A 57,671-nucleotide genomic window follows, 5' to 3' on the forward strand; every position below is an offset into this window, starting at 1 on the left:
GACTAGCGCTTCTTCCCCATTCGGGGATAAACGCTCAAGGTTTTCGGAGAAGAAGTAAGCAGCATAGAAGGAAAAGGTAGCAGCAGTTTGAAAAGGTCCTTTTTTATCATCCTGGTCTTTATCAGCGGCATGACCAGCCTGGGGCTGGAGATGTGCGCATCGCGTCTCCTGGGAGCGTATTTTGGCAGTTCGCTCTATATCTGGGCGGTCCTGATCGGGCTGATCTTGATCTATCTCACCACCGGGTATTTCCTGGGTGGGCGCGTGGCCGATCGCTACCCCTCTGAGCGCGTACTCTGTCTGATTACCGCCAGCGCCGCAGTCGCCACAGCCTTGATTCCCTTTATCAGTCAGAGTGTGCTCTCATGGTCGGTTGATGCTATTGAGCATATCTCCGTCAGCGCCTTCCTCGGCTCGCTCCTGGGAGCCGTCTTGCTCTTCGCCATTCCTGTGACCCTGCTGGGCCTCGTCTCACCGCTTGCTATCCGCCTGGTCACCAGTGACGTCAAACGTAGCGGGCGCATCAGTGGCTCGCTCTATGCCATCTCGACCTGCGGCAGCATCCTGGGTTCCTTCTTGCCTGTGCTCTGGCTTATTCCTACCTTTGGTGTGCGCCGCACCTTCCTGATCTTTGCCGCGCTGCTCTTTGCCGCCTCGCTCTGGGGCCTCTGGCAGATGCAGCCCCGTCCCATCTGGCGCCCCCTGGCGGTAATCATACAAGCCACCCTGATCGGGACGCTGCTGATGCAGTTGGGACCCTTGAAGCAAATTCCTAACCTGATCTACCACCAGGAGTCACTGTACAACTATATCCAGGTTGTTCAGCAGCCAGATGGCACACGCCAGCTCATCCTCAACGAGGGACAGGCCATTCACTCGGTCTATTATCCCGATAAGACGCACGTTCTGACTGGCTGGTACTGGGATTACTTTCTCGCTGCCCCCTACTTCAATAAGGGTTTTACGCCTGATAAATTGCATCGCGTAGGCATTGTTGGCCTGGCTGGCGGGACCATCGCGCACCAGTTTACCCAGGTGTATGGCCCGGTCCCCATTGATGGCGTTGAGATTGATCCCGCGATCGTAGACGTGGGGCGTAAATATTTCGACATGAATGAGCCCAATCTACATGTGCATGTGCAAGATGGGCGGCCCTATATTGCCACCACGCACGAGACCTATGATGAAGTCGTCATCGACGCCTTCCAGCAGCCCTATATTCCCTTTCAGCTTACCACCAAAGAGTTCTTCAGCCAGGTGCGCAGCCATCTCTCTCCCCAGGGAGTCGTCACATTGAACACAGGGCATACACAGACCGACTATCGTCTGGTACAATCTATTGTAGCAACTATGAGCACGGTATACCCAAGCGTGTATGTGTTCAATGTACCAAATACATTCAACACGGTCGTCATGGCAACGATGCAACCCACCTCAATGGAGACGTTTCGAGCACAGCTCTCTCAAGTTAATCCAGCGACAACGCTAGGACAGGTCGCCAATGAAGTCCTGCCCGTCGTCCAAAAAGGGCAGCCAGGCAATGGAGTCGTCTTCACCGACGACCGCGCACCAATTGAGGAGCTTACTGACCAACTCTTGCTCAGCTATATTCAAGGACAACCCTGATGGCTATTGACAGTCACTGGAGGCGTAATGTAAGGTAACACGGGCAAGCGTTGCGCATACCAGTTTTTGTTTGCGAGAGACTCAAAGAAAGCAAAGAGGAAACATCACTATGGTGGCAGTTGCAATTATTGGAGCACAATGGGGAGACGAAGGCAAAGGCAAGATCATTGATGAACTTTCGATGAAGGCCGATTTTGTCGTGCGTTACCAGGGAGGAACCAATGCAGGTCACCGCGTGGTTCATGAGAAAGGCGAGTTTTCCTTCCAGATTGTGCCTTCCGGCATTCTCTACCCCAACGCGACCTGTATCATTGGCAATGGCGTGGTCGTCGATCCCAAGGCCTTAATCCAGGAAATGGAGACCCTACAAAGCCAGGGCATAGATATTTCTCGCCTCTACATTAGTGAGCGCGCCCACCTGGTTATGCCCTATCATTTTGTGCTTGATCGCCTGGAGGAAGAGGCTCGCGGCAGCGAGGTCGTTGACAATACCTATCGTGGCATGGGACCCGCCTACGTCGACAAACATGCTCGCAATGGTATCCGCATGGCCGATCTGCTGGATGTCGACGCCTTCCGCGCCAAGCTTGCGACTATTCTCCAGCAGAAGAACCGCATGATCACTCAGATCTACGGTCAGCCTCCCCTCTCATTGGAAGAGATTCATGGAGAATATTTTGCCTATGGCCAGCGCCTCTATGCCCACATAGCCGACACGCAACAGATGCTCCAGGAAGCGCTGGAAGCGCAGAAGATTATTCTACTGGAGGGCGCGCAGGGCGCGCTCCTCGATGTCGACTTTGGCACCTATCCCTTCGTCTCCTTCTCCTCCACTATGGCGGCAAACGCCACCGTTGGCGCAGGGCTACCACCTCGCTCTATTGATCGCATCATCGGGATCTACAAAGCCTATACCACGCGTATTGGCAGCGGGCCGCTCCCAACCGGTCTCTTTGACGATATCGGCCAGATTCTGCGCGAACGCGGCCATGAGTATGGCACACGCTCAGGGCGCGCCCGGCGCTGTGGCTGGTTCGACTCCGTTGCCGGGCGCTACGTTGCGCAACTCAACAGCCTGGACTCAGCCATTATTACCAAGCTCGATGTCCTGGATACGTTCCCCATCATCAAAATCTGCACCGCCTATAACTTACGCGGGCAAATTATCCATACCCCTCCTGCGACACTCAACGACCTGGCCGCCTGCGAACCCATCTACGAAGAGATCCCTGGCTGGCAGACCAGCACCACCAATATCAATACCTATGAAGAGCTGCCCGCCGAAGCCAAAGCCTATCTCAAGCGCCTGGAAGAACTCCTGGAGACCCCTGTCAGTATGGTCTCGGTTAGCCCACAGCGCGGGAGAACCATTCAGCTACAAGATGTGCTTGAATCCACGTCCCGCTAACAATCTGGCCCTGCTCCCTCTCACAGCTCCTGGCGCATAGGGAGCAAGGCCCAACCCCCAATCACTTGGCAAAATAATAGCTCCCCCACAATGATAGAAATATAATACTTCTTGATCCAATTAAAATGCATATAAGACCACGGGAAGGTATTTTATATGCAAAAAACGAAAAATCGCCTATTCCTCCTGTTACCCATTACGGATACGCGCCTGGTCATCTGGGCACGCGCGTTGCGCACCTTTGGCTACGGCTTTACCAGTGTTCTGTTGGGTGTGTTCCTGACGGATACTGGTCTTTCACCGCTGAATGTTGGCATCTTGCTCACTGTCGCGGCTCTTGGCTCAATCACCTTTAGTTGCGTGATGGGGCTCTATGCAGATCGCCTTGGTCGCAAGCGGCTGCTCATTCTCTCAGCCTTGTTGATGATGCTCACCGGTATGGTATTTGCCACAACCCAGTATTACCCTCTCCTACTGCTTGCCGCCTTCTGTGGCACTATCTCGCCTTCAACCAATGATAATACGCCCTTCAGTGGCGTTGAACAAGCGATTCTGGCCCAGTCGGCCTCTACAAAACGCTATACCTCCCTGTATACCTACTATAACCTGACGGCCCAGCTAGCCGGTGCGCTGGGAGGATTGCTTGTGGGTATCAGCAGTGTCCTCTCGCCTCTGGGCATTAGCGAACACATGAGTACACATGGCCTGTTCGCGCTCTATGGGCTGCTGGCTGGCTGTACAGCCCTGCTCTTCCTGCGTCTCTCGCCCAAAGCCGAGCTACCGCTTGAGCAGAAATATACGCAGAAATTGGATAAGCAGGACAAACATACCCAGCTTCTCTATAAGCCACGTATACGCAGAGTCGTAATCCTGCTCCTGACCCTGTTTGCCTTCGATTCTTTCGCCGGTGGACTTGCAGTGCAGACCATGCTATCACTGTGGTTTCGCCTGCATTTCGGTGCCTCGCTCGGCTCCCTTGGAATGCTCTTCTTTGGCGTCAACATGTTCGCGGCCCTCTCACTTATCTTCGCTCCCTACCTGACGAAACGCCACGGCCTGCTGAAGACCATGCTCGTGCCCCATTTCATTTCGAATGTCTTTCTGCTCCTGGTCGCCTGTATGCCGACCTACTTTCTGGCCGCGCTCTGCCTGCTCCTACGCCAGTCACTCTCAAAAATCGATGTACCAGCCCGCCAGGCGTTTACCGCCGCCCTGGTCACGCCCGAGGAGCGCACATCCACCGCCAGCTTCGCAACCGTGGCCCGGAGCACAGCCGTGGCGCTCAGTCCCCTCGCCGCGAGCACGCTCATGGTTGGTCCGCTCCTCGCGCTGGGCCTGCCCATCCTCCTGGCCAGTTGCCTGGAGATTGGCTATGACTTCACAATGTGGCAAACCTTCAAGCATGTTACCTTACCAGGCGACACGGTGCTCGCTACCAGCACAATTACTATCCCACCGAGCAAAGTTCCGACCATGAGCGAGATCGAGATTCTACCCAGTGGAGATGCGCCCGTCCTCTCAAGGTAATTCAAATGATGGCATCATTACGCTCTGTAATATTACAACTGAAAGCACAGTGTCACGACCTAACCCAGTGGGCGCTTAGCCATGGCGGCACCGCTGCGTGGATATTGTTCGGGACAGCGCTTCTGCTGGCGCCAGGTGAGCAAACGACGCCCATCATTGATACCAGGGAGGTCAACCAATGTGTCCGCCTCCAGGACAGCTCCTACCTGGGCCGCAGCGCGCTTTCCCTGCGCCATCTCATCCTGTAGCTCGCCCTTCTTTGGCAAAATAATGGCTCCCCCCACCCGGCAATAGGGCGCGCAATACTCTAGCAAGGCTGGAAGCGCCGCGACTGCGCGCGCCGTCACCAGGTCGAACGCCGAGCGATAGGCTGGCTTCTGCCCCAGCTCCTCGGCACGCCCATGAATGACCTCGACATGCTCCAATTCCAACACGTCAACCATATGGCGCAGAAAAGTGACCTTCTTATTGGTGGCCTCGACCAGGGTCACACGCCAGTGTGGACGCGCCATCCTCAGCGGCAAACCGGGAAAGCCAGGTCCCGTGCCAATATCGAGCAGCGTGGTCTCATCCTGGGGGTAGATCGCTAACAGCGAGAGCGAGTCCAGGAAGTGTTTGGTCATTACCTCTTCCGGATCCTTAATGGCTGTTAGATTGAAGCGCGTATTCCACTCCAGTAACTCCTGGCGGTAGCGCAAAAACGCCGCCTCCAGTTCTCCACTCAACCCCAACCTCTGCAAGCCTTCTTGAAAAACATTTGTCATGATTCAGATTTCTATTCCTGTTTGATTATTCGCCATATTCACCTGGAAAAGTATACTGGTCCCCCTGCGACAATGCAAGATGTTGCTATGAATGACTTCTCGCCACCGGGTAGCGTCACATTCTCTTATCAGGCACAGGAGCCGTTGCTTTTCTAAAAAGAAAAGGCGTTGGGCCTCAGTCCAACGCCTTTTCTTTTTAGAAAAGTTTGCGCTACGAGACGAATTTCTTCTTGCTGTTGAGGTAATCTACCAGCAGGTACTCGCCGAGATTATCTTTGTCGGCGTAGAAGGTACGACCGCGGTTGATTTCTGCCATCTGGTTGACGAAGGCTACCATCCAGTCATCATCATAGAGCATGAAGGTGTTGATGGTAATACCGTCGCGTGTGCAGCGCTGGACCTCCAGCAGGGTCTGCTGCTCCGCGTAGGGGCTGGGGAAGGCGAACTGCCAGCCACCATAGCGCTCCTCATACCAGACGGTCGGGCCGCCATCGGTAATCATGATGATCTGCTTGTTGACGCCCCGATGCCTGGCAAGCAACTGGCGAGCCAGCATCAGTCCATGCGCCATATTCGTGCCACGATCATTGTCGTAGCGACTCAACTCCATCAGTTCGTTAGACTTGTATTCACGTGCGACAAACGAGAAGCCTACGATATAGAGGTTATCACGTGGGAACTGCGAGCGAATAAGGCTCTCCAGCGCCACCGAAACCTTCTTCGCCGCCTGCTGACAACCGTTATAGACCATGCTCAGGCTCATATCGATCATCAACACCGTTGAAGACTGGGTCATAAACTCCGTACGATAGACCTCAAAGTCGTCCTGCTGAAGCGCGAGCGGCGTTCCCGCGCCCTTGCGGTTGATAGAGTTCATCAGCGTCTTTTGCAGGTCGAGCAGGAAGGGGTCGCCAAATTGATAGGTCTTGCTCTCGTCAGTTCGCTCGCCACCAACCCCGCGGAAGGGGCTGACATGACGGCCAAAGCCGTCACGCTTGAGCTTATTAAAGATGTCCTGCAAGGCCTTCTGACCAATCTTGCGAATACCGCGCGCGGTCAGCTCCCAGCGGTTGCCTTTCTTCTCGATATAGCCCGCCTCCTCAAGGGTCTTCATTAGTTCCTTGAGCTGCTCTATCGATTGGTACTCGTCATCGCCAAGCAGTTCTTTGACCTTGTCGCTATCAATAGCTCCCAGTTCATCGAGGCGCCGCGCCTCCTGTAACTGATCCTGCAGGCCCTCCATCTGCTGTAGGCGGCCCATCATACGCATGGCCTCGTTCAGAGGCAGGGTTTCATTGCCTCTAAAGGGGAAACGCGTCCTGACCTGCTCCATAGGAGCGACCTCCTCCAGGTTTTGCGCCAGTTCGAGCATATCGACGCGGATCCGGTCATCACCCATGAGCTGGTCCATGAGTTGTTGCAGTTCCTGGCGCTGCTCAGGCGAGAGGTTATCCATGATACCCTGCATCGCCGCCTGCTGCATTTGCATCTGCTCGATGAGATCATCCAGCGAGTTGACTCCAGGGAAGTAGTGCCCGTGCTTCTGCATGAAGGAGTCGAAGTCGGGTTCAAGTCCCTGCTGGCGCTCTTGCAGCATCTTGTTGAGATCGCGAATCATCTCACGCAGATTCGCCACATCTTCCTGGGTCATGTTCTGCAACGACTGCTGCATACCCTGGAAGTATTGCTGCATCATCTGCTGCTGCAAGCTTGCCAGTAACTCCTGGAACTGTTCGCGGGCCTGGTCATCCATGAAGTCATACTCGGAGAGCTGCTTGATCTGCCCAGGAATATCCTGGGGCAGGCCCTCCAGGTACTCTTGCTTGCGCTTGGCGATCATCTCCAGCATCTTGCGCATCTGCTCAGGCGAGAGTTGGTCGCCACCAGCTCCCTCCTGGCCCGAAGTATCCTCCTGCCCCTGCTGGCCGGGCTGCTGACTCTCCGCTGAAGGAGATTCAGAGCCGGAGCGAGCGGATGGCTGTTGCCCGGAGGATTGCTGGTTCTCGTCTCCAGGCTGCGGCTGGCCCTGTTGTCCAGGTTGCTGCTCGCCATTTTGTGCATCCAGGCGACGCTGAATGCCTTCGCGCTCCAGTTGCTTGATCTCTTCCAGTTTTTCGCGCAAGTCATCCATCACGCCGGAGGCCATGTTATAGCGATTGAGCTGCTCGCTACGATTCTGGCGCAAGCGTTCCATGATCTCACGCAGCCCCATGGCCTGCCGCCCATCCTCGTTGCGCACGCCATCTTGCATCAAGCGCCGAAGCGCCTGTTGCAGGTTGCCGTTCTCCATGTAGTCATCGGAGAGCGCTTTGAGGATATCGTCGGCATCAAGGCCATCGATACGCTGCGAGCCATCCCAGCGGGTATAGCCGTAGCGATTCTTTATAAAGCGTTGAAACATAGCGCGTATCCTTTAGTGCCTCTCCGGAAACCTGAGCGCGCTTGTCCCCGAATGGGGGAAGCGCTAGTCGCGTGAGCGACGTTGGTTCCCGCATAAAAGTTACCGACGATAGCGCACCTTGCCTCTGACCTCATCCTTGTTGAGACGCCGATTCAGGTGCAGCCCTTCGAGAATAAACTCAATGGAGGAGGCGATGCTCGCAGGGTTGCCGCGTCCATTCAGCTTATCAATAGCCTTACTCAAGCCTCCCACTTTGGAAAGCTGGTTGACGTACTCCATGGACGACATATCATCTCCAACCTGGACATTCAGGCCCTTCTCAAAACCCGCCACCAGTTGGTCAAAGTCACGCTGCTCGAAGTATTCGCCGAAGATGTTGAGGATAGCCGAGTTAATGAGTTTCTGGACAACACGCTCCTCTTTGACATCCCCTACCGCGTCCAGCTCGATCTTACCACAGGTCGAGGCCAGAATCGCCGAGAGGTCGCTCACACGCGGCACAGCCGAGCGCTCGTTGAGGCGCAAGGCGCGGCGCACAGCGTTGCTCAGCACGTTCTCAAAGTTTGAGACCGACACGCGCACACTGACACCTGAACGCTGGCTAATATCATTGCTGATACGCGCCAGTTGTGTGACCTCAGCGATAACTTCCTTCATAAACTTGGGGACAACGATCTCAAGCCCCTCGGTCGGGAAGTGCGTACTCTCGGCCTCCATGATATTGATCTCATGCTCAAGGCCGCGGGGATAGTGCGTGCGGATTTCCGAACCGATACGGTCCTTCAGCGGCGTAATGATACGCCCACGATTGGTATAGTCCTCGGGGTTGGCGCTAGCCACCACGTAGACGTCCAGGGGCAGGCGAATTTTGTAGCCGCGAATCTGCACATCGCGCTCTTCCATGATGTTGAGCAGGCCCACCTGAATACGCTCAGCCAGGTCCGGTAGCTCATTAATACAGAAGATACCGCGATTGGTACGAGGGATCATGCCATAGTGAATGGTCAACTCGTCCGAGAGATAGCGCCCCTCCGCCACACGGATGGGATCAACCTCACCCACCAGGTCAGAGATCGTTATATCCGGAGTCGCCAACTTTTCACCATAACGTCGATCACGGGGCAACCAGGCGATCTCTACCTCTTCGCCAGACTGGGCGACTTTATCGCGACATGCCTTACAAATCGGCTCATAGGGACTGTCATTTATCTCACATCCCGCGATCACGGGAACCTCGTCATCCAGCAGGTTCGCCAGGCTACGGGCCATACGCGTCTTGGCCTGTCCTCGCTCACCAAGGAAGATGATATCCTGACCTGAAAGGATGGCATTCTCGATTTGGGGAATAACCGTCTCTTCATAGCCAACAATCCCAGGGAACAACTCTTCACCTGCGCGAATCTTGGCAATCAAGTTTTTGCGCATCTCCTCTTTGACCGAGAGCACCTTGTAGCCACTTGCACGCAACTCTCCAATAGTTCGCGGCCGAGTAGTGATTGACATTGAGTTTCTATGCTACCTTTCTTGGGGATTGGCTTCATGTGGACGCATGCGAGCGCGAGAGGAAACAGTATTTGCTCCTGCATGGGCCCCACGATACCAGACAGAGGTGGAACCACTATGATTCTACAGCCTAGTACAAGAAAACGCAAGAGACAGGATATAAGCCCATCTATGTTATTTGAGGTAGATAGTAAAGAGTCCCCTGGCGGCCGCCAGGGGACTCTTTACTATCTACCTCAAGACTTTAACGGCCACTCAACTCCGTGACCTCGGCCATGTCGGGAATACGCGAGGGCAGATGCTGGGGCATACTCGTGACCACAATACCTGGGCGGAAGAGTAGCGCAGCCTTCAGACGCAAGGCCGTCTGGTTGTGTAGAAAATGTTCCCACCAGTGCGCGACCACAAACTCGGGCAGAAGCACGGTGATTGTAAACTCCGGGTACAGCTCTTTCACCGAATCGATATAATCAAGGATTGGGCGATAGAGCGAGCGATACGGCGACTCGATCACAACCAGTAGGGTCTTATCATCGCTTGGCAGGCGTTTGGCCCAATCCTGCCAGGTCGCACGCACCTTGTCTGTATCCCCTTCATCGATCGAGACATGGACCGCGACCACGTTTTTCGTAATCGAGCGCGCATAGGCGATACTCTGTACCGAGACGCGGTCCATAGCTGCAATCGGTACAATAAAGAGGTGCTTGATCTCCGCCGCGCGTCCAGGTACCGTCGTGGTTCGCTGACGCTCAACGCCATGATAATGCTTATGAATACTCATAAACATCAGCACCAGGATCGGGATCAAGATCACGACGACCCACGCGCCCTCTAAGAATTTCGTACTGGCAATCACCATCGCCACCACCAGTGTGGTACAGGCGCCCAGCGCGTTGATACTGATCTTGCGCTGCCAGCCGCGCTCCGTCGAGCGTAAGCGCCACCAATGGATGACCATTCCACTCTGCGAGAGCGTAAAGGACATGAAGACGCCGACAGCATATAGGCCAATCAGGGCATCAGTGCTCCCCTTAAAGATGATCAGGAGCGCGCTCGCGAAAATAGCCAGGACAACGATACCCGTTGAGAAGGCCAGGCGATCACCACGGAAGGCGAACTGGTGCGGCAAGAAATGATCGCGCGCCAGCAGAGACGCCAGGCGCGGGAAGTCAGCATAGCTCGTGTTAGCCGCCAGCACCAGGATGAAGAGCACTGACAGTTGGAAGATGGGGAAGAAGAAGGCAAAAGGCCCCTGAAAGACCTTCTGCGCAATCTGGGCGATAACGGTAGGATTGCCGCCAACTTGAGGCGTAACACCATATGCCATAGCCAGCAGGGTGATACCAATAAACAAAGTCGCCAGGATACTAGCCATCCAGGTCAGCGTGATCGCTGCGTTTTTCGTCTCCGGCTTTTTAAAGGCAGGCACGCCATTGGAGATGGCCTCAACACCCGTCATGGCCGAACAGCCCGAGGCAAAGGACTTGAGGATCAAGAAGATCGAGACCGGCTCCGTACCTGTTATACCCGTAGGAGGATGGAAAGCAGCCATAAAAGGTTGATGATCGATGAGATAGGCTCTGAAGAGTCCACCAACGATCATGATCACAGCGCTTGCGATAAAGAAGTAGGTGGGGATGGCAAAGACAGAGCCAGACTCACGAATACCGCGCAGGTTCACAATCGTAATCAAGATCACGAGCGCAACATCGATGGCAACCACATACGGTCCCAGGCCCTGAAAGACCGAGGCAAGGTTCTGGACGCCTGAGGAGACGCTTACCGACACCGTGAGGATATAGTCAATCAAGAGCGAGGCCGCGGCGACCAGGCCAGGCAGGGTACCCAGGTTATCCTTGGCGACGATATAGGAGCCACCACCACCGGGATAGGCGGGAATCGTCTGGCGATAAGAGATGGCCACAATGGCCAGTAAGAGCACAATGGCGATGCTGATGGGGAAAACTATACCAGTTGCCATGGCCCCTGCCGCGAGCAAGGCCACCATACTGGCCTCAGTCGCGTACGCCACCGAGGAGATCGCATCCGAGGAGAGCACTGCCAGAGCTTTAAACTTGGTTAAGCGCTCGTGCGCGGCCTGAGCATTAGTGAGTGGCGAACCAATTAAGAAGCGCTTGACCCGGTAGGTGACGCGCTCACTGCCACTTCTGGGGGCCAGTGAGGCCTCCGTCGCCTCCAACACGCCATCTCCAACACGCCGGAGTGAGGAATGACTTGGGCGCACAATGCGAATACGCTCATGCCCTGGCAACTTTCCTGGAACCAGCTGCGCCCGGGCCAGAAGCGAGGGATCCTCCTCCCTTAGTAATCCTTCTTGTTCGTCTGGCGCTTGCTTAGACGAAGCCACAGCCTGACCTACTGGTTCATACTCCTGCGAGGAAGCCTGAACGTCCTTGTGCTCCATGAATCAAAACCCTTCTCTATGTGTATGTACAGGCACAGCGCTCCACTGTATCTTTCTTAAATGCTTGCCTCATAGCATTTATACCTTAGGATACCTAAAGATAGTCTAAAGAAATGGAGAAGAGTGCTAAAAATTTGCTCCTCACTCCCAACGACATGCTCAAAAAAAATACTCAAAGCACACACAAACCCTCAAAAGCACCTGCCTCACCTCTACAATTAAGAACAGAAAAACGCTGGGGTAGAAAGGCCTGTGGCCTTTCTACCCCAGCGTTTTTCTGTTCTCCCTAGCTTTCGCGCTCCTGCGCTCGCTCCAGGGGTACGACATGGATATCGACATTGACATGCAAACGCAGCAACTTGTTGACCACTGAACCGAAGAAAAACTCCTCCAGGCGCGTATGCGTCGGTTGGCCGATGACCAGTTGCGTAATCCGTTGCTCGCGCGAGACCTGGGCCAGGGCCGTCGCAATGTCCTGGCTCTTAAGGCGCACGACCTCGGCTCCAAGGTCCTCCGCGAACAGAGCATGTTCCTCCAGGCGCTGCTTCGCCTCTTCAAGGTACCTCTTTGCTCCACTGCCATATTTAAGCAAAGCCAAGATCTGGCGTTGCAGAGCCGTATATCCTTCAAGTTCGATAGAGACCGCGACCAGGTCCGCGTGCAGGCCATGTGCCAGGCGCCAGGCATCACGAATAATGAGTCGGCTCTGAACGCGATGATCGAATCCGACCAGCACACGCTCATTGGTAGCCCAGGCGCCGGTAATGGCGTGCCCGGTCATATATGCCTGTAGCTGTGACTCGGCTTTATTGGCGGTCAGGCGCAGGGCGATCTCGCGCAGGGCCGTCAGGTTGCCCTCGCGAAAGAAGTTCTTCAGCGCAGGCTCAATACGCTCGGGTGGATAAATATTGCCATGCAGCATTCGCTGTCGCAATGCACTGGGGGCGATATCGACCAGTTCTACTTCATCAGCCTGGTCGAGAATCGAGTCGGGGAGCGTCTCACGCACACGAATGCCGGTGATATTCTCAACCAGGTCATTCAGGCTCTCCAGATGCTGGACATTGAGCGTTGTGATAACATCGATGCTGGCATCCAGAAGTTCCTGCACATCTTTATAGCGCTTGCGATGCTTTGAACCCGAGACATTGGTATGCGCCAGTTCATCAACAAGTACGACTTGGGGATGCCGTGCTATAACAGCATCCGTATCCATCTCCTCCAATATCACTCCACGGTACTCGATCTTCTTGCGCGGCACAATCTCCAGGTCGCCAATCTGCTCGGCGGTATTCTGGCGCTTATGTGTCTCGACATAGCCAATCACAACATTGGTGCCACGCTCTTTCCGTCGTCGCCCCTCGTTAAGCATGGCATAGGTCTTACCGACGCCAGCGGAGGCGCCTAGATACACACGGAGGCGACCACGTCCTGGCGTCGGATCGCTCACATCGTCGAGTGACGTAGGGGATGGAACCCCTACGTCACTATCGCGTAGTTTATACCGATGCAGCAGCGCTTCAGGATCTAGGCGTCCATCCTCACGCCGATTATTATTAGGATTTGACGTGTCCATCATTATCCTGGTGTTACTAACTTATTTACCGTCTAGCGCTAAATTAAGCTCAAGGACATTCACATGCTCCTCGCCCAGAATCCCCAGGAAACGCCCCTGGACATGCTTCATGACCAATGCCCGTACCTGGTCCTCACTCATACCTCGCTCTTTCGCGATGCGTGGTACCTGGAAGAGGGCGCCCGCGACCGAAATGTCTGGGTCCAGGCCTGAACCCGAAGTGGTCACCAGGTCAACCGGCACTGGCACCCCCGGATTCTCCTTCTGCAACTCCTTCACCCGCGCCTGAACCGCATCCTGTAATGTCTTACTGGTTGGACCCAGGTTCGAGGCGGCAGAGTTCTGCGCATTATATGGCTCGCTCTTACTGCTATCGGTCACTGAAACCGTCGCGGAGGGGCGACCATGAAAGTATTTCGGCGCGGTCCAGTACTGCCCAATCAGGTCTGAGCCAATCACCTGTCCATTAACGGTGTGCAAGCTACCATTGGCCTGGGAGGGGAAAAGCAGTTGCGCCAGGCCCGTTACAATACCAGGATAGAGTAACCCCGTAACCACCGTCAATAAAAGGGTCAGCATTACCGCTGGACGAATTTGTTTCTTCATCTCAAGAGCCATGTCTCTCTCCTTCCGCAACTCCTATGCGAGATGCAGCAACACAAGCAGCAGGTCAATCAATTTAATGCCAATAAATGGGACAATCAAACCACCTACGCCGTAGATAAGCAGGTTACGCCGCAGCAGTGGACCCGCCCCCAGGGGCTTGTAGTTGACGCCACGCAAGGCCAGCGGAATCAAGAGAATAATGATGATCGCATTAAAGATGACCGCGGAGAGAATCGCGCTATGTGGCTTTGCCAGATGCATAATATTGAGCGCATTCAGCACCGGGAATGCTACCGAGAACATCGCCGGAATAATGGCGAAGTATTTGGCGACATCGTTAGCAATACTAAAGGTAGTCAACGCGCCACGCGTCATGAGTAACTGCTTCCCAACCTCGACGACTTCGATCAACTTGGTCGGATTTGAGTCCAGGTCGACCATGTTCGCGGCCTCTTTCGCCGCCTGTGTGCCTGTATTCATGGCCACGCCGACATCTGCCTGCGCCAGGGCGGGCGCGTCATTGGTGCCATCACCAGTCATGGCCACCAGGCGACCACCCGCCTGCTGCTCCCGAATCAGCTTCATCTTGGTCTCAGGCGTGGCCTGGGCCAGGAAGTCATCGACACCAGCCTCTTTGGCGATCGCGCCCGCGGTCAGCGGATTGTCGCCCGTGATCATGATGGTGCGAATACCCATCTTGCGCAACTGCTCGAAGCGCTCGCGCATACCACCCTTGACGATATCTTTCAATTCGATCACGCCGAGCAAGCGCGCCGAACCATTGGCGCCGCCATTGTCGGCCACCACGAGCGGCGTACTACCAACTCGCGCAATATTCTCTACCAACTGCGTCAGCTCTTCGCTGGCAGAGCCACCATTCTCAGCTGCATATCGATTGAGGGCATCACCAGCACCTTTACGAATCGAGCGCGTACCAGTCCTGGTCTGGAAATCGACCCCGCTCATGCGCGTCTGCGCCGAGAAGGGAATAAAGATTGCCTCATCTGTATTGGCGGAAACCTGCAAGCCATACTGCTCTTCGGCGAGCTTAACAATGGAGCGACCCTCAGGTGTCTCGTCCGCCAGGCTGGAGAGCAGAGCCGCCTCCGCCAGCTCGCGCTCCTCAACACCCTTCAAGGGTACAAAGCGGCTCGCCATGCGGTTACCCAGCGTGATCGTACCAGTTTTATCCAGCAGCAATACATCTACGTCGCCGGCAGCCTCAACTGCGCGCCCGCTCATCGCCAGCACATTGCGCTGCACCATACGGTCCATGCCCGCGATACCAATCGCGGAGAGCAGACCACCAATGGTCGTTGGAATGAGGCAGACCAGCAACGCGATCAGGGTCGTAATCGCCACCGGGCTGCCCGAGTAAATGGCGAACGGCTCCAGGGTGATGACCGCCAGCATAAAGATGATCGTCAGGCTAGCCAACAGGATGTTGAGCGCGATTTCGTTTGGCGTCTTCTGGCGTGCTGCGCCCTCGACCAGGGCGATCATGCGATCCAGGAACGACTCACCTGGGTTGGCACTGATGCGCACCACGATCCAGTCAGAGAGCACTCGCGTGCCGCCAGTGACCGCGCTACGATCACCACCGCTCTCGCGAATCACGGGTGCGGACTCACCCGTGATCGCCGACTCATCAACCGAGGCCACGCCCTCAATGACATCGCCATCACCTGGAATCACCTCGCCAGCCTCGACCAGGACCAGGTCACCCTTGCGCAGATCAGGCGCCTGTACCTCGGTGAAACCTGCCTGGCGCTCGCTTGTCTTCAGGCGCTTCGCCAACATGGAGGTACGCGTGCTACGGAGCGCGTCGGCCTGGGCCTTACCACGCCCCTCAGCCATGGCCTCGGCGAAGTTAGCGAAGATCACCGTAAACCAGAGCCAGAAGGCGACGCCCAGAGTAAACCACATCTCGCTTACAGGGCCTTGAAGTAGCAGCCGCACCCACTCAATCGTCGTAATGACGCTACCTACCTCGACCACAAACATGACCGGGTTTTTCAACTGCCAGCGTGGATCTAGCTTCTTCAATGAATCGATCATCGCCCGGCGCAGGATCGGGCCATTAAAGATGGAGCTGGCGCTCTTACGTCGCGTCTTCCACTGCTTCGACTCTAATGACTCCGTCTGCTCTATGGTATCAGTCTCTATACTCATTTTTTAAAACACCTTGCCCGACAGCATCAGCAAATGCTCAACGATTGGTCCTAGCGCATAGGCTGGGAAGTAGGTCAACGCGCCTACGATAATTACCACACCCACCAGCAGGCTGACAAACAGCGGGCCAGTAGTTGGGAAGGTACCAGCATTGGCGGGCACCACTCTCTTCGTGACCAGTGAACCAGCCAAAGCCATCACCGGAATGACGAAGAGGAAACGTCCTACCAGCATCGCGAACGAAAGCGTCCAGTTATAGAAATTGGTGTTCGCCGCGAGGCCCGCAAAGGCTGAACCATTGTTGCCGGTACCAGACGTATAGGCGTAGAGAATCTCTGACAGGCCATGCGGTCCCGAATTGAGAATAGAGCCTGTCCCTGCTGGTAGAACACTCGCGATGGCTGCGAAGCCAAGGATGCTCGCCGGGAGAATCAGAATGGCCAACGCGGCCATTTTCATCTCTTTCTGTTCAATCTTCTTCCCAAGGTATTCCGGCGTACGCCCAACCATCAGGCCAGCAATAAAGACCGCCAGAATGGCGAAGATCAGCATACCGTAGAGGCCCGAGCCAACCCCGCCGAAGACTATCTCACCCAGGGCGATATTGGCCAAAGGAACCAGGCCACCCAGAGGAGTGTAGCTATCATGGAAACCATTCACAGCCCCGCATGAGGCATCAGTAGTAATCACCGCGAAGAGCGTGGATTGCGCGATGCCAAAGCGCACCTCTTTGCCCTCCATATTGCCGCCAGACTGCTGAGCCGTCGCCGCTTGATTGGCTCCGAGGTTTGTTAGCATCGGGTTACCAGCCTGCTCCATGGGCAGTGCCACCGCGACGCCGAGCAGGAAGAGCGCGAACATGGCGTACCAGATCGCCCAACCTTGCTTCGTATTGCCAACCATACGGCCAAACATATAGACAAGACCAGCGGGAATCGCAAAAATGGCCAGCATCTCAAGCATGTTGGTGATGACATTAGGATTCTCAAAGGGATGCGCCGAGTTGGCATTGAAGAAGCCGCCGCCATTCGTGCCAAACTCTTTAATGAACTCCTGAGAGGCGACAGGCCCTTGCGCGATAGTTTGTGTGACCCCATCAAGCGTGTGAACAACCGTATACGCATTAAAGTTCTGCACCACGCCCTGCGAAACCAGGACCAGGGCACCAATAATACTGATGGGCAACAGGATGTACAGAATACAGCGTGTCACGTCAACCCAAAAATTGCCCAGGTGTTGCGCGCTCCGACGCGACAGGCCACGAATAAAGGCCACGGCCAGCGCAATACCCGTCGCAGCCGAGACAAAGTTATGGAAGGCAAGACCAGCCATCTGGGTCAGATAGCTCATGGTCTGCTCGCCGGTATAGGCCTGCCAGTTGGTATTGGTCGTAAAACTGGCGGCCGTATTAAATGCCAGGCCGGGAGCCACCGCCCCCATTTGCTGGGGATTGAAAGGCAGCCACTGCTGGGTGCGCTCAAGCAAATAGAGCAACAACATGCCAGCTATGCTAAAAAGCAGCATCGAGATAGTGTAGCCAGTCCAGCGCTGCTCTTCGTCTTCGCGTACTCCGCAAAGCTTGTAGAAGAGACGCTCTACCGGCACCAGCACAGGCGAGAGCCAGGTACGCTCACCTGCAAAGACCCTGGTCATGTAAAGCCCCAGCGGTTTGGTGACCAGAACCAGGAGCACCACATAGACAAGCACCTGCAAGATCGCATTCATCGTCACAGGCATAATTTTTTTCTACCTCACCTCTATCTTGAATACACATCTTTTAAAATTTCTCGGGCATCAACAGGGCAATCGCGAGATAGACGATAAGCCCCAAAGCAATGATGCCCACCAGGATATACTCAATTGGCGAATTCATTTTTGCCCTCTGTTACAAACGATCACAGACATGGGTAAAGCCGATACAAACAAGGAAAAAAGCGACCGTTGCGATCACGACAACCAGGTCAAGCACGATATCAGACATTGGTTCCTTTTCCTCCTCATTTCCTGCTAGTAACTTGTCTTCACTTCGCTGACATGCTTCGTCGCCGCGTTGGCAGCCAATCGGATAAGCGCATCCATTGGAAACGGCTTGGGAAGATAGGCCAGTGGGTGGAACTCCGCCAGTCGACGAGGACTGACGCGTACCGCAGATAGGATCACAACTGGAAGTTTTTCGACCGGTATACTCCCCTCTTTCCGGCAAGGCACAAGCAGGTGTTCCTGCTGGGCGATGCGTAACACATCCCAGCCCGTGTGCTCAGAGAGATTAATATCCAGGAACACCAGGTCAAACGACTCCGCACGCAAATGAGCAAGCGCATCTTCGGCGGCACAGGCACACCATACGCTGTGTCCCCGAGCTACCAGGTTCTGCTCAATCAGACTGCGTAACATGGCGTCGTCTTCCACCAGAAGAATATGTGCTTGCTGCATCTCAAGGCCCTCGTTGAATGGTGAGTACGGGTAGACGTGGTACACGTATAGAAGGAAGTTGTGAGGCCCAACAGCGAATGTCATGTGTCCAGCCACCTTGCATCCGCCAGGCTGGTGAGCATCTCAGCGTTTTCCTGGACACATCGTATCGCTTATTCGCTCAGGGTGGCATCAAGAGAGGAGAGAGACAACTAAAAATTTGCTCAATACTTTAAATTCTTTTAGCAGGCTTCAGTTGGGTTCATTGCATTTTCATAGGAAACGAGGACCTTTAGTGGGTGAATCTCGCCTAGTGCAAAATCACTTGACATATTCTGCTTTTTCTTATTATACTCTTCCTGCTGATCCAGGCTGGACGTGGGAAGCGACTGCTGAGCTACCAGACTACTTCTTCGATCCGTCTGAGGATCCTGCAATTGCGCCAACTGTTCAAACGTCGAAATGAGCTCAGCACGAGCTACTCGCAATTCAAAAAGTTGCTCCAGGCATGTCGCGTACTGCTGCACATGGCGAAAATACCATGCGGCATGCGTGTGATAATCCCAACCATCACTCGATCCAACGATATGCAGCTCTTTCTCATGAAAATCAGGGGTCAGTACAAGCGGCTCAATATTTCCATCGGCAGTGATGCAGATGCGCCCATGGTATTGAACCTGCTTTTGAAGGAGAGCAAATGCCTCGTTGCGGCTAGAGCACTCGAACGCAACAGCATATTTCCTACTCTCGCTGGGCATATCCTGTGAACGCCAAACATGTTGCGCACCTAACAGGCGTGCCAATGCGTGCCTCTCTGCCAGTGGTTCTACCACATCGACCTGGACCACACCATAGGCACGCAGAATAAAAAGTGTCAGCAGCCCAATCACACCAGCACCAGTGATAAGGGCTATTTCCTCCGGCCTGGGAGCGATCTTACGCACTCCCTTGGCTGTATCGCATGTCAAAATACTCAAAATCGCGAGCGCATCAGAGACTCCATCAGGCACTACGATAACCTGCGTTTCTGGTACGACTGCATACGTGTGATGCCCATAGAAAGCTACAACACGCTCTCCGCGCTTAACTCTCTGTACCGCAGAACCACAAGCCACGACAATGCCTACACTCTCATAACCCACGCTTCGTGGATAGTGAGGAAGACGACTGGCGCGCGAATTGCCCCTATACAGGGGCAATTCACTGCCAATGCTAATGGCCCCTGTGCTGGTTTGCACCAGAACGTCGTGTGGGCCAAGAGGTGGCAGTTCTTCGGTGATCCACGCCAACCTCCTGGGAGCGGTGAGATACAGGCGCGAAGTTGTACGTGCTCTATTGCTTGATTCCATGAAGAAACTCTTCCTTTTTTGCTCTTTTACCATACTTCCAGAGCCAATAGAACAAATGCAGATGCTATGGCGTAAACGTGCGGAAATAGTCGCCACCCGCAATGCTCGCTCGTAAGGCCCGCTGGTTCACCACTGTGTCGAAGTGGATGCATTCAGGTTCGTACTCCTCTTCACCAATGCGGAAGGAGTCTGAGGTGTTGCCAAGCGCAGTGAGTTTCTTTTCTTCTCCGGAAGGATAGAGAAACACCAGTGATCCTTTACGCAACACAATGCGAAAATTGCTCAGCCAGGGATTATAGGAGCGATAGTGGCCAACATAGGTCTCCCAATGTGCAGGAGGAGTAAATGTAGTGGACGCTGTAGCGTGCTCACTCACATACCAGTCTGAACCATGATAGAGTTCGATAACCTTACCTTTGTCGCGCACAAAGCGGAGAGGATAGAGCGCAAAAGCGGGATGATCTGTGTAGAAGACATCGGGCGAGGCATTAAGCCTTGCCAGTAGAATCCCCTCGCCTTGATACTCTAGCATCAATTGTCCATTTTCATGGGTGATGACAAGTACCTTGTCGTTGTCGCCACAACGATATGTCCCCGTATAGTCAGCCAGGAGTTCGATGGGGAGTGCCGTAGAGAGAGCTGGAGGCTCTGGCAATGTTTCTCCAAGAGAAGCAGCACGCAACAGCTTAAGCGCAAAGTTGGCGATGCCAAAGGGATTTGCGGGACCATTGACGAAGACGATTACCCCCAGATCATACTCAGGATCTGCCAGGAGGATGGAGCGATAGCCAACCATCTCCCCATGATGTCCAATCGCCCTACTACCATCGCGCTCACTGGTAAACAAGCCGTAGCCATAAAAGACGCCTTCTTCCATCTGTATCAAGCGTTGCGTCATCAGGTGATAGTTTGCCTCAGAGAGAACTCCTGACCCCTGTCCTTTGTTGAGAAGTAGGCGCAAATAGATTGCCAGGTCGGCGGCTGTCGCGGCAATGCTGCCATCTCCAGCTCCACACTCAAGCCAGGTCGCAGGCGCAAGCGCGCTTGTGGCAAGGTTGGGACGGTCATCATAAAAATACTCATACCCAACGGCCAGGCGTTTGCGTGTCTCATGCGTGAACACCGGTTCAGTGGCATGCATACCCAGGGGCGTCAGAAGACGCTCTTGCAGAATCTGTGCGTACGGCTGGTGGAGCAGTTCTTCCAGCAGATAGCCGAGTGCCTGATAGGCAACGTTAGAGTAATGGAAATGGGTGCCCGGCGCGGAGGCCACCGTGGTTTCACGTAAGGCCCATGTGCTATAGCGGGAACTTGGCGCAAAATCTACCCCAGAGGTGATACCAGCCGTGTGACTCAGCAGATGGTGTACGGTAATGGGTTCATAGGTAGACTGCACTTGAAACCAGGGGAGATAGCGCGTCACAGGCGCGTGCAGATCGAGACGCCCCTCAGCCTGCAATTGCAGGAGGAGCATGGAGGTAAATGATTTGCTGATGGAGCCGATTTCAAAGAGCGTATCAGGGGTTACAGGGGCGCGGGTGGCAATATCAGCAAAGCCGTACGTAGAGACGCGCAGCAAGTGTTCCCGATCCGTAAGGGCCACCACCATACCAGGAATGTTTGCTTGCTGTATTTTCTCTTCAAGAAAATGATCCAGAGCGGCATAGGCTGGAGCAAGATTGACCATGATTTGCTATCCTTCTCAGCGTTTTTATAGAAAGTGTAACATATTGACGCCCAGCAAAGGATGCACCTTCAAGCTCAGTTCCTCTGGCACAGCACAGCCAGTCTCCACTCAAGCTCTGGTGGTATAATGCTATTTTGGCGGCGCAATGTTTTTTGCAATTGAGAGAGTAGAGAAAGAGCTTATGCCACAAATCACAGAAGAATTTATGCGCGAGATGCTGGCAAAGAGCAGACCATATTGTGTGGTTATTTTGAAGGCTGGGCCAAAGATAGGGATGGAAGGAGTCAGAGATATCATCTGGCAGCACGGATGTAGGAATATGGAGTTGCGCATGGCTGGCCTGCTGCCGATCATATGTCGGGTCACGGACGACAGTGACGCCGCAGGTATCGGCATCTTCAATGCGAGCGAGGAGGAGGTGCGCAAGATTATGAATGAGGATCCAGGCGTCCAGGCCGGCGTCTTCATCTACGATGTACATCCCTGTCAGAGCTTCCCCGGCGATAGCTTACCAGGATAAGAGCCCGATAAAGAGAGCCGGATGTTGCTTCGCTTTTGTGCGAAGCAACATCCGGCTCTCCCTATGAAGCAGTGAATGTCCTGCTCTAGTTAGTACGGCTGCATTTCATGCTGCCCTATGGATAGCTCACGACGGTGACTGGGACATCCGGGTTGGCGGATGTCGATGAGCCACCAGTGTCGTTGACCACGTGCTGGATACCACCGGATCCGGCCGTGGAGAGGAAGATTGTGAGCAGGTCGTGGAGGCTGGATGCCGGAAGGGTAGCGGGAACCTCAAACGCGTGTGCGGCGTAGATATCCACTCCCTGGTTGAAGAAGCTATAGCTGCCCATGCCATATCCAGCGAAGCTGGTCACAGTGTCGGCAACCTTGAAGGCCGCCCAGCCATCCACACCGGGTGCCTCCATCCAGGCCGACTGGGCAGGTGGATCATAGGGCATCTCATTCTGGAAGAAGATGACGCTGCCGCCGTTACCGTTCCAGATCACCTCGTACTTCTGATAGTGCTCGACGAAAAGGCCGTACGCAGTCACATTGTCACCGTTCACGATGACGCCGGTATCTGCTGTGTTGCTGGTCCAGCCCACGCCATTGCCATGATCGGCCCGCCATGCCCAGATGTCATCGAGGATGACGTTGTCGCTGTTGACGACCAGGCTATTTGTTGCCTTGCCCGGCTCCGCGCCGCCGATACGGAAGAAGACATCCTGAAGAGCGGTCGGGTCGGAAGCATCATGGTCGCTGCGCGCATGGCCATCTCCAACCTGCAACAGCGCTGGCGAGTTCGTCCCCCCCGCGTCGAAGATTATCCCCGAGATCGAGATCCCCTTGGCACTGGCAACCGTCATGGACACGATACCATTTTCAGGAATCAGGGTTGGGAAACCGAGACCCAGCACCACCGTATCGGGACGCGTGACCTTAAGGCCCTGGTCCAGGTGATAGATGCCCGGGGTCAAGATGAGGTCTCGACCAGAACCTAATGCGTCATTGATCGTAGCTGCGGAATCCGTAGGTTGCGCGATAAAGAACTTCTTAAGCGGGAGAGACAAGCCGGGCGTCGCGCCATCGGCCCACGTTGTCCCCACAGAGTTGTGCTGCGCCGAGGGCACGAAGACATTGTAGTTCCCGGTGGAGTCCTCATACAGGTAGGGGGCCTCGCGTGTCACTGGACTGGCCGCGACTGTAGTGTAGGGACCACCACATGACGACTGGGCAGGGAAGCACTGAGCAGGCGCGCCCACAACACCTGAGAATACCTGGTTCCAGACTCCATTGGTCCAGCCATCAAGCTTGCTATTGCGGACCATGAACTGCTGCTGCGAACCGTTGATCACGGTGCCCCGCTGAATTCCGAATCGGCGATGAAGCCGCCGCTCGCGTAGGACGGGCCGGAGCAATAATCCATAAGCGTGACGGGGCCGTTGATGTGGACACGGCGCATAGGCGCAGCCTGCGACACGGCCCAGAACTCGCCATTGTAGCAACCGGCGTTCGGGGTGTTGACGTTGATCGTCAGGTTCGACAATGAGCGCCAAAAGTTCACGAGCGCGATGCAGTTGTTGGTACCCAGGCACTGATTGTAGACATCAATGGACCCGTTGATGACGACATCGCTTGGAGAGAGGCCGAGGCCAGCCACGGTAGTGTAGTAGCCAACCTTGAAATTGAGAGGATCGGTACTGGATCCATAGGTGCCGGGTTCGAACAACAGCGCATAGCGCTGAGTTCCAAACTCGTTAGAGACCTGCTGGTTTGCTATGGCGTCGACCGTCGCCTGAATCTGGCTCTGTGGCATACTGGGATTGAAGATATAGACATTTGAGCCAAAATTGGATTGGTTGGACGCCAAAGAAGCCGCATGTGCGGGGGCGACGCCGCTGGTAGCCATCACGCACGCGAAGGCCACGAGGGCGCATGTAACGAAAATCGAAAGACCACGCAACCATCCGCTATCGACGCGGATACGCTGCGCCCTGTGTGTGTCTGGCTTCCATTGCCATTGGGAAAGGAATGTGCGCAAGCTCATCTCCTCCTCATTTGTAAATATGCCGCAACCCTGCGGCTCCCACATCTGTTCAGAAGAAGCAACCCACAATAAGTAACTGCACCTCGCTGTGCTTACTCAGGCCATCCTGCTGACATGAGCATTCAATCCCGGACGGGCTTTCCAGGATAGGTAGCCTTGTCTCTGTCCTACACTTTGCCAACTATATTGAAAATTATCAATACAGAATGTTTTTTTAACAAAGCAAAGCATTTGGGACATGACTCTCATAGTATAGAGTGAGAAACCGCTTTCTGCAATACATGCGTCTTTAACTTTACTTTCAATTCGTCCGCGTAGGTGTCTTAGGATCCTCATTTCTCAATGATGGTATGCCTCTTCCGCGATGGCTGCTGAATTGAGTCACTAGTATTTTTTGTCGGTAATTTGGAATACATGTATGCTTCCGATGAGTTACCTCTGATGTAGAGTTTTCTGGTGATGTGTTGTATCCGTTTGAAAGGGAATTTCTGTGCTGGCAAAATATATCCGTTTGCGCTTTCATTATGGCTGGTTGATTGCGGTCATCACGTTCCTGGCCCTCCTCGCATCGGCGGGAATGCGTTCGACGCCGAGCGTTCTGATTGTTCCGCTTGAGAAGAATTTTGGCTGGAGCAACGCCACTATTTCGTTTGCGATCTCTATCAATCTTGTCCTTTATGGCCTGAGTGGACCTTTCGCGGCGGCTCTGATGCAGCGTATGGGCATTCGTCGCGTCATGATCGGAGCACTGATTCTTATCGCGCTAGCTTGTGGGTTGACGACTATCATGAATGCTCCCTGGCAGCTTGATCTGCTCTGGGGTGTGCTGGTAGGCCTGGCTACGGGATCAATAGCCTCGGTTCTGGCGGCCCTGATCGCCAACCGCTGGTTCGTGAAGAACAGAGGCCTCGTCATGGGGTTGCTAACGGCGAGCAATGCACCGGACAGCTTGTTTTTCTTCCTTTGCTTGCCTCGCTCGCGGTCTCGTGGGGCTGGCGCGCTTCGGCCTGGGCGACCGCCATCGCCGCGCTCATACTCCTTCCCCTGGTTATTCTCCTCTTTAGTGATCATCCGCGTGATATCGGTTTACGTCCTTACGGCGCAGATCCAGAGGAGGATGACACATCGAATGCGACGAATGCGACTGGCAACCCCTTCTCCGATGCCATCAAGGGCCTGGTACTCGGGATGCGCTCGAAGGATTTCTGGCTCCTGGCTGGGAGTTTCTTCATTTGTGGCGCCTCTACCAATGGCTTGATCGGGACACACCTTATTCCCGCGTCGATGGATCACGGCATTTCAGAGGTGACGGCGGCGAGTATGCTGGCGCTCATTGGCATCTTTGACCTGATCGGAACCACTGTATCTGGCTGGTTGTCTGATCGCGTCGACGCTCGCTGGCTACTCTGCTGGTATTATGGTTTGCGCGGGCTGTCACTGCTCCTGCTGCCCTATGCGCTGGGTAGCACCTATCTTCTCCTGCTGGTTTTCATCGTCTTCTATGGCCTGGATTGGGTGGCGACTGTTCCTCCCACGTCTCGCCTGGCCGCCGATATCTTCGGCAAAGATCAAGTGGGCATCGTCTATGGCTGGATCTTCGCCGCTCACCAGTTTGGGGCCGCGACGGCTGCCTATACCGCGGGCGCGCTTCGCACCACGGAGGGCAGCTATCAAATTAGCTTCATTTCCGCGGGCATTCTCTGCCTGTTCGCAGCAGGCATGGTCATTCGTATTGGCCGGACACGCCGTAAGCAGGTAGCGATAGAGGTTCCAGTAGAGCCTGCTGGCGCCCTTTAGTAGCAAGCACACAATAAGAGAAGAGAGACGATATGAATAGCCAGCACGGCGGAAGAAGACAGTATGGTTTTGTGCTGTCCATCGCATTGCTCCTCGCGTGCCTCGTCATGTTTCTGCCAGGCAAAGCCCATGCCCAGGCATTGCATGCCGTGCTGTTGAGTTCTTCTCCCGCAGAGGGGAGTGTGCTGGCGCACTCCCCTTCCACGGTTCGGCTGTGGTTCTCGGAACCGGTACAACTGGTGGGGCAATCAATAACGATCTTTGCTCCATCAGGAGACGCTATCAGGCAAGAAACCGTTCAGGTGCGGGGGCAGGAGATCAGTATGCCACTTCAGGCCAGCGCAGAAGGAACCTACCTGGTCAACTGGCAGGTCATCTCGGAGGATACCGATCCCACCAGTGGAAGCTTTACCTTTAGCATTGGACATCCAGATGGCGTATGGGCTGGCACTGTTAGCAAAAACACTTCAGCGACAGGGTTCTGGTTGCAAATCCTCGCGCATCTGCTACATTTCCTGGGCTATGCGCTCAGTTTTGGTGCGCTGGCCTTTCTCCGCCTGGTTGTCTATCCAGCCGTACCGTCGCATCGGGAGAGACTACAACAGCCCATCTGGCGACTCGTCAACCTGGGTATTCTCGTCTTACTGCTTGCCGAAGGTGTGGCTCTCATCGCGCAATCGGCAAGCCTGAGAGGGCATGCGATCTTTGATATAGCCTTCCTTGTAACCATCCTGGGGTCCAGTTTTGGGCGCGTTCTGGCCCTCCGTCTTGGCGCGGCGCTGGCGCTCTGGATACTGGTTGGAATCGCCCAGCAGGGCAGCAAGAGAGCCGTGACGCTCTCCCTGGTCCTGGGAGGCATCCTGGCCTTTATTGATAGTGACGCGAGCCACGCCATCTCTTCACAGATGGCGTGGCTCGCCTTGCTGGCAACAACACTCCATATCACGGCCATGGGAGTCTGGCTTGGTGGCCTAATTGCCTTGCTCACGCTTTGGAGGCTTCAGGCGACGAAAGCCTATCGAAATGTGCTGCTCCTTCGTTTTGGCGCATTGGCCCTGACCTCGGTAGCTGAGCTGTTCCTGACGGGTATTGTGCTCTCCTGGTTGCACCTGACCCAGGCAACAGACCTCTTCACGACATCCTATGGTCGTGTGCTTGGCATCAAGGCACTGGCTTTATGTCTTCCGCTCCTCTTCGCTCTACTCAGCAATTGGCAACAGGAACCCATACGAAAACGCTGGTGGCTGTTGGAGACGTTGTCTCTGCTAAGTATACTCGCGCTTGCGGCAACGCTTGTCTCGCTTCCAGCTCCACGCTGACCCTTTGCAAAAGACCAGGACAGAAAGCAAGATGGGAGAAGTATTCCATCTTGCTTTCTAGTACACTTTTCCTATGCAGTCGAGAGCACAAAGTTTGTATCAGCCAGAAAAGGAGAAACAAACATGAGCGTTACAGCATTCTCCAGAGCGCGACTCGCTCGTATGCACGACATCATGGCAAGCCATGTTGAGCGCGGCAGCGTACCCGGTCTTGTAACTCTGGTCAGCCGCCGAGGCGAGGTCCATGTCGATGCTATCGGCACCCAGACAAGAGATAAGCATATCCCGATGCGGCACGATACCATCTTTCGTATCTCCTCGATGACCAAACCTATCACGGCCGTGGCAACTATGATCCTGGTCGAGGAATGCAGAGTGCGGTTAGATGAGCCTGTGAACCGCTGGCTTCCCGAATTGGCGGAACGCAAAGTATTAAAGCGCGAAAATGGGTCGCTTGAGGATACAGTAGCCGCAAACCGATCAATCACAGTGCGCGACCTCCTCACCTTCCGCATGGGATTTGGGCAGATGATGGCTTCGCCAGAAGACTATCCAATTCTGAAGGAAGCCATCGCCCAGGAGATCGGGATGGGACCACCAAGCCCTTCAACGCTTCCTGCATCCGATGAGTGGCTACGCCGTCTGGGACAGCTTCCACTCATGCATCAGCCAGGAGAGAAGTGGATGTATAACACGGGATCTGATGTCCTGGGGGTGCTGATTGCCCGCGTCTCGGGACAACCCCTTGAGACCTTCCTACGCGAGCGGATCTTCGAGCCGCTGGGCATGAAAGATACTGGATTCAGCGTACCGCCTTCAGCCATCGACCGGCTGGCAACCAGCTACTGGAATAATCCCGCAAGCGGAGAGCTTGCCGTCTATGATGAGGCCGAAAGTGGCCAGTGGAGTCGTCCTCCGGCCTTCCCCTCGGGCGCCGGAGGGCTCGTTTCAACCATCGACGACTATTTCTCCTTTGCCCAGATGATGCTTGCGTATGGCAAACACAAAGGTTCACGCATTCTCTCCAGGCCCTCTATCGAGGCTATGATCACTGATCAGCTAACGCCTGAGCAAAAAGCAAAGTCGGGCCTGGTCTCGGGCTACTTTGATAATCATGGCTGGGGATTCGGCGTCTCTATCGTCACAAAACGTTATGATGTGGCAGCGGTGCCTGGGCGTTATGGATGGGATGGTGGCATGGGAACCTCCTGGTACTCGGACCCTAAAGAGGACATGACCACCATCCTCATGACCCAACGCGCCTGGATATCCCCACAACCACCAGAAGTTTGCCTCGACTTTTGGACCTCGGCCTACCAGGCCATCGATGATTGAGAGGTCAGCCTCCTACCCAGTATAGCCCAGCGAACGCGCTGTATCCAGAGCTTCGCGGGCTTCATGCTGGCGTCCTACCAAGTTCAGCACCAACCCTTTATTGTAATAGGCCAGGGCATATTTGGGATCGATGCGCAAGGCCTGATTATACGCCTCAAGCGCTTCATCATAGCGCTTGAGCGCCTTGTAGATCAGGCCTCGATTGTTGTGGGCAGCGGCAAAGTTCTCATCCAGGCGCAGCACCTGCTCATAGGCCGCCAGCGCCTCGTCATATCGCCGTAAAGCCAGCAAGGCATTGCCTTTCCGATTCAACGTAATCGTATCATTGGGATGGGTACGAAGGATATCATTGCATGCGTCAAGGGCCTCCTGGTTGCGCCCCAGGTCATAGAGCGCCAGCGCTCTACGGCTACGAAACTTCAGCGATGTAGAGTCATGCACCAGGGACTGCTCAAAGGCGTCGAGGGCCTCTTGATGGCGTTCCAGCGCGCTGAGGGCCAGGCCCTTGTTATAATATCCCGTAGCATAGGAGGGACTCAGACGTATAAGCTGTTCATACATCTCCAGCGCTTCGCGATATCTCCTCAGTTCATAGAGAGCATCTCCACGGTCTCGATAGCTCTTCGCATCCTGCGAACCAAGCTCGGCAGCCTTCTCGAAGGCATCGAGGGCCTCCTGGTAGCGCCTCATTTCATAGAGAACATCGCCTTTATCGCTATAGACCAGCGCATCACGAGGATCAAGCCGCTGCGCCTGCTCTAGCATCTGTAGCGCCTCGGGGTAACGCCGTTGGGATTTATAGATGATACCTTTATTAATGTAAGCGGAAATAGCGCTGGAATCCAACCTCAACACAAGGTCATACACTTGCAACGCCTCATCATCGCGACGCAAACCAAGGAAGGCATTGCCCTTGCGAATCAAATAGGTCACATTATTTGGCTCCAGACGCAGAGCGGCTTCGCTTGCCAGCAAGGCCTCGTCATACCGCTTGAGATTATTTAATACCCAGGCCTTATTGCCATATGCCTGCGTGAATTGCGGATCGAGACGAATCGCCTCTTCGCAGGCTTGCAAGGCCTCTTCATAGCGCTGCAAGAGACAGAGCACATAGCCGAGATTGCCAAAGGGATCGCTGTAGGAGGGATCAAGTTGCGTCGCTCGCTTGTAAACCTCGACCGCTTCAGGATATCTTTTGAGACCAATCAGCGCCAGGCCCTTGCGGTTATACATCACAGCACTCCGGGGATCAAGCGCGATAGCGCGATCGCAGGCTTTGATGGCCTCTTCATAGCGATTCAATGTATTGAGCAAGCGGGCCATGCTAATATAGGCATTGATGTAGTTGGGGTTGGTGCGCACGGCCTGCTCATACGCCTCTATCGCCTCGGGATAACGCTTCATAGAGCTTAAGACCAGAGCCTTGTTGTTATAGGCAGCGGTATAGCGTGGATTGAGGCGTAGCGCGTCTTCATGCGCTTCCAGGGCCTCTTGATAACGCTCCAGACCCCAGAGAGCATTTCCTTTACGCGTCAGGGATGCGGCATCGTTGGGATCGAGACGCAGGGCCTGTTCGCAGGCTTGAAGTGCCTCTGCATCTCTACCGACAAGCGTCAGGATCCAACCCTTACTGCTATAAGAGAGCATATGCGAGGGGTCAATCTGGATGGCCCGGTCCCAGGCCTGCAGCGCCTCTTCATAGCGCTTCAGGTTCGCCAAGGTAAGGCCTTTGTTATAATAGAACTCAGCATTAGAGGGCTCCAGCAGAATGGCCTGCTCAAAGGACGCTAAGGCCTGTGCATCCCGTAAGAGATCGCTTAAAAGTAGGCCCTTGCGATTATAGAGCGCCGCGCGCGTTGGGGCACGCAGTATCTCCTGCTCACAGGCAAGGAGGGCATCTTCTAAGGCCCTGTTGGAGTTTGATGCCTCTGTGGCCTGTGCTGTGGTCTGTCGAAGCACTTCCATTGCCTGGGGCAGTCCGGTTATCACTGCGGGAAACTGTGGCGCTTGCACTTTTGCAGCCTGTAGTGGAGCGGCTTTCTCTGGCAGAGGCACCGCCTGCCGTAGGGCCGATACAAATGCTTGTACATCGGCGTGGCGCTCCGTACGCTGCTTGGACAGCGCCTTGAGTACCGCCTGCTCAACCGCAAGCGGGAGCGTGGGATTGTACTGACGCAGCGAGATAGGCTGTTCAGTCGCGTGCAAAAAGCCAATGGCGATAAAGTCTCCGGCCTGGAAGGGCTGGCGACCTGTGAAGAGTTCGTAGGCGATACACCCCAGGGCATACTGGTCGCTCTCACGACTCAGCTTTCCCTGGAACTGCTCGGGGGCCATATATAATGGGGTTCCCACTACCGACGTTACCAGTTGTGAACGCGTTGTGGCCGAGGCAATAGTGGCAATGCCAAAATCAGCCAGTAACGCATCACCCTGGGCATTGAAGAGAATATTCTCGGGCTTGATATCACGGTGAATGACGTTATGCTGATGCGCAAAGGCAAGCGCCTCTCCCACCTGCGCCAGGATCGTGATTGTTTGCTCGATTGAGAGGGGTAGCCTTTGTCTGAGACGTTCGCGCAACGAGCCGCCCGCCGCGTACTCGGTGATCAGATAGGGCGTGGGCGCCCCTTCGAGAAAACCCACATCTAGCAGTGGCAGAATATAATGATGTTTAAGGCTCTCTAAAAACTGGGCTTCCTGCAAGAACTGCTCACGTTCTTGCTCGGTCTGGAGAAACATGTGGAGCAATTTGACAGCAACCGCGCGCTCTTTCAGCAATGTATGGTGCGCAAGATAGACCTGGCCGAACCCACCACTACTGATCCGGGAGGCAAGTTGATAATTACCAATACGTCTACCAAGATAGTCCTTCTCTTCAGGCATAAGATACTCCTTTTTCAATCATGTCTGGGCAGAGGGAAAAATAGCCAGTAACCATGTAATAGTACTCTTTGCGCCCTCATAATAGCTTATCAGGAATAAGAGGGATCATGATTGTTTGCAATACTGCAACATAGTATACGTCCTTCTCACCACAACATATCTCGCAAGCAAAGAGGACTCATAGGCCAGAAGAGTGCTACAAACTCACAACAATCCCATTTCGTGAATACAAACTGGAGATTAAATTTAGATCATTATACAATAAATACACCTGCGAGAAGACACTGATTCAGTTAGACATAGAGGGGAAATGCATGAGTATGTTTTCGGGGAAAGCAGTGCTCGTCACCGGGGCCGGGACAGGCATCGGCTACGCACTCTGCCAGGCCTTCGCCAGCGAGGGCGCCACGGTAGCCTTAAATGATATCGACCTGGATCTCTGCACGAGGGCCGCACAGCAGATAAACAGGGCGGTGGGAGCCGAACGAGTCGCACCCTACGCGGGCGATATCGCCGATGTAGAGGCCATCCGCGCCATCTTTCAACGTTTTACCGAGGCCGCTGGCCGGCTGGATATTGTAATTGCGAATGCTGGCATCACCAACTATGGGAACTTCCTCACCTATACGCCCGATGCCTTCGACCGTCTGACCAGCGTCAACCTGCGCGGCAGTTTCTTTACCGCCCAGACTGCTGCCAAGAGTATGATCAAGGCCCGCATTCCTGGTCGCATTATTTTGATGTCTTCTGTCACCGGCATTCAAGCGCATGCAAACCTGGAGGGATATGGCATTACTAAGGCAGGCATCCGCATGATGGCGCGAGGAATCGCGCTGGACCTGGGGAAGTATGGCATTACCGTCAACGCCATCTGTCCGGGGGCGACGCTCACGGAACGCACCCTCCTGGATGACCCCAACTACGAGGCAAACTGGGCCGGTGTGACGCCAACCGGACGCGTGGGAAATGTCGAGGATATTGTCGCCGCCGCCCTCTATCTCGCCTCGCCCCAGGCGCGCCATGTTACCGGGCAGACCCTGGTCATCGACGGTGGCTGGACCCTGCAGAGCCCCCTACCCAGCGCACATCCAGACCTGCCCGAGTATTCTTCCCAATTGCGATAGATGTACCACCAGGAGAGCAAGCAAAGGAGCGAAAAACAGTGCCGATAGATCCGAAAAAGCTACGGAGTCAGCGCCTACGGGCGGTCAATCACCAGGGCGATGCCTTGCGTATGGGCATGAACTGGACCGAGGAAGACCTGGGCAAGCCCCAGGTGCTTGTCGATAGTGCCTATGGCATGGGACATCCAGGCACCTTTCATTTTCGCTCGCTCGTCGAGGAGGTCAGTAATGGCGTCTTTGAGGCAGGCGGCAAACCAGGGGTTTTCACTGTCAGCGATATCTGTGATGGCGTCGCCCAGGCGCACGCGGGGATGTCTTACTCCCTGGTATCGCGCGATATCATGGCGGCCATGATCGAGATCCATGCCCTTGGACACCCGCACGACGGCATGGTCCTGGTCTCGGGCAATGATAAGTCTGTGCCCGCACACCTGCTGGCCATCGCGCGTTGCAACCTGCCCGCCATTCATCTCCCTGGAGGCACGCAACTCAACGCCCCCGATTATGTAACCTCGAATCATCTCTGGCCCATGGGTATGGCAGTCGAACGCGGCGAGCTCCCCAGGGAGGACTTTGAGCAGGCGGAGCATGGAGCCTGCCCCACCTGTGGGGCCTGCCAGTTTATGGGCAGCGCCAGCACGGGCCAGGTCATCTCCGAGGCACTGGGCCTGGCTCTGCCTGGCTCTGCCCTTGTTCCAGCGCCCCTCACCCAGTTGCTGCGCTATGCCCGCGCCACGGGGAAGCAGCTCCTCAGGCTGATTGAGGAAGAGATCACGCCTCGACGTATCCTGACGCGCGAGGCCTTTGAGAACGCCATCATCATTCACGCCGCCGTGGGTGGCTCGACGAATATGCTCCTGCACCTGCCGCTCATCGCACGCGAGGCTGGTGTCGATATCAACATCGACGACTTTGATCGTATTCATCGCCAGGTCCCTGTGCTAGCCAACGTTAAGACCACCGGCCGCTACCCGGTCGAGTATTTCTGGTATGCGGGCGGAGTGCCAGCCGTCATGCTTGAGCTGCGTGACATGCTGCACCTGGATTGCCTGACCGTCACCGGCAAGACCGTGGGAGAGAACCTGGAAGAGATAGAACACAGCCGCTTCTTCGCCGAGCGCATTGGCTACCTACACAACGTCAAGGTCTCGCGCCGTGAGGTGCTGCGCCCGCGCTCAGATCCCTTTGGTCCCGATGGGGGAATCGCGGTGCTACGCGGCAATCTGGCCCCGGGAGGAGCCGTCATTAAGGCCTTCTCGGTCCCTAAAGAGATGCACATCCATACTGGACCTGCCCGCGTCTTTGACTTTGAAGACGAGGCCCTGTCCGCCCTGCGTGAGCGCCAGATCACCCCTGGCGATGTCGTCGTCATTCGCTACGAGGGACCACGGGCCAATGGCATGCCCGAGATGTATTTTGCCTCGACCCTCATCGCCGACGATCCCGCGCTCAACACCACCACGGCCCTGATTACGGATGGACGCTTCTCTGGCGCCATGAAGGGTCCGTGCGTGGGACATATTACGCCCGAGGCCCTCGATGGGGGTCCCATCGCGCTTATTGAAGAGGGCGACCTGGTCGAGATTCATATTCCTGAACGGCGGCTGGCAATTGTGGGCGTCCAGAGGCAACCACTCCCCCAGGAGCAGATAGCGAGCATTCTCAGCGAACGTCGCGCACACTGGACGCCACCTGCGCCCCGCCACAGCAGCGGCATTCTCTCACTCTATGCACGGGTCGCACGTGGTGCCTCAGAAGGCGCCTCCATGACATAAACATCTCATGTCAACCCTGACCTGGATCAAGGAACACGCCTCTTACCCAGAAGGCTCACGCTGGGATTGAGGAAGCCTAATGGCCTCTAAGTTAGCATCTGTCGTACGCTGCTGGGTCTGGAGTACCTGGAGGAAGGCACGTATAACGGCCGGGTCGAAGCGTGTTCCTGCACAGTTCACTAGCTTCTGGCAGATCGCGGTCTCGCTTCTGGCGGTGGAGCATAAGCACAACGTATCATAGGCATCGACAACGGCCACGATACGGGCCGCCAGGGGAATTTCTTCTCCACACAGCCCATAGGGATAGCCCAGGCCATCCCAACGTGCATGATGCGCTTCTATAGACGGAGCTACAAGCGAGAAGATATCGCCAGCCTCCGCCACAATTGCCTTTCCATAAGCTGTATGTTTACACAGGTCAGTAGCCTTTGCTTCCTGTCTGAGTGGGCAAGTATCAGCCAGCGCCAGCATGCCGATGTCATGTAGCATAGCTGTCAGGCGCGTCACGAGCACCATGTCACCAGTGGATTGCATATTTCTGGCCACCATCACCGCAAGCGGGGCGATGCGCTGCCCCTGCTCGTAGAGTTGCGGGTCCTTTACCATTAATAGCCCTAGCAAGGCATGTGTCTGTAAGCTGGCTGTATAGGCCATCGGACCGGTATGGGTTACCGAGGAAGATAGAGCGCCTGTATCCAGCCCGGCGATACGTACACAATTGCGCCCCCCCTGCTTCGCCTGGTACATCAAACGATCAGCGGCTTCAAGCAACGTGCCCCGGTTAGCGCCGTGGAATGGATATAAGACAACACCGATACTCGCCGTCAGGCGCACATACACCGGAGGGCTATACTCACTTGGACTCCAGACATGTAATGCCTGCTGAAGCTGAACACGAACATGCTCAGCAAGTTCGCCTGCCTGCAACAGCGAGATGTTGGGCACAATCACAACAAACTCTTCGCCTCCATAGCGACCCACAACGGCCTGGGGCGATACCGCCTGGCGCAAATTTGCGCCCACCTCGTGTAAGAAAAAATCGCCCGCTTGATGACCCCAGGTATCATTGGCATGCTTAAAATTATCCAGATCAATAAACAGCAGCGCACATGTCTCGCCCAGCTCTCGACTCTGTGCTAACAGTCCATCGAGCGCCTTCATCAAAGCGCGATGGTTGGGCAGCCCGGTCACCGGATCAGTCACGGCTAATTGTGCGTGCTGCCGGAAGAGCGTATCGCGTTCTTGTAGCAGCACTTGTTGCCTCTGGGCGAGAATAATCTTCTCATCATAGGCCTTTTGCAGCTGACTTCGTAGTATACGAGCGTTATCATTTTTCGCGTGCAGGTCATAGGTGAGCCGCCACTGGCGAGGCAGTTCAGCCCCCAGCCATCCCAGAAGCAGCACCACACCAGTAAAAGAGGCAATCGTAAACGTCCAATGCGAGGGCGAAAGCAGGCGCGGTATCCAGGAAGAGGAGAGAACAAGGATACCACCCAACAAGGTCGTCAGCACACCCACCACAGTCACACCAAGGACGCGCCTCATGATTCGCCAGGACACGATTCTCTGGCGCTCGCGCAGGCGCAGAAATGCCCGTGGCCTGGTAATACATGCCCAGATGAGGAGTCCGTACAGCAGCAGAGTCGCCATCGACCAGATGACAGCCGCAAGGGCCTGCAGGACCACATTCACAATCTTCCCCGGAAGAGCTATCCAGGCAGAGGGGCTGGAGAAACTATACAGAGGGACATAGATGAGGGAAAATATCAGGCCGCACAGCAGCACCATCGTCAGAACGCTAGCGAAGGGGGTCCCTTTCCAGGAAAGATTACCAATAACCCTTGGCAAAAGGCGATCATAGGCCATGAACATCAGCATGCGCGAACAGACCAGGAAAACGGCGATAGAGATAGCAATTTGACATAAGCCTAACAGGATGAGAAAAAGGGCGCCAGCCAGGGGGCCAAAACTATTTTGTACCGCGAGCAGCATGGCATCAAACGCCTCCACATGTTCATATGGGACGACGACCAGGACACCAAAGGTGGCAATGACATACGCCACGAAGATCAGAGCACACGCCCACCAGATAAAGCGTCCCGTCCGCGTTCGTGCCTCGTCATCATCGCCACGCACCTCTTTACCCATGATAAAAGGCCAGTCGACACCCATAAAAGCCCACATGACAATGCCATAGATCCCAATGTGTTGTTTGACAGCAGGCCAGCCATGCCACACTGGCCAGTTGGCATGAAAGGGATGCCCCTGCCACAGCCACCAGATACCCGCCGCTCCCACGGCAAGGAACAATGAGACATAGAGGCCAGCCCCCAGCAGCAACATATGTTTAAGATAACGCAATGGCACCAGCGCAAGCGCGGCACAGAACAACACCAGGAACATCTGAGCACAGTAGAGTGTCAAAGGATTATCAAACCAGTGAGGCTCAAAATCCGTAATAAGAATCAGCTCTCCTTGTAAAATAGTCAGGATCACAAAAACACCATATAAGCAGGTAAAAGCGCCGGTGATCTCACCCCAGCGCAGACCACCCAACTTTCTAATCCAGATATAGTGCCCTCCATGAAATGAGAGATGCACCGATAGCCAGCGAGAGACATAAGCTGATGGGAGCAGAAAACAGAGGCCAATCAGCCAATAACTAAAGGTCTCCAACGTCCCTGTCTGCACAGAGTTGACACATAAGAAATAGAGGACAATCAACACTGACATAGCAGCGAGATCGCGGGCACGCAACTCTCGAGGAAGTTTCTGTTTTTCTGGTGCTTCTCTTATTTCATCTCCAGCAAGCATAGAAGGATATCCTCATGTGTGTAAGCTCGTCTCCAACTGTGGAGACGAGCTACCTTCATCCCTTGATCCCAACAGCGCCCAAGCCATGTTGAGATGTCCCTTCACGCTGCATGTGGGCGCACACTACCAGTAGTAGGGATAGTAATAATGGTGATAGTAGTAGAAGGGGTGATAGAAGAAGGGTCGGGAATAGAAGAAGAAGGGTCGGGAATAGCCATGCCCTCTATACCAGCCACCATACCCTCCATACGGCCACCAGGCTGTTTTGGCTGCGCTTCCTGTGCTTGTGGTCACGCTTGAGGTTGAGGCAGATACAGGTGTTGCCATACCAACCATCAAGAGCAACGCAAACGCAGCGCTCATGAGGAAAAGATATAACATCTTTCTCATGGTGCAATCCTCGTTTCCGGTGCTTTGTTATATAGCGCTATCTTTGCTTCAAGCTCTACCAGGCGGATCTACAATTACCTATGCTTATCTTTACTATTATAGAAAACTGCAAAAGCTCATACATGCACGAGAAGACCTGCAACACCCTGTTATGAGTCCAGCTGAGCAAAGGAGTTCTGTTCGCAATCCTGAAGAAAAACGGAGAGGCTTGCATCCATACTCTACCGTAACAACGTATTCAATAGCAGGAGTACGCTCCCATACAGCAATCAAGGAGGAACGTTCTATGGAGCAATCTGCATCACATTCAGGGGAGGAAACAAAGAGGCGCCTGGTAAGTGGCCCGGCTCTTGTTTTATGGCTTGTGGGACTCATCTTACTCGCAATTCTTGGGTTTCTCGTCTCTATTCACCCAACGTTCTGGCCTCTAGAAAAAGATGTGGCGGATTTTATTCAGGGTCCCCATGCCATACCCTGCCGCTTTTCGCCAAACACACGCACGTGGATCGATACTGCCTCTGATTACGTCAATACATTTAATGATCCAATTCCATCAGTCATCATTCCCGGCATCCTCGGCATCGTGCTTCTGCTCTTTCGCGGCTGGATTGAGACGCTGGTCATGTGGATAACGGTGGCGACGGCCAGCGTCGTCTGGGGGGGATTAACCATCCTGGTGGGTCGCCCACGCGCTACACCCGCCGATGGCATCTGTATGCATCGCCTGATCCAGGCCTATAGCTTCCCCTCTGGACATGTCATGCACGACGTTGTCTTGTGGGGCTTTATCTTCTACCTGACGCTTACCAGGCCCGCACGCACCTCGGCGTTGCGCTGGCTACTGCCCATTCTACAGGTACTCATGGTCATCTATGTCCTTATCGTTGGCTACGCGCGTATAGAGGCGGGCGAGCATCACTTCTTTGATGTCCTGGGTGGCTACCTGGCTGGCCTGCTCTGGCTGGGCATTGGCATTACTGTCTATCAATGGCTTAAATATCGCTGGGAGCAGCGCCAGGCGCGCCGACACACGCCCTCCTTTCCATAGACGCCCCGTTTACGGCGCGCAAGGCGATTTATCGCACGAGTACAGCGTTGTGATCAGCCACGCTGCCTAACAACGCTTGCCATGCACATCACATCTTCATGGACAATGCTCGTAATTCCGTATCACCGCGATAAATCGCCTTGCGCTCGATAAATCGGGCGCCTATGGGAGGAGGACTGCTTGTCTACAGTGGGCGGGTATGAATCAGGCCTAGCAGGACGCGGATCAGCTCGGCGATGGCATGATAGGAGATGACGAGCAGGATCAGCGGCACCAGGAACATGTGGATACAGCGCCAGGTCTTGAAGATCAGGCGCGCCCGGGTCTGCACCTGGAGCGAGGCAGCGAGGCGTGCATGCTCCGCCAGGGCCGCGTGGGCGCGCTGGAAATCCGCTTGCTCCTGCGCGGGAAGCGCGGGAAGGTCTGTTGGTAGCAGCCCGACACATGCCAGGGCGCGCTCACAGTACTGCTTAAAGGCATCCGACTTCCCCGCATTCAGGCGCTCAATGATATACTCTAGCTCCGAGAGGCGCGCCGGGATGGCCTTGGCGATACCCACACCATTTGTGCTCGCATCCTGGGCAATCATCTTTGTCTGCCAGCTATCCAGCAGACGTCCGACGATTCCACTGAACACGAGAAAAATCAGGCCGTAGAGCGAGGGCAGGGCCAGGTATTTATCCGTGAGGCAGTTCACGCCGCTACACTCAAAGTGCAGGATATAGCGGAAATCGGCGTGGAGTAGGGCCAGCATGATGGAGGCGATCCCCACCCACATATGCGCCCAGACCCAGCTCTGCGCCTTCCAGGGCAGACCATGAAAGAAACGCGCCCGTAGCGAGTACGCGGCAACGCCCAGGATCATGAGATAGGACATCACGCCGCAGCGAAACACCACGTCGAAGAAGGGGCCTTTGAAGAAGCGTGCCTTCTCGTGCAGGAGCAAGAGGTAGAGAATATAGAAGAGCGCGGTATAGCCTGCGGCGAAGAGCAGCCAGTACAAAGCTGCCTTTGACGTCGGAGTGTGCCAGATGCGCGCCACTGCCTTCTTGCTGGGCGTCTTGGTCGAAACAGCCATGGTTAACGCTCCTGAGATGTAGTAAGATTGAGAATGTCTTCGGTGGAACCAAAGAACTGGCCCGGTTGCACGCGGAAGGCCGCGCCCGTCGGGCAAGCCTGCACACAGGCCTGGTTGCTATATCCCGCGCAGAGGTCGCACTTGATCGCCAGTTTTTTTGCGCACTTCGGCGATGGCGTCAGAGCCATCGCCGGGCGTCAGGGGGCCAGGCATCGCGAACTGCTGCGCCATGGGGAGCTGGCGCTTGCCATATTCTCTGCCAACGCCTTTCGAGAAGAAGCGCGTGAAGCGCTCCCAGGTTGAAGAGGGAGCCGCCTCCTGCTCGTTCAGTGAGATAATGGAGATGTTGTCATAGGGGCAGCGCTCGGCGCAAATGCCACAGCCGATACAGCTCTCGGTGATGTAGACCTCACCACTGGGCAGACGTGCAATGCCAGCACGGCTACAAAGCAGGCAGACGGGGTCCTGGCAGTGGCGACAGGCGGTGGCCACACTGATATTGCCTACGACCATACCACGACGGTTCATGCGCGAGTGTCCATGCCTGCGCTCGCACGCCTCCTCACACTTATCACAGTGAACACACTTATCCAGGTCGATGACCAGCACTTCGGTTCCCTCAACGACTCCGCCACCGACCAGGGCGCGCAAGCCAGCCCTGGCCTCCGCCTCGGCCAAGGCCTGCGTCTGTCCGCGTTGGAGAAGGTCACGCGGCCCGATGAAGGTCTGGGCCGCGTCCGCCATCACGCGATACTCCTGCAAGCGATGCATAAAGCGCTGGTTGACCTCGGGATAGCGCGAGAGAATCACGAGCATATCTTCGCGCCGGATCTCCGCCAACCGCACACGGTTAATCGCAGTCGCCGTTACCGCTTTCCCATCGCCGAGCATGTCCAGGCCTCCGGCGAAATAGTCGCCATTCTGGCGGTAGGCAATGATGCGCTCTTTTCCCTGGCCTGGATGAGAACCCGAGGACATGCGCGCCACCTTCACAAAGCCGTCCAGGATGACATGTAGCGCCTCACGAGCCGGCTGCGCCTCCTCCCTATCGGCGAAAAGCACTTCGTCGCGCTCGTAGTTTCTAAAGCGCACTTTACTCGCCAGCCAGCGCATATCCTGGTCCGCAACCCCCTGGAAGAGGGCCATACGCTTGAGGATGCTGACAATCGAGCGGGTATTATGCAGGTTCTCAAAGTAGTGGCGCACCGGGGGCGCGACCTCCATCATGCGCTGGATCACCTGCTCAGGAACCTCAAGCACCATGGCCGTGGTCTGCGCCTTGACGGTGGCAGTCCGCTGCTGGCCCGTTAGCATTCCACGCTCACCCACAAATTCGCCACGCCCAAGCACCGCTATAGGCAGTTCCTGTCCCAAAGGGCCAAGCGTGCTCGTCATGAAGCGCCCTTCGAGGATAAAGTACATCTCTCGGCCATAAGTACGCTCCTGAATGAGGATGGAATCAGGCACCAGTGACAGGAGCTTGGAGCTGCACAACAGGTGTTTGAGGTAATTATCTGGCACCAGTTGCGCATCACCAAACATAGGTTGCTCACGCAGGCGGCTCAGCAGCAGAGGGAGCGTCCACCCCTGGGGGAGATACTCAAGCACCAGGCTCATATCCACGTTACGATCCCAGGAGATTCCCAGGCGCTGTTTGAGCGAGAGCATAAGCAGATCGCGATGGTTGTTGACTGGGCAGACCGGCACACAGGAGCCACACATAACGCACTCCTGCGTAAAACGCGCCACGTGAGGCGCGACCTCATCCGAGATCGTGGCCAGGTTGAGATCGGCGATATTGACCTGCGACGAGAGCGGGAGCGGACATGCCCGCATACAGCGGTCGCAGCCGATACACATATCAATCTCAAAGCGCACCTCACTCTCGGTGAGTGGAGTGAGATGACTGCGATGCTGTACGCCAATCATGGGCAGGGCAGTTGGTTTCTGCATAGACTTTCTCTCAACTCCTTATTGTAGTGAGCCACAACTGGGGCAGAAGCGCGCCTGAGGGGACACGAGTGACGCACCACACTGGCGGCAATACGCCGTCTTCGTCGCGATCCCGGCGCGTACAGGCTCGCTACCTGGCGCTGCTACAGCTTGCATGACGGGTATTCCCTTTCCTCCACTGCGAACAGGCAGCGGTGAGTGTGGCTGCTGATAGTTCAGGAAATAAGCCCTCACATTCCCAAGTTCAATTGCGGCCTCGTGGGTCAGAGGGTAGGCCGACGTAATCTTGTGATGATTCACGCGCACCCCATTGCCACTCTGAAGGTCGCGAATATAAAGACTATCGAGGCCATCGGGTCCAGGGAAAATGGCGGCGTGTTTGCGTGAGATGGACATCTCCTGGAGCCTAATCTCGTTCCCTTGCTCCCGGCCAATGGTGACCTGCCTCTTTAGAGGCAGAGCAAAGACCAGGGGTTGGCCATTAAGTACACATACCAGGGCTGGTCCCTGGCGCAGAGGCGCCACGAGATTCGCAGAAAGGGGTGTAGCCACACCAGGCAATGAGAGGGAACCATCGCTGGCAAGCACTGGTTGTCCCTGGGACAACGCTGGCGCAGGAGCGTGAATCACCGTCTGCTCGCCCGCTCCTGCGATCGCGGACGAGAACGTGGGGATATTCACGGCCGAGCCTGGTGTGGCATTAAAGAAGGCTTGCTTCTGCTCTTTATTGAGCAGAACAGATTCAGCAGGATCAACTGTTTGCTGTTTCAACGCAAATTTCACCGAGCCAAACTGGACCTGGTTCTCTGGCGCAAGTACGGTCAGGCTATTGGGCGCCACTCGCTGTCCATTTACCTGCGTCCCATTCTTACTTCCCAGGTCGCGCAACACATACTGCCCATTGGCGTAGCTAATCTCCGCGTGGCGACGCGAGATCGTATTATGGTTAATGACCAGGCTCGAACCCTCCAGCCGGCCAACGGTAACGACCCGCGTCTGACTGAGATAGGCATCGGTTAGGGGAGGTATGATCGATAGCTGATTCACAGGCACCAGCCGGGCCTCGCGCAGAGTCGGCGCGGTTCCAGGCTTATTAGTGGCGGGCTTCACTTCAGGCACAACCCCGGTCGCGTAAGCCATGCGCTGGACAGCGACCGTACCCTCGCGATTGACCCCAAGCAAGGGGAGCGGTACCCCCTGCGTATCCAACCAGGCCCCCAGGTGAAAATCAGGGGCAAAGAGGCGTGAGGCGACCGGGGAGAGATTGACACTGTGATCGATAGCACGTTTATAGGTCAGCACACTCCTACGGTCACCCAGGGCCACCATCCCCACGGGGACGCCTTGCTTTAAAATAACCTTCTGATAATGGCGAGGTTGGGGATCAGCGACCAGTTCCTGGTAGTTCTTCTCACCCCTGGGAACCGTTGAGATGCCCACCGAGGCGAAATCAAGCCCATAAAGGAAGGTGGCGTTATAAAAGTTGCCGAAGCGGAAGAGATGTTCTGTGTCCAGCAGATCGAGCATACTATACGCGGCGGCCCGCGCCTGCTGCACCGAGGGATACCACTGCCCGATCACACGTGCCTTGCCCGTAATGGGATCAGCGGTCTCAATCAGGTCGCCTGCCGCAAAAATATCTGGCACATTGGTACGCATCGCGCCATCAACCTTGACCCCACGCCCACAGGCGATGCCCGCGCTCTTCACAAAGTCGATAATTGGCTCAATGCCAATGCCCAGCAAGACGATCTCGCAAGGTATATGTTGCCCCGTCGTCGTGATTACACCGGTCACCTGCCCATTTTGCCCACAGACCTCGGCGATCTCCTGCTCGGTGCGCACATCAACGCCCTCACGCCTCTCCTGTTGTAGAACCAGGTCGGAGGCCACGGGGTCCAGCACCTCTGACCAGAGGGTACGTCGGCGCAAGAGGTGCGTTACCTCGTACCCACGATGGCGCAACGTCTCGATAGATTCAAGTGCCAGCGTCCCGCTCCCCACCACCACGATACGGCGCGCGTTGTTCAGCCGCGCCAGCACGCGCTGGTAGTCGGCGACAGTGCGCAACGTCGTGACACCCGCCAGGTCGACGCCAGGGCAGGTCAGCGAGGTCGCACGCGCGCCATGCGCCAGTAGTAAGCGCGAGTAGGCAAGCGTCGCCCCGCTGCGTAGCGCCAGAGTGTGCTCTCCTGGCCGGATAGCCATGACGCGGTCGGTCACAAAGCGAATGTGACGATCGGGATAGAAACTGATGGGGCGTGCCCAGAGCTTCTCCTCACGAATTTTGCCGCCCAGGTAGTCCTTGAGCGCGGGGCGGTAGAAGACGGGAGTCGGCTCCTCCGCAACCACAGTAATCTCTGCGGCCCTATCTTCCGCGCGTATGACCTCCGCGGCGGTCGCGCCCGCAATTCCATTTCCAATGATGACATATGCTTGCTGCGTTGCCATTACGTCCCCTGATACAAGTAGTAGAACCAACGCGAACGATAAATGACGGTATAAAAAAGTGTAACTCCTTATAAAACCACATTATAAACGGCAACAGAAGACCTTTTTGGGCATCATTTTCAGTAAAGGGGAATGATTTGGGAGGCCCTGATTGCTGCAGGCAATCAGGGCCTCCCAAATCATTCCCCGCTGAATTACTGGAAGTGGGGTGCGACCTGCTCGTTGAAGTAGTGCAGGGTCTGGAGGTTGGAAATGCGGAAGATAAAATGCGTGACGCCAATGGCCTGGAATTGCTCCAACTCCTGGCGTATCTCGCTCGCGTTGCCAGCGATGTAGTGCTTCTGCGGGTGACGCTGTACCTGGGCAGGATCAGCGGAGGCGCTCAGCGTCCCCAGGTAGGTTAGCTTAATCTCGTCGGGATTACGTCCGATGCGCTCGCAATGCTGGCGCAGGATCGCCAGCTTACGCGCATATTCCTCGACGGGGCAGGAATTGAAGTTCCACCAGTCCGCGTGGCGCGCCACAATTGCCAGCGTGCGCTGCTCCCCACCACCTCCAATCAGAATGGGAATGGACGGCTCAGGCCGAGGCGCGCAATAGGCATCCTGTAAATGATAGAATGTGCCCTCGAAGCTAGCAGGCTGTGACTGCCAGAGCGCGCGCAGGATATTTACCGTATCCTCCAGCTGGCCCATGCGCTCCTTGACGGAGGGGAAGGGATACCCATACGTGCGGTATTCATCCTCCTTCCAGCCGGCACCCACGCCCAGAATCAGGCGCCCACCGGTCAAGGCCTGGATATTGGCCGCCATCTTCGCCAGCAGGGCGGGATTGCGGTAGGATTGGGAGAGGACCAGCGTGCCAACCTTGAAGCGCTGGTACTGCGCGGCCAGGTACGTCAGCGTCGTCAAGGCCTCCAGGTGGTCGTTCGCCCCCACCTGAAGATGATCCTCCAGCCAGAGCGTCGTAAAGGCGGGAGAGAGCGCCTCGATACAATGCTGGTTATACTGCATTAAATCCTGAAAAGAGTCCCCAGGATTGGTCGGACGCAACATCAAACCAAAATCAACCTGTGCCAAAATACACCTCCAAAAGCTAAGATATATACCCTCTAATCATTATGCAACACGCCTCTGGAAGAGAACAGCTGGGGGCTGTGTGCCATAAGCACATAGCCCCCAGCTGTTCTCTTCCACTCTCTTTTACCAGCGGGAGTGGACGCTGGCGCGGAAGCGCCGATCATAGAGTTCCTGGATGCGTTTCATGGTCTCATCGCTCAGTGCGGGGAGTTCTGAGGCAGCAGTGTTATCCTGCGCCTGTTGTGGATTCTTCGCCCCAGCGATTACTGTCGAGACCTCGGGGAACATCAAGATCCAGCGCAGGGCGAACTGCGCCATAGTCGTTCCTTCGGGAACCAGGTCCCGTAGCTCTTCAACCGCCTTCAGGCCCTCCTCATAGTCCACCCCGGAGAAGGTCTCGCCCTGGTCAAAAGCCTCGCCATGACGGTTATAATTGCGGTGGTCGCTCGTGGAGAACTGGCTCTGCACACTAAACTTGCCCGTCAAGAGTCCGCTGGCCAGGGGGACACGTACAATGACGCCAACGTTGCGCTCCCGTGCCGCCGCGAAGAACTGCTCGGCGGGCTTGAGGCGGAACATATTAAAGATGATCTGCACGCTCTTGACGTTGGAATATTGTATGGCTTTAAGTGCCTCTTCCACCTTCTCGACACTGACACCATAGTTGCGGATCTTGCCTTGCTGCTGCAAATCATCGAGGATCGCAAATACCTCGGGCATAGCGTAGACCTCAGAGGGTGGGCAGTGCAGTTGCACCAGGTCCAGGGCCTCAACGTCGAGATTGCGCAGGCTACGCTCAATAAATCCTGCCAGGTTCTGGCGATTGTTGTACCCTTCAGCCGTGTGGGGATTGAGGCGACGACCCGCCTTCGTCACAATAATAAGCTCTTCTTTGCGCGCTTTGCGCACCTGGGCAATCAGTTGCTCGGAATGGCCATCACCATAGACATCGGCGGTATCAATGAAGTTCACGCCCAGGTCAATAGCCTTATTGAGAGCCGCAAGCGCGGCGGTATCGTCTTGCTGTCCCCAGGCATCTCCGCCAATTCCCCAGGCCCCAAAGCCAATCTCAGAGACATTCCAGCCAGTTCGTCCAAATGAACGGTATCGCATATATACACAACCTCTCTTCTCAACAGAGAATTTTCATACGAATTTTTATGAAAGACGTGAAAGACGCACAACGCTATCTTTTAGCTAGTACGCACAACAGGACCGCTACAGTGACGCCGTCCTCTTAGATTACCGCACCCATAAACCATTCTGCAAACAAACAGTTTTTTTCCACACATAAAGAGAGGGGACGCGACATGGCTCTTGTCGCGTCCCCTCTCGAAATAAAGAGAAACCTAAGCGGGAAACTGAATCTGCCAGACCTGAATAGAGCCATCGGCATCGCCACAGGCCAGCAGCGAACCACCTGGCGACCAGGCCACCACGTGCACGGGAGGGTGCTTACTACTGTAAGCAAAGACACAGGCTCCTGTGCGCACATCCCAGATACGCACGCTCCCATCGGCGCTCGAAGAGGCCAGGAGTTTGCCATCGTGTGACCAGGAGAGCGAGAGAATCTTCTGCGTGTGTCCACTGAAGAGCAGTTTATCCCGGCCCGTGTTGGTATTCCAGTAGTGGATAACCTGCTCCTCTCCGCCTGAAGCCATATAGCTATTCCCAGGCGCCCAGGCCAGGGCCTGCACACTAGCAAACGAGGGGTCGCTAAAGATGCGCCCATGATGCCGTGGCGTGTTGACATGCCAGATCTGTACGCCCCCATCCTCGCTGGCTACGGCGACACAGGTGCCATCAGGAGACCAGGTGAGCGCGGCCACATCTTTATCCTGAGGTTTAAAGGTCACGTGCTGCGTTCCCGACATGGCTTCCCAGACACGGACCAGGCCATCTGGTCCATCCACCGAGGCAAGACGCTGGCCATCGGAGGACCAGGCCAGGGCCTTCACCGGTTGCGTATGCGCCTGGAAGGCATGCATGATAGCACCCCTGGTCGCGCTCCACACATGAACCTGTGGATCATAGCCCGCCGAGGCAATCAATAGCCCTCTGGGTGACCAGGCCACGGTATGCACACCCGTCCGGTGCCCACCGTAGGAGAGGATAACCTTTCCCGTAGAGGCGTCCCAGACGCGAGCCTGCATATCATTCCCGCCCGAGACAAGCCGGCGCCCATCATAAGACCAGGAAAGACTCCGAACTGCGCCATGGTTCGCGCGCGCCGTCCAGATTACTCTTCCCGCCGCCTTCACCTCCGCCGGGGCTTCCGGCACATCTACGGCAACACCATCTGGTGTCGAGAGGGGAGATAAAGGGGTAGTCATCTGGCCAGCGGGGGCAACCGCCACCCGCTGTGGGAAGGAGCGCAGCGGCCCAGAGGAGGGACGCGCACGAAACGCCTCTTCAAGCGCACTCGCGAAGGCTTGCATGCTTTTGAAACGCTGGTGTGGCTCCCGCGCCAGCGCGGTCATGACCACCTGCTCAACTTCGGTCGACACGCTGGGGACCTTCGCCCGCAATGGAGGCAACAGCGAGCCATACTGAAACAGGCGCGTGCTAAGCGGATCATAAGTCGGACGCTCACCCGTAAACCATTCATAAATGATCAGTCCTAAGGCATACTGGTCACTGGTCTGACGAGCCACGCCCTGATATTGCTCGGGGGCCATGTAGAGCGAGTTCTCTGGGGAACGAACCGTAAATATTCCCAGAGGAAGAAAGAAGTCACTCAACAGTACATTGCCTTGCTTATCAAGCAGCATATTCTCTGGCTTAATAAACTGGTGCAGATAGTTTTCGCTATGTGCATAGTGCAAGGCCTCAGAAATCTGCCTGGCATACGCCAGAATGCGTTGCGCAGAGAGACGCGTCCCTTCGGGATGGCGACGACGCAAACTCCCATTGAGGGCAACCTCCATGACCAGGTAGGGAACATTCCATTCGACACCATAATCACGCACACGCATAATATGGGGATGGCTCAGGTTCGCGATTCGACGAGCCGAACGCGAGAATTTTTCAATTTCTTCCTGAGCAAGGCGCGCCCGTAACATTTTGATAGCCACAGGCGCTTGAGAAGGAAGATGCTCTGCAACAAATACCTGAGCATGCGGTCCCTCCCCGACAATATGGGTTAAACGATAGTGGCCTATCTGTTGTCCCGCACGATACAGCATGAAATAAGTCCTTTGGGGGCGATGTAATCCTAAATATCCATGTAACTGATTATAGAGAAGTTGCTTTTTCACGTCAATGCAAAGCCTGCTCGCTCACTTAAAAAGAGCCTCACCGTCATCCCCATAAGGCAATTGCGCAACACACATCTTGAAATAACATGAAGCACAAACCTCGCTCCTGCGCCTGCTGCACAAGCACCAGATAAGCTCAAGAGCGAACAACGGTCTCTTGTGCAGCATAAAGAGGTATTCACAAAAGAGGCTATAATCACCTAGCCTATTTTGGGGGTGCGATTCTACCAATCAAGCGCCAATAGCCAGAATGTCGAAGCAGCAGGAACTTACAGGCTGTCAGGATATTTCTGCTGAACACACTGCATAATCTTCTCCCGCGTTTCTGAGGGCTGCAAGCCAGTATTATCAATAACCACATCCCAACGCCGGGTAAAGTCCTCCTGCTCAGTCTCACAATAAAAATCTTTGATGAAAGCATCCAGCTCACGACACGTCTCTGGATCTTTATTGCTCCGTTGGTGATCGATCCAGGACAAGCCACCCGCCTGTGCACCCACCTGGAAGCGCTCGCCAGCTCTACAATGCCATTCTCTCCGAAGGGTAGCGTAAGGGCAAGCCGCATCCCGGATGCGGCTTGCCCTTCCTCGCACGTATAAGGCCGAATGAGCAGCCAGATAAGCTGGAGTTTCGCTACTGTCTCCTGCGTCGCGAGTAGTTAGAGTTCACGATATTCGCCTTCTATGGTTCCCGGCTCGCTACTAGAACTGGTCTGTGCTCTCGCTTCAGTGGCTTGACTACCAGCCGGAGCGCCTGTATAGCTGGCAATCTCCTGCTGCATGCGCTGAGCGGTGCTCTCCAATTCAGCCATGGTGCTTTGCACACGCGCTGTATCACTCCCGGTCAGCGCGTCACGTACGGCCTTGATCCGATTCTCCGCTTCACTACGCACATCGGGTGAGAGTTTCTCAGTGTTCTCCCGGAGAATCCGTTCTGCCTGGTAGGCTACACTGGAGGCATTGTTGCGTATCTCGATCTCCTGGCGGCGCTGGCGATCTTCCTGAGCGTGCTGCTCCGCTTCACGCACCATGCGGTCGACATCACTTTGCGAGAGACCACTGGAAGCCGTAATAGTTATCTTTTGCTCACGGCCCGTGGCCTTGTCGCGCGCGGTCACGTTGAGAATGCCGTTGGCGTCAATATCGAAGGTGACTTCGATTTGTGGCATGCCACGCGGCGCGGGACTGATACCCTCCAGGCGGAAATGTCCCAGGCTCTTGTTATCGCGCGCCAGCTCACGTTCACCCTGGAGTACATGGACATCTACCGCTGATTGATTATCCTCGGCTGTGCTGAAGGTCTCGCTCTTGCGTGTAGGAATGGTCGTGTTGCGCTCAATGAGCTTGGTTGTCACTCCACCCAATGTCTCGACGCCAAGTGAGAGCGGGGTGACATCCAGGAGCAAGACATCCTTAACCTCGCCTCCCAGCACACCTCCCTGGATAGCCGCGCCAATGGCGACCACCTCATCGGGATTAACGCCCTTGTGCGGGTCCTTGCCGAAAATGTTTTTGACAAACTCAACTACGGCTGGCATACGAGTTTGTCCACCTACCAGCACATCCTCGTTGACGTCGCTTGGCTTGACCTGCGCATCCTCCAAGGCACGCATGACTGGGCCGCGCGTGCGCTCGATCAGGTCGCCCACCAGTTGCTCTAGCTTGGCACGTGTAAGTGTCATCACAAGGTGCCTTGGCCCACTGGGATCAGCCGTGATAAAGGGGAGGTTAATATCGGTTTGGGTCGATGAGGAGAGCTCGATCTTGGCTCGCTCGGCCGCTTCTTTCAGGCGTTGGAGCGCCATGCGATCGTTGCGTAAATCAATGCCCTGATCCTTGCGAAACTCGTCAGCAAGCCAATCCACAATCCGCTGGTCAAAGTCGTCGCCACCCAGGTGTGTATCGCCATTGGTGGCCTTGACTTCAATGACACCCTCCCCCAGTTGCAGGACGGAGATATCAAAGGTGCCACCACCAAGGTCATAGACGCCAATCAGCTCGTCATGCCTCTTGTCCAGCCCATAGGCAAGTGAGGCCGCGGTTGGCTCATTAATGATGCGTAAGACTTCAAGTCCTGCGATAGTACCCGCGTCTTTCGTGGCCTGGCGCTGTGAGTCGTTGAAGTAGGCTGGGACAGTGATGACGGCCTGCGTAATGCGCTCCCCCAATTTGTCTTCCGCATCGACTTTCAGCTTTTGGAGGATCATAGCCGAAATTTCTGGCGGACTATACTCACGCCCTCCCATCACGACGCGGACATCACCGTTCGCAGCGCCTGTAATCTTGTAGGGAACCATTTTTATTGTACGCTGTACCTCGGGATCGTCGAACTTACGCCCCATGAGACGCTTAATGGAGAAGACGGTATTTTCCGGGTTGGTCACGGCCTGGCGTTTGGCTACCTGACCCACCAGGCGCTCGCCATTCTTTGTAATCGCAACGATAGAGGGTGTAATCCGCCCGCCCTCCCTGTTCTCAATGACGGTGGGTTCACCCGCCTCCATAATTGACATGACTGAGTTTGTTGTTCCCAGGTCTATACCGAGTACCTTTGCCATTGTTGCCCCTCTCTCTCGTAGTGTGTCCACGGCTCCTCTCGACAAGGAGCCCGAGCACGTATATGGCTTGCTCACGTGGACTGTCGAATGCCAGAGGCTGCTTCTTTACCTGGCACCCTCGACTCCTATGAGGCGTTGTCGCAACTCATTCGGCTTGCGTTTGCCTGTTGTTAGGATCAGTCTTTTCTTGCTCCGTGGGCGTTTCGCGTTGTGGAGAGGCTCCCGCGACACTCACCCTGGCTGGACGAATGACATGCTCTTCGATGATGTACCCTTGTTGGAGTACATCGAGAATAGTCCCTTCTGGCACATCTGCATGGGTCTCGGTCGTGATGGTCTCATGCCAGCGTGGGTTGAATTGTTCGCCAATGGCACCCACACGTTGCACCCCCAGTTGGTCAAGCATGGACTCAAGTCTGCGCGCTACCAAAAACAGACCCTGCACCCAGGAATGCGGACACATCTCCGCTGGTGCCGAGCGCAACGCCAGCTCAAGATCATCGAGGACAGGCAACAGGTGATAGAGTAGGCTGCTCTGGGCTGTGATGCGTCCCTCAAGCTGTTCCTTACCCATGCGGCGACGATAATTGACGAACTCCGCCTGAGTTCTACGCAGTTGATCCAGGTATTCTTCCGCTTTGCGTTGCTCTTCCTGTACCGCTTCGCTCTGGGGAACTGACTGGATGGCTGTAGTCGCTTCCGGCGGAGTCTGCTGTTGCTCTGGTTGACCCTGTTGGGTTGACTGGGTGGCTGTCGTGGTGCCAGTTGTGGCCTTCTGTTGTTCTGGGTTGTTTGACTGCATAGCATAACCCTCTTCTTTTGAGCACTGTTTTTTACGCGTATCAGCAGCATCGTGCAAAACAACAAGCTATGAAAAGCAATCGTGAACACTGCGTGTAGCTTTTGTCATTGAGGGTCTTATGAGAGGGAACTTGCGTCACGACGATGCATTGAAAACAAGAGGGCAACAACGATCGCCTTTATAGTTCCTCAGACTAAGACCTGCATCAATTGGCTGATCAATATCGCTTATAACCCTACCATTATCCAGTTCGCGCCATCATACGAAAGATAGCATGAAAAGAAAAATTTCTCTATAAATTATTGCCAGTAGTAACACAAATAAAGTATCTAAATGTTCTGGTCTGCAAACCCATGATTCACTATTGAGGCATGCATTGGGGTTAGGAATGCATACGCTGAGAGCGCTTAAAAGGGAATTGAGGATTGTTGCAAACACTCCTTTCATAATCCAGGCGGCGCGGATACCCTTGCGTTTCAACCAGGGGAGGAAGCGCCGCCACCTCCGGTACTTTACAAGGTGTAGAACATTTATTATACTGATGGGCATGGATGCATAGCATAGCACATCACAGTACAGTACACATGGTACCTACAAGCTGGTTTCCCATATTGTCACGAGAAAGCGGACGACATGAAGCAGATCATCACCGCCAAACTGAAACTGCTGCCCACGCCAGAGCAGGTTGAGGCCCTGCGCCGCACGCAATTGGCGTATCGTGACGCCCTCAACGCGGTGAGTCAGTATGCCTTTGAGCATGGAAAAACCAGCAGTGTCACGAAACTGCATAAAGGCATGTATGCCGAGCTACGCACGCGCTATCTTCTGCCCTCGCAACTGCCTTGTAGCGTGGAGCGGCAGGTCGCCGCCACGTACAAGGGCCTGTGGACCAAGCTCAAGAAGAATAGTGAGCATCGTCGTGCCAAAATCACCAAGAAACGCTTTAAGGGGTTAGATCAGCCACCACACTACAGCTCTCCGAGCATACAGTACACCTATGAACGCGACTACACTTTTCAGCGAGAGAGCCAGGTCAGCATCGGCACACTTAACGGACGTATCAGCATACCCTACCAGGGATACAACAAGCACACGGCGCTCATTCAAGAGGGGAGCACCATTGGCGATGCCAAACTCTGGTATGATCGTCCAAAGAAGCAGTTCTACCTGCTTGTGTCCCTCTCCATAGAGGTGTCTGATCCCACTCCTGCACAACTCCAAGAGGTCGTGGGGGTGGACGTGGGCATTCGCTACCTGGCCGTGACCTCGACAACAACAGGAAAAGCCAGCTTTCACCCTGGGAAACGAGTCCGACACCAGGCCAACCATTACGCACGACTCCGCAAACATTTGCAGCAAAAAGGCACTCGTGGCGCGAAACGCCGATTGAGAAGCATCGAGCAACGAGAGAGACGGTTAAAATTGCAAGCCAATCATACCCTCGCGAAACAGATCATCGCACAGCACCCACATACGCTCATGGGACTGGAGCACCTGACAGATATTCGAGAACACACCAAGCGCCGCAAGCGCAAGAAGAACGGCAAAGGCTATGAGCCAGTCTCGCCAAAGGCCCGCAAAGCCAATCGGGTCTACTCGCAGTGGTCCTTTGCCGAACTGCACATGCTTCTGAGCTACAAGGCCGCGCTTGCCGGGTCACTCGCCGTCAAGGTGGATGCAAACTATACCTCAAAAGCCTGTCCGAGGTGTGGGCATACGTCCGAGAAGAACCGCCCTCAGAAAGGGTTGCTCTTTGTGTGCCAGCAGTGTCATTACTGTCTGCATGCTGATCTGGTTGGCGCGAGGAACATCACCATGAGAGCGCTCCTGGTCCGGCAGGACGGGATCAGGACGGGATGTTTGTCACTCATCCCTGATACATCGGACAAAGAAGCCAAAGCGGTACGTCTGCGAAGATATGCCGAGTTGCGGTGGAGTCCAGATGTAACCACAAGCCTCCGGTCAGAGACCGGAGGTAGTTGACTGAGGTACACTTCTAAAAGTGCATCTATATCTTTACAAACACCAATGGCGCTTATTTTGCATCTCTTGCGAATGTAAAAGTCTTTCACAACAAAGCTCCGTCTCATTTAGATGAGATGGGGAGAAAAGTCTCTTGAAGAGAGAGGAGTAACGTGCCTCACTTTACACTTAGCCACTCAACCAACCATACACAGATAGATCAGGCTCTGCAACAGCTTGTTGAACGATATGAGTCTTCCTTTCCCGAACGCATCGCCGCATACTACCTTACAGGGAGCTATGCCGATGAGAGCGATGTACAAACAAGCGATGTAGACCTCGATATTATCTTCCGTGAGCGCTTTCGCAATACAGAGGAGCGCCAACTCGCGGAACAGCTACGAGACGCGTTTACGACTCGTGCGAAACGCCGGCAACTCGAATTCGATATTTCCCTCACCGAAGAAGAGACATTCCGCACCACGGGCATCGAACCCAATCTCAAGCTAGCGGGGCAGATCCTCTTTGGCGAGGACATCTGTGCCCGCTACCCACTGCTCTCCATCGAGGAGTGGGCGCATGAGCGCATGCATGCCGTCTATTATCTACTTACCCACGTCTATCCCAGAGAGGCCCGCCTGAACCTGGACTACCCCAACTGGAGTGATGAATTTTTTGGCTATATGAATCGCACCGTCACGCTCGCGGATGGGAGCGAGGTCCCCTGCACACGCAACCTGCTCCGCACCACGGGATGGGCCGCGACGGCGCTGCTGGCCTTTCAAGCCAGAAAATACGTAGCGCGCAAACGCGACTGTCACCTCACCTACCGGCAACATATCGATGACGAGTGGGGTACATTGCTGGAGAGCCTCTATACCCTCTGTCGCCAGCGCTGGCACTACCTGCTCCCCACCAGCCCCCAGGAGCGCCAACAGTTACGAGGAATTTGCCAGCTCGTACAGGGCTTTGAGCAGCATTTTATGCGCCAGTATAAGCAGTTCATCCTGACCGAGTTACAGGCCGGACCGGAGGCACTGAAGCAACGCACACGCGAATTCCAACAACGCTTCCCTCTGCACGATGCCGAGGTAGAAGCAGCACTCCGCTGAACTTTCATCAAGCATGTATGGTCCATCTTGGCATGAACCATACATGCTATGCTTCTCTAGACTGTCACGCCCTGTTCTTGCAAGAGCAGGTCCTCTTCGTAGATACGGCGAATCACATCCTCGATCTCTGGCTCCTGGAAGGTGACATCGCGCAGGCGATGCCGCCCACCCAACCAGGCCACCAGCTCATGCGCGGGCAGGGCATCGCGTGCAAAGCTGAGCCAGACACGCGGCCCCTCAGATCGCACCAGGCGTACACCAGGTGGGAGAGTTGGCAGCACGACCTGGTCCTGTTCGTCGCGGGCAAGTTGGTCCAGTTCAGCGGGATCAAGGACCGCGATCAGCGTACGCTCGCCGCCGAAGCGCTCTCGAATGTCTGCTACAGAACCATCGTAAAGCTTACGACCGTGATCGATAATGACCATGCGAGGACAGAGCGTCTCGACGTCATCCATATCATGAGTTGTCAGCAAGACCGTGGTCTTCCGCTCGGCATTCAGTTGCAGCAAGAACTCGCGGATACGAGCCTTGGCCACAACGTCCAGGCCAATGGTCGGCTCATCCAGATAAAGTAGCTCCGGATCATGCAGGAGCGCGGCCGCGATATCTCCACGCATCCGCTGGCCCAGCGAGAGCTGGCGCACAGGCGTATCAATAAACTCGTTTAAGTCGAGTGTCTCACGCAGCAGCTCCAGGTTTGCGCGGTGGCGCTCCTCCGGCACCTGGTAGAGGTGGCGCAGGAGGCGCAGCGAGTCGATAAGGGGCAGATCCCACCAGAGCTGAGTTCGCTGCCCAAAGACCACGCCGATCCGTGAGGCCAGTTCGCGCCGCTGGCGAATGGGTTCCAGGCCCGCCACGCGTAGAGTGCCACCGCTGGGCGTCAGGATGCCCGTCATCATTTTAATCGATGTGCTTTTCCCCGCCCCGTTGGGACCCACCAGGCCAAGCATCTCCCCACGCTCAACGCGCAGCGAGACATCCTGGACCGCGTTCACCAGGCGCAGCTCTGGATTGACGATACTGCGTATACCGCCCAGCATTCCAGGCCGGCGCCGGGCCAGGCGGAAGGTCTTCGTCATCTGCTCAACCTCAATAATTGCCGACATAATGTACTCCTTTCAGTTGTAGGGTCCATGCTGGCATGGACTCTCGGCTCACAGGCCGATACCTATGCACTAGCAGGTCGCTTCGCTCTGAGTCCATGCCAGCATGGACCCTACAAATACGCTATTTAGTTGCCAGTGCTTTGATATTGACGAACGCCAAAGCGCCAGGCCAGCACACAGACAACGGCAAAGGCCAGCGCCAGGACAGGCGCACAAAAGGCCAGCCACAGCGGAAGGCCAAAGGGCAGGGGCCGCTCAAGAATGTAGCAGACCGGGATATACGAGCCAAAGGCCAGAGGCACAATAAAGAGAAAGAAGCGCTGCATCAAGGCGTTATACGCCGTGAGCGGATAGCTCAGCATCTCACGCCCCCCATAGGAGAGCACATTGGTGATCTCCACTGCCTCGATGGTCCAGAAACAGATGGTCGCGCCAAGCAGCAGAATCGCCACAAAAATGAGCGCTGTACTGACAATGCCAACTGGGAGTAAAAGCATCTTGATCCAGGTCCAGTGGAGCTGGGGCAGAAGCGCCAGGGAGTAGCCCATCGATAGCACCCCTAGCGAGATACGCCCCAGGCGGCGCAGGCGAAAATCGCTGCCCACAATCTGGAGAAATACCCCCGTTGGACGTAGCAGCACCCGGTCAAACTCGCCCTTACGAATCGTCTCAGGGAAATTATCAATACCCGCGCCCACCAGCTCGGCCACGCCAAAGCTCAAATTGATCACTGAGCTGAGAAAGGCCACCTCCCCCACCTTCCAGCCCAGCATATCGGGGAAGGCAAAGAAGAAAAGCAGGAGCGCGAAAAACTCCAGCCCGGTCACCGCCAGGTACGAGCCAATATCCAGCAGTAGATTAACCTTGTACTGAAACTGAGCCTTGATCTGCATGCTTACCAGGTAGCGGTAGAGGCGCAGATCGGCCAGAAATGTCGATAGCATCGTATGAACACTCCTCTCTTAACCGCCCTGAGACACCACGCGACGCGTCGCGATGGTGGTCACGGCACGCGCGACCAGGATAAGGATCAGCAGCCAACCCAGTTGGCGCACAAACTCAAACCAGAAGTCGGTCAGCGTCATCTTGCCCAGAAAGGCCAGCGCGGGCGCGTTCATAAAGCCATTGAACGGCAACCAGACCGTGAAGTTTCGCAGCCAGCCAGGGAAGAAGTAGACCGGCACATAGGACCCGGTAAAAAACTGCGAGATAACCACGGACATCGTGACCATGGCCCGCCCCTCGAGAATCCAGAAGGCAAAGATGTTATAGAGAAAGCGATAGGCCACCCCCAACAGAATGGCGGGCGGCAACATCAAGAGAAGCGTACCCCAATTCGTCCAGGAGATAGGCGCGCCTATATGAAACAAAAACATGCCCGCCACATAGATGGGCAGCCCACGAAAGAGCAGGAAGAAGAGGCTCCGTCCCACTTCGCGGCTAAACCAATACCAGCAGAAGTCGCAGGGCTTGCTTAGATCCGACACGACCTCCCCGGTGCGAATCGTCATCATCAGGTCCATCCAACCAAATGGCGAAATGACCATAAGGAAGGATTGTAAGAGCCAGGTATAGCGCAAACTATCCTGAACGCTATAGCCAGGGGCCGCCGGTCGCGCGTGATAGAGCGCGAGGATGATATAGCTAAACAGGGTACAGAAGAAGATGTTGGTCACCAGGCCCGAAATGTTGGCCCAGCGATAGATTAATTGGCGACGAAATGCGGTCAACGCCACCTCAACATAAAAAGGGAACATATCACTCCTTGCAAAGGACAGCCAGAGAGAGCACAAAACGCCCTACTCTGATGAAAGGACTGTGA

General features: G+C 55.3%; 40 protein-coding genes and 1 pseudogene. 12 read left to right on the forward strand and 29 right to left on the reverse strand.

What is annotated here, in order from left to right:
• The first annotated feature begins 87 nt into the window (after nt 1-87).
• The 3 genes from JMJ16_RS16985 (at nt 88) to JMJ16_RS16995 (ending at nt 4,561) form a co-directional block, all read left to right on the forward strand.
• Nucleotides 88-1,626 carry a spermidine synthase gene (locus tag JMJ16_RS16985; RefSeq protein ID WP_201383375.1) on the forward strand — a complete coding sequence of 513 codons (1,539 nt, stop codon included), beginning with the start codon at nt 88-90 and terminating at the stop codon, nt 1,624-1,626.
• A gap of 109 nt (nt 1,627-1,735) precedes the next feature.
• Nucleotides 1,736-3,034 carry an adenylosuccinate synthase gene (locus tag JMJ16_RS16990; protein WP_007923275.1) on the forward strand — a complete coding sequence of 433 codons (1,299 nt, stop codon included), beginning with the start codon at nt 1,736-1,738 and terminating at the stop codon, nt 3,032-3,034.
• Nucleotides 3,035-3,190: 156 nt separating this feature from the next.
• Entirely contained in the window at nt 3,191-4,561 is a 1,371-nt protein-coding gene (locus tag JMJ16_RS16995) for an MFS transporter (RefSeq protein WP_201383377.1), read from the forward strand.
• A 59-nt stretch (nt 4,562-4,620) separates the two neighbouring features.
• Here JMJ16_RS16995 and rsmG read toward each other — a convergent pair whose 3' ends face one another.
• The 12 genes from rsmG to JMJ16_RS17055 form a co-directional block, all read right to left on the reverse strand.
• Nucleotides 4,621-5,325 (reverse strand): 16S rRNA (guanine(527)-N(7))-methyltransferase RsmG, encoded by a 705-nt coding sequence (rsmG, locus tag JMJ16_RS17000; RefSeq protein ID WP_201383379.1) that lies wholly within the window; start codon nt 5,323-5,325, stop codon nt 4,621-4,623.
• A 211-nt stretch (nt 5,326-5,536) separates the two neighbouring features.
• Complete coding sequence (locus JMJ16_RS17005; RefSeq protein WP_201383381.1) at nt 5,537-7,726, reverse strand: VWA domain-containing protein; 2,190 nt, start codon at nt 7,724-7,726, stop codon at nt 5,537-5,539.
• Nucleotides 7,727-7,825: 99 nt separating this feature from the next.
• Entirely contained in the window at nt 7,826-9,229 is a 1,404-nt protein-coding gene (locus tag JMJ16_RS17010; protein ID WP_201383383.1) for a sigma 54-interacting transcriptional regulator, read from the reverse strand.
• Between the two features lie 244 nt (nt 9,230-9,473).
• Complete coding sequence (locus JMJ16_RS17015) at nt 9,474-11,654, reverse strand: APC family permease (protein WP_236601601.1); 2,181 nt, start codon at nt 11,652-11,654, stop codon at nt 9,474-9,476.
• A 286-nt stretch (nt 11,655-11,940) separates the two neighbouring features.
• Complete coding sequence (locus tag JMJ16_RS17020) at nt 11,941-13,233, reverse strand: universal stress protein (RefSeq protein ID WP_236601602.1); 1,293 nt, start codon at nt 13,231-13,233, stop codon at nt 11,941-11,943.
• 18 nt (nt 13,234-13,251) lie between these two features.
• A complete protein-coding gene (kdpC, locus tag JMJ16_RS17025; RefSeq protein WP_374229072.1) occupies nt 13,252-13,836 on the reverse strand; it encodes a potassium-transporting ATPase subunit KdpC in 585 nt (194 codons plus the stop codon).
• 33 nt (nt 13,837-13,869) lie between these two features.
• Nucleotides 13,870-16,008: a potassium-transporting ATPase subunit KdpB gene (gene kdpB, locus JMJ16_RS17030; protein WP_201383387.1), complete on the reverse strand. Its 2,139-nt coding sequence runs from the start codon at nt 16,006-16,008 to the stop codon at nt 13,870-13,872.
• 3 nt (nt 16,009-16,011) lie between these two features.
• Complete coding sequence (kdpA, locus tag JMJ16_RS17035) at nt 16,012-17,745, reverse strand: potassium-transporting ATPase subunit KdpA (RefSeq protein ID WP_201383389.1); 1,734 nt, start codon at nt 17,743-17,745, stop codon at nt 16,012-16,014.
• 40 nt (nt 17,746-17,785) lie between these two features.
• The gene (locus JMJ16_RS17040; protein WP_007923303.1) at nt 17,786-17,881 is read right to left on the reverse strand and encodes a potassium-transporting ATPase subunit F; all 96 of its coding nucleotides are present in this window, start codon (nt 17,879-17,881) and stop codon (nt 17,786-17,788) included.
• 134 nt (nt 17,882-18,015) lie between these two features.
• The gene (locus JMJ16_RS17045) at nt 18,016-18,441 is read right to left on the reverse strand and encodes a response regulator (protein ID WP_201383391.1); all 426 of its coding nucleotides are present in this window, start codon (nt 18,439-18,441) and stop codon (nt 18,016-18,018) included.
• A gap of 221 nt (nt 18,442-18,662) precedes the next feature.
• Entirely contained in the window at nt 18,663-19,769 is a 1,107-nt protein-coding gene (locus JMJ16_RS17050) for a zinc-binding alcohol dehydrogenase (RefSeq protein WP_201383393.1), read from the reverse strand.
• A 64-nt stretch (nt 19,770-19,833) separates the two neighbouring features.
• Nucleotides 19,834-21,456, reverse strand: coding sequence for a serine hydrolase (locus JMJ16_RS17055; protein ID WP_201383395.1), 1,623 nt, complete (start codon nt 21,454-21,456; stop codon nt 19,834-19,836).
• A gap of 181 nt (nt 21,457-21,637) precedes the next feature.
• Between JMJ16_RS17055 and JMJ16_RS17060 the strand changes: the two genes are divergently transcribed.
• Complete coding sequence (locus JMJ16_RS17060; RefSeq protein WP_201383397.1) at nt 21,638-21,976, forward strand: hypothetical protein; 339 nt, start codon at nt 21,638-21,640, stop codon at nt 21,974-21,976.
• 115 nt (nt 21,977-22,091) lie between these two features.
• Here JMJ16_RS17060 and JMJ16_RS17065 read toward each other — a convergent pair whose 3' ends face one another.
• Together JMJ16_RS17065 and JMJ16_RS17070 are read right to left on the reverse strand one after the other, a co-directional pair.
• Nucleotides 22,092-23,315, reverse strand: coding sequence for a hypothetical protein (locus JMJ16_RS17065; RefSeq protein WP_201383399.1), 1,224 nt, complete (start codon nt 23,313-23,315; stop codon nt 22,092-22,094).
• Complete coding sequence (locus tag JMJ16_RS17070; protein WP_201383401.1) at nt 23,312-24,007, reverse strand: hypothetical protein; 696 nt, start codon at nt 24,005-24,007, stop codon at nt 23,312-23,314. Before JMJ16_RS17070 ends, JMJ16_RS17065 begins: the two co-directional genes overlap by 4 nt.
• 490 nt (nt 24,008-24,497) lie before the next feature.
• On the opposite strand from JMJ16_RS17070, the pseudogene JMJ16_RS57150 reads away from it, so the two are divergent.
• From JMJ16_RS57150 to JMJ16_RS17090, 3 genes and pseudogenes are all read left to right on the forward strand, one after another.
• Nucleotides 24,498-25,804, forward strand: a pseudogene (locus JMJ16_RS57150) (MFS transporter).
• A gap of 32 nt (nt 25,805-25,836) precedes the next feature.
• Nucleotides 25,837-27,123 carry a copper resistance CopC/CopD family protein gene (locus JMJ16_RS17085; protein ID WP_201383406.1) on the forward strand — a complete coding sequence of 429 codons (1,287 nt, stop codon included), beginning with the start codon at nt 25,837-25,839 and terminating at the stop codon, nt 27,121-27,123.
• A 123-nt stretch (nt 27,124-27,246) separates the two neighbouring features.
• The gene (locus tag JMJ16_RS17090; RefSeq protein WP_201383407.1) at nt 27,247-28,458 is read left to right on the forward strand and encodes a serine hydrolase; all 1,212 of its coding nucleotides are present in this window, start codon (nt 27,247-27,249) and stop codon (nt 28,456-28,458) included.
• Between the two features lie 12 nt (nt 28,459-28,470).
• On the opposite strand, the gene JMJ16_RS17095 is transcribed toward JMJ16_RS17090, so the two are convergent.
• Nucleotides 28,471-31,341: a serine/threonine-protein kinase gene (locus JMJ16_RS17095; RefSeq protein WP_201383408.1), complete on the reverse strand. Its 2,871-nt coding sequence runs from the start codon at nt 31,339-31,341 to the stop codon at nt 28,471-28,473.
• Between the two features lie 314 nt (nt 31,342-31,655).
• On the opposite strand from JMJ16_RS17095, the gene JMJ16_RS17100 reads away from it, so the two are divergent.
• Together JMJ16_RS17100 and ilvD are read left to right on the forward strand one after the other, a co-directional pair.
• Nucleotides 31,656-32,465: an SDR family NAD(P)-dependent oxidoreductase gene (locus tag JMJ16_RS17100; RefSeq protein WP_201383409.1), complete on the forward strand. Its 810-nt coding sequence runs from the start codon at nt 31,656-31,658 to the stop codon at nt 32,463-32,465.
• Nucleotides 32,466-32,503: 38 nt separating this feature from the next.
• Entirely contained in the window at nt 32,504-34,240 is a 1,737-nt protein-coding gene (gene ilvD / locus JMJ16_RS17105; RefSeq protein WP_201383410.1) for a dihydroxy-acid dehydratase, read from the forward strand.
• Between the two features lie 42 nt (nt 34,241-34,282).
• Here ilvD and JMJ16_RS17110 read toward each other — a convergent pair whose 3' ends face one another.
• Entirely contained in the window at nt 34,283-37,054 is a 2,772-nt protein-coding gene (locus JMJ16_RS17110) for an amino acid permease (protein ID WP_201383411.1), read from the reverse strand.
• A 123-nt stretch (nt 37,055-37,177) separates the two neighbouring features.
• Entirely contained in the window at nt 37,178-37,444 is a 267-nt protein-coding gene (locus tag JMJ16_RS17115; RefSeq protein WP_201383412.1) for a hypothetical protein, read from the reverse strand.
• Between the two features lie 286 nt (nt 37,445-37,730).
• Between JMJ16_RS17115 and JMJ16_RS17120 the strand changes: the two genes are divergently transcribed.
• Nucleotides 37,731-38,492 carry a phosphatase PAP2 family protein gene (locus JMJ16_RS17120; protein WP_201383415.1) on the forward strand — a complete coding sequence of 254 codons (762 nt, stop codon included), beginning with the start codon at nt 37,731-37,733 and terminating at the stop codon, nt 38,490-38,492.
• A 184-nt stretch (nt 38,493-38,676) separates the two neighbouring features.
• Here JMJ16_RS17120 and JMJ16_RS17125 read toward each other — a convergent pair whose 3' ends face one another.
• From JMJ16_RS17125 to JMJ16_RS17165, 9 genes are all read right to left on the reverse strand, one after another.
• Nucleotides 38,677-39,570 carry a hypothetical protein gene (locus JMJ16_RS17125; protein ID WP_201383417.1) on the reverse strand — a complete coding sequence of 298 codons (894 nt, stop codon included), beginning with the start codon at nt 39,568-39,570 and terminating at the stop codon, nt 38,677-38,679.
• A 117-nt stretch (nt 39,571-39,687) separates the two neighbouring features.
• A complete protein-coding gene (locus JMJ16_RS17130; RefSeq protein WP_236601603.1) occupies nt 39,688-41,523 on the reverse strand; it encodes a cyclic nucleotide-binding domain-containing protein in 1,836 nt (611 codons plus the stop codon).
• A gap of 18 nt (nt 41,524-41,541) precedes the next feature.
• Nucleotides 41,542-43,974 carry an FAD-dependent oxidoreductase gene (locus JMJ16_RS17135; protein ID WP_201383419.1) on the reverse strand — a complete coding sequence of 811 codons (2,433 nt, stop codon included), beginning with the start codon at nt 43,972-43,974 and terminating at the stop codon, nt 41,542-41,544.
• 194 nt (nt 43,975-44,168) lie between these two features.
• The gene (locus JMJ16_RS17140; protein WP_201383421.1) at nt 44,169-45,053 is read right to left on the reverse strand and encodes an LLM class flavin-dependent oxidoreductase; all 885 of its coding nucleotides are present in this window, start codon (nt 45,051-45,053) and stop codon (nt 44,169-44,171) included.
• 123 nt (nt 45,054-45,176) lie between these two features.
• The gene (locus JMJ16_RS17145) at nt 45,177-46,166 is read right to left on the reverse strand and encodes an aldo/keto reductase (protein ID WP_201383423.1); all 990 of its coding nucleotides are present in this window, start codon (nt 46,164-46,166) and stop codon (nt 45,177-45,179) included.
• A gap of 236 nt (nt 46,167-46,402) precedes the next feature.
• The gene (locus JMJ16_RS17150; RefSeq protein WP_201383425.1) at nt 46,403-48,238 is read right to left on the reverse strand and encodes a serine/threonine-protein kinase; all 1,836 of its coding nucleotides are present in this window, start codon (nt 48,236-48,238) and stop codon (nt 46,403-46,405) included.
• Between the two features lie 341 nt (nt 48,239-48,579).
• Complete coding sequence (locus JMJ16_RS17155; protein WP_236601604.1) at nt 48,580-48,789, reverse strand: hypothetical protein; 210 nt, start codon at nt 48,787-48,789, stop codon at nt 48,580-48,582.
• 179 nt (nt 48,790-48,968) lie between these two features.
• A complete protein-coding gene (dnaK, locus tag JMJ16_RS17160) occupies nt 48,969-50,867 on the reverse strand; it encodes a molecular chaperone DnaK (RefSeq protein ID WP_201383429.1) in 1,899 nt (632 codons plus the stop codon).
• Nucleotides 50,868-51,012: 145 nt separating this feature from the next.
• Nucleotides 51,013-51,669: a nucleotide exchange factor GrpE gene (locus JMJ16_RS17165; protein ID WP_201383431.1), complete on the reverse strand. Its 657-nt coding sequence runs from the start codon at nt 51,667-51,669 to the stop codon at nt 51,013-51,015.
• Between the two features lie 633 nt (nt 51,670-52,302).
• Here JMJ16_RS17165 and JMJ16_RS17170 point away from each other — a divergent pair.
• Both JMJ16_RS17170 and JMJ16_RS17175 read left to right on the forward strand, forming a co-directional pair.
• Entirely contained in the window at nt 52,303-53,652 is a 1,350-nt protein-coding gene (locus JMJ16_RS17170) for an RNA-guided endonuclease TnpB family protein (RefSeq protein WP_201383433.1), read from the forward strand.
• 152 nt (nt 53,653-53,804) lie between these two features.
• Complete coding sequence (locus JMJ16_RS17175) at nt 53,805-54,743, forward strand: nucleotidyltransferase domain-containing protein (protein WP_201383435.1); 939 nt, start codon at nt 53,805-53,807, stop codon at nt 54,741-54,743.
• Between the two features lie 56 nt (nt 54,744-54,799).
• Here the strand turns inward: JMJ16_RS17175 and JMJ16_RS17180 are convergent, their stop codons facing one another.
• The 3 genes from JMJ16_RS17180 to JMJ16_RS17190 form a co-directional block, all read right to left on the reverse strand.
• The gene (locus JMJ16_RS17180; RefSeq protein WP_201383437.1) at nt 54,800-55,849 is read right to left on the reverse strand and encodes an ATP-binding cassette domain-containing protein; all 1,050 of its coding nucleotides are present in this window, start codon (nt 55,847-55,849) and stop codon (nt 54,800-54,802) included.
• A gap of 125 nt (nt 55,850-55,974) precedes the next feature.
• Nucleotides 55,975-56,793, reverse strand: a complete 819-nt coding sequence (locus JMJ16_RS17185; protein WP_201383439.1) for an ABC transporter permease — start codon at nt 56,791-56,793, stop codon at nt 55,975-55,977.
• An 18-nt stretch (nt 56,794-56,811) separates the two neighbouring features.
• Nucleotides 56,812-57,606, reverse strand: a complete 795-nt coding sequence (locus JMJ16_RS17190) for a hypothetical protein (RefSeq protein WP_201383441.1) — start codon at nt 57,604-57,606, stop codon at nt 56,812-56,814.
• Nucleotides 57,607-57,671 lie beyond the last annotated feature (65 nt).

This window comes from Ktedonobacter sp. SOSP1-52 (genome assembly GCF_016587395.1).

Excerpts from the sequence above, each read along its gene's own strand:
- JMJ16_RS16990 (WP_007923275.1), top strand. The coding sequence starts at position 1,736 with ATGGTGGCAGTTGCAATTATTGGAGCACAATGGGGAGACGAAGGCAAA.
- JMJ16_RS16995 (WP_201383377.1), top strand. The coding sequence starts at position 3,191 with ATGCAAAAAACGAAAAATCGCCTATTCCTCCTGTTACCCATTACGGAT.
- rsmG (WP_201383379.1), bottom strand. The coding sequence starts at position 5,325 with ATGACAAATGTTTTTCAAGAAGGCTTGCAGAGGTTGGGGTTGAGTGGA.
- JMJ16_RS17005 (WP_201383381.1), bottom strand. The coding sequence starts at position 7,726 with ATGTTTCAACGCTTTATAAAGAATCGCTACGGCTATACCCGCTGGGAT.
- JMJ16_RS17010 (WP_201383383.1), bottom strand. The coding sequence starts at position 9,229 with ATGTCAATCACTACTCGGCCGCGAACTATTGGAGAGTTGCGTGCAAGT.
- JMJ16_RS17015 (WP_236601601.1), bottom strand. The coding sequence starts at position 11,654 with ATGGAGCACAAGGACGTTCAGGCTTCCTCGCAGGAGTATGAACCAGTA.
- JMJ16_RS17020 (WP_236601602.1), bottom strand. The coding sequence starts at position 13,233 with ATGATGGACACGTCAAATCCTAATAATAATCGGCGTGAGGATGGACGC.
- kdpC (WP_374229072.1), bottom strand. The coding sequence starts at position 13,836 with ATGAAGAAACAAATTCGTCCAGCGGTAATGCTGACCCTTTTATTGACG.
- kdpB (WP_201383387.1), bottom strand. The coding sequence starts at position 16,008 with ATGAGTATAGAGACTGATACCATAGAGCAGACGGAGTCATTAGAGTCG.
- kdpA (WP_201383389.1), bottom strand. The coding sequence starts at position 17,745 with ATGCCTGTGACGATGAATGCGATCTTGCAGGTGCTTGTCTATGTGGTG.
- JMJ16_RS17040 (WP_007923303.1), bottom strand. The coding sequence starts at position 17,881 with ATGAATTCGCCAATTGAGTATATCCTGGTGGGCATCATTGCTTTGGGG.
- JMJ16_RS17045 (WP_201383391.1), bottom strand. The coding sequence starts at position 18,441 with ATGCAGCAAGCACATATTCTTCTGGTGGAAGACGACGCCATGTTACGC.
- JMJ16_RS17050 (WP_201383393.1), bottom strand. The coding sequence starts at position 19,769 with ATGGAATCAAGCAATAGAGCACGTACAACTTCGCGCCTGTATCTCACC.
- JMJ16_RS17055 (WP_201383395.1), bottom strand. The coding sequence starts at position 21,456 with ATGGTCAATCTTGCTCCAGCCTATGCCGCTCTGGATCATTTTCTTGAA.
- JMJ16_RS17060 (WP_201383397.1), top strand. The coding sequence starts at position 21,638 with ATGCCACAAATCACAGAAGAATTTATGCGCGAGATGCTGGCAAAGAGC.
- JMJ16_RS17070 (WP_201383401.1), bottom strand. The coding sequence starts at position 24,007 with ATGAGCTTGCGCACATTCCTTTCCCAATGGCAATGGAAGCCAGACACA.
- JMJ16_RS17085 (WP_201383406.1), top strand. The coding sequence starts at position 25,837 with ATGAATAGCCAGCACGGCGGAAGAAGACAGTATGGTTTTGTGCTGTCC.
- JMJ16_RS17090 (WP_201383407.1), top strand. The coding sequence starts at position 27,247 with ATGAGCGTTACAGCATTCTCCAGAGCGCGACTCGCTCGTATGCACGAC.
- JMJ16_RS17095 (WP_201383408.1), bottom strand. The coding sequence starts at position 31,341 with ATGCCTGAAGAGAAGGACTATCTTGGTAGACGTATTGGTAATTATCAA.
- JMJ16_RS17100 (WP_201383409.1), top strand. The coding sequence starts at position 31,656 with ATGAGTATGTTTTCGGGGAAAGCAGTGCTCGTCACCGGGGCCGGGACA.
- JMJ16_RS17110 (WP_201383411.1), bottom strand. The coding sequence starts at position 37,054 with ATGCTTGCTGGAGATGAAATAAGAGAAGCACCAGAAAAACAGAAACTT.
- JMJ16_RS17115 (WP_201383412.1), bottom strand. The coding sequence starts at position 37,444 with ATGAGAAAGATGTTATATCTTTTCCTCATGAGCGCTGCGTTTGCGTTG.
- JMJ16_RS17120 (WP_201383415.1), top strand. The coding sequence starts at position 37,731 with ATGGAGCAATCTGCATCACATTCAGGGGAGGAAACAAAGAGGCGCCTG.
- JMJ16_RS17125 (WP_201383417.1), bottom strand. The coding sequence starts at position 39,570 with ATGGCTGTTTCGACCAAGACGCCCAGCAAGAAGGCAGTGGCGCGCATC.
- JMJ16_RS17130 (WP_236601603.1), bottom strand. The coding sequence starts at position 41,523 with ATGCAGAAACCAACTGCCCTGCCCATGATTGGCGTACAGCATCGCAGT.
- JMJ16_RS17135 (WP_201383419.1), bottom strand. The coding sequence starts at position 43,974 with ATGGCAACGCAGCAAGCATATGTCATCATTGGAAATGGAATTGCGGGC.
- JMJ16_RS17145 (WP_201383423.1), bottom strand. The coding sequence starts at position 46,166 with ATGCGATACCGTTCATTTGGACGAACTGGCTGGAATGTCTCTGAGATT.
- JMJ16_RS17150 (WP_201383425.1), bottom strand. The coding sequence starts at position 48,238 with ATGCTGTATCGTGCGGGACAACAGATAGGCCACTATCGTTTAACCCAT.
- dnaK (WP_201383429.1), bottom strand. The coding sequence starts at position 50,867 with ATGGCAAAGGTACTCGGTATAGACCTGGGAACAACAAACTCAGTCATG.
- JMJ16_RS17165 (WP_201383431.1), bottom strand. The coding sequence starts at position 51,669 with ATGCAGTCAAACAACCCAGAACAACAGAAGGCCACAACTGGCACCACG.
- JMJ16_RS17170 (WP_201383433.1), top strand. The coding sequence starts at position 52,303 with ATGAAGCAGATCATCACCGCCAAACTGAAACTGCTGCCCACGCCAGAG.
- JMJ16_RS17180 (WP_201383437.1), bottom strand. The coding sequence starts at position 55,849 with ATGTCGGCAATTATTGAGGTTGAGCAGATGACGAAGACCTTCCGCCTG.
- JMJ16_RS17185 (WP_201383439.1), bottom strand. The coding sequence starts at position 56,793 with ATGCTATCGACATTTCTGGCCGATCTGCGCCTCTACCGCTACCTGGTA.
- JMJ16_RS17190 (WP_201383441.1), bottom strand. The coding sequence starts at position 57,606 with ATGTTCCCTTTTTATGTTGAGGTGGCGTTGACCGCATTTCGTCGCCAA.